This is a genomic window from Silvania sp., from assembly GCF_051656365.1.
Classification (GTDB): Bacteria; Pseudomonadota; Gammaproteobacteria; order Enterobacterales; family Enterobacteriaceae; genus Enterobacter; species Enterobacter hatchlandensis.
The window spans coordinates 1-45,423 of the sequence record NZ_JBOGBT010000110.1 but is presented as its reverse complement, the minus strand read 5'-3'; the positions used below and the strand labels follow the sequence as shown (position 1 = coordinate 45,423).

General features: G+C 56.9%; 49 protein-coding genes. 21 read left to right on the top strand and 28 right to left on the bottom strand.

The annotated features are described in order from the left end of the window. From ACRDD5_RS22230 to ACRDD5_RS22220, 3 genes are all read left to right on the top strand, one after another. Positions 1-553 (top strand): carbamate kinase (locus ACRDD5_RS22230; protein ID WP_438678019.1); only part of this gene is annotated, 553 nt, incomplete at its 5' end. Between the two features lie 17 nt (positions 554-570). Beyond that, complete coding sequence (locus ACRDD5_RS22225; RefSeq protein WP_438678018.1) at positions 571-1,959, top strand: amidohydrolase family protein; 1,389 nt, start codon at positions 571-573, stop codon at positions 1,957-1,959. A gap of 93 nt (positions 1,960-2,052) precedes the next feature. After that, the gene (locus ACRDD5_RS22220; RefSeq protein ID WP_438678017.1) at positions 2,053-2,787 is read left to right on the top strand and encodes a class I SAM-dependent methyltransferase; all 735 of its coding nucleotides are present in this window, start codon (positions 2,053-2,055) and stop codon (positions 2,785-2,787) included. Here ACRDD5_RS22220 and ACRDD5_RS22215 read toward each other — a convergent pair. Beyond that, entirely contained in the window at positions 2,781-3,383 is a 603-nt protein-coding gene (locus ACRDD5_RS22215; protein ID WP_438678016.1) for a short chain dehydrogenase, read from the bottom strand. The two genes, ACRDD5_RS22220 and ACRDD5_RS22215, sit on opposite strands and share 7 nt — an antisense overlap. A gap of 97 nt (positions 3,384-3,480) precedes the next feature. On the opposite strand from ACRDD5_RS22215, the gene ACRDD5_RS22210 reads away from it, so the two are divergent. Further along, complete coding sequence (locus ACRDD5_RS22210; RefSeq protein WP_438678015.1) at positions 3,481-4,392, top strand: LysR substrate-binding domain-containing protein; 912 nt, start codon at positions 3,481-3,483, stop codon at positions 4,390-4,392. 8 nt (positions 4,393-4,400) lie between these two features. On the opposite strand, the gene ACRDD5_RS22205 is transcribed toward ACRDD5_RS22210, so the two are convergent. The 8 genes from ACRDD5_RS22205 to ACRDD5_RS22170 all read right to left on the bottom strand — a co-directional run bounded on the left by ACRDD5_RS22205 (position 4,401) and on the right by ACRDD5_RS22170 (position 17,501). Beyond that, positions 4,401-4,961 carry an Ail/Lom family outer membrane beta-barrel protein gene (locus ACRDD5_RS22205; protein WP_438678014.1) on the bottom strand — a complete coding sequence of 187 codons (561 nt, stop codon included), beginning with the start codon at positions 4,959-4,961 and terminating at the stop codon, positions 4,401-4,403. A gap of 272 nt (positions 4,962-5,233) precedes the next feature. Continuing rightward, positions 5,234-5,464, bottom strand: a complete 231-nt coding sequence (locus tag ACRDD5_RS22200) for a hypothetical protein (RefSeq protein WP_438678013.1) — start codon at positions 5,462-5,464, stop codon at positions 5,234-5,236. 183 nt (positions 5,465-5,647) lie between these two features. Then, positions 5,648-5,791: a hypothetical protein gene (locus ACRDD5_RS22195; protein ID WP_438678012.1), complete on the bottom strand. Its 144-nt coding sequence runs from the start codon at positions 5,789-5,791 to the stop codon at positions 5,648-5,650. A 16-nt stretch (positions 5,792-5,807) separates the two neighbouring features. Continuing rightward, the gene (locus tag ACRDD5_RS22190; protein ID WP_438678011.1) at positions 5,808-6,269 is read right to left on the bottom strand and encodes a hypothetical protein; all 462 of its coding nucleotides are present in this window, start codon (positions 6,267-6,269) and stop codon (positions 5,808-5,810) included. Next, entirely contained in the window at positions 6,266-14,668 is an 8,403-nt protein-coding gene (locus ACRDD5_RS22185; RefSeq protein WP_438678010.1) for a two-partner secretion domain-containing protein, read from the bottom strand. Before ACRDD5_RS22185 ends, ACRDD5_RS22190 begins: the two co-directional genes overlap by 4 nt. Further along, the gene (locus ACRDD5_RS22180) at positions 14,661-15,209 is read right to left on the bottom strand and encodes a toxin-activating lysine-acyltransferase (RefSeq protein WP_271281957.1); all 549 of its coding nucleotides are present in this window, start codon (positions 15,207-15,209) and stop codon (positions 14,661-14,663) included. Before ACRDD5_RS22180 ends, ACRDD5_RS22185 begins: the two co-directional genes overlap by 8 nt. Further along, a complete protein-coding gene (locus ACRDD5_RS22175; protein ID WP_438678009.1) occupies positions 15,209-16,888 on the bottom strand; it encodes a ShlB/FhaC/HecB family hemolysin secretion/activation protein in 1,680 nt (559 codons plus the stop codon). Before ACRDD5_RS22175 ends, ACRDD5_RS22180 begins: the two co-directional genes overlap by 1 nt. Positions 16,889-17,111: 223 nt before the next feature. Then, on the bottom strand, positions 17,112-17,501 hold the full coding sequence (locus tag ACRDD5_RS22170; RefSeq protein ID WP_438678008.1) for a YdeI family stress tolerance OB fold protein: 390 nt from the start codon (positions 17,499-17,501) through the stop codon (positions 17,112-17,114). Positions 17,502-17,634: 133 nt separating this feature from the next. Between ACRDD5_RS22170 and ACRDD5_RS22165 the strand changes: the two genes are divergently transcribed. From ACRDD5_RS22165 to ACRDD5_RS22155, 3 genes are read left to right on the top strand one after another with little or no spacing between them, the layout of a single operon-like run. Next, complete coding sequence (locus ACRDD5_RS22165) at positions 17,635-18,147, top strand: hypothetical protein (protein WP_438678007.1); 513 nt, start codon at positions 17,635-17,637, stop codon at positions 18,145-18,147. Positions 18,148-18,156: 9 nt separating this feature from the next. After that, positions 18,157-18,609 carry a DUF421 domain-containing protein gene (locus tag ACRDD5_RS22160; protein ID WP_271281961.1) on the top strand — a complete coding sequence of 151 codons (453 nt, stop codon included), beginning with the start codon at positions 18,157-18,159 and terminating at the stop codon, positions 18,607-18,609. Next, positions 18,606-19,130, top strand: a complete 525-nt coding sequence (locus tag ACRDD5_RS22155) for a 2-oxo-tetronate isomerase (RefSeq protein ID WP_438678006.1) — start codon at positions 18,606-18,608, stop codon at positions 19,128-19,130. The genes ACRDD5_RS22160 and ACRDD5_RS22155 overlap by 4 nt, the downstream gene beginning before the upstream one ends. Before the next feature lie 8 nt (positions 19,131-19,138). Here ACRDD5_RS22155 and cydB read toward each other — a convergent pair whose 3' ends face one another. The 5 genes from cydB to ACRDD5_RS22130 form a co-directional block, all read right to left on the bottom strand. Further along, entirely contained in the window at positions 19,139-20,149 is a 1,011-nt protein-coding gene (cydB, locus tag ACRDD5_RS22150; protein ID WP_271281963.1) for a cytochrome d ubiquinol oxidase subunit II, read from the bottom strand. Further along, positions 20,149-21,552, bottom strand: coding sequence for a cytochrome ubiquinol oxidase subunit I (locus ACRDD5_RS22145; RefSeq protein ID WP_438678005.1), 1,404 nt, complete (start codon positions 21,550-21,552; stop codon positions 20,149-20,151). The genes cydB and ACRDD5_RS22145 overlap by 1 nt, the downstream gene beginning before the upstream one ends. Before the next feature lie 58 nt (positions 21,553-21,610). Further along, positions 21,611-22,117 carry a ferritin-like domain-containing protein gene (locus ACRDD5_RS22140; RefSeq protein WP_438678004.1) on the bottom strand — a complete coding sequence of 169 codons (507 nt, stop codon included), beginning with the start codon at positions 22,115-22,117 and terminating at the stop codon, positions 21,611-21,613. A gap of 24 nt (positions 22,118-22,141) precedes the next feature. After that, positions 22,142-22,642, bottom strand: a complete 501-nt coding sequence (locus ACRDD5_RS22135; protein ID WP_271281966.1) for a YciE/YciF ferroxidase family protein — start codon at positions 22,640-22,642, stop codon at positions 22,142-22,144. A 92-nt stretch (positions 22,643-22,734) separates the two neighbouring features. Next, entirely contained in the window at positions 22,735-22,899 is a 165-nt protein-coding gene (locus tag ACRDD5_RS22130) for a general stress protein (protein WP_271267343.1), read from the bottom strand. 567 nt (positions 22,900-23,466) lie between these two features. Here ACRDD5_RS22130 and ACRDD5_RS22125 point away from each other — a divergent pair. The 3 genes from ACRDD5_RS22125 (at position 23,467) to ACRDD5_RS22115 (ending at position 25,280) form a co-directional block, all read left to right on the top strand. After that, positions 23,467-23,982: a DUF6622 family protein gene (locus tag ACRDD5_RS22125; protein WP_271281967.1), complete on the top strand. Its 516-nt coding sequence runs from the start codon at positions 23,467-23,469 to the stop codon at positions 23,980-23,982. Positions 23,983-24,513: 531 nt separating this feature from the next. Beyond that, complete coding sequence (gene cspE, locus ACRDD5_RS22120; RefSeq protein WP_271281968.1) at positions 24,514-24,726, top strand: transcription antiterminator/RNA stability regulator CspE; 213 nt, start codon at positions 24,514-24,516, stop codon at positions 24,724-24,726. Between the two features lie 236 nt (positions 24,727-24,962). Beyond that, on the top strand, positions 24,963-25,280 hold the full coding sequence (locus ACRDD5_RS22115; protein WP_438678003.1) for a YebG family protein: 318 nt from the start codon (positions 24,963-24,965) through the stop codon (positions 25,278-25,280). 35 nt (positions 25,281-25,315) lie between these two features. Here ACRDD5_RS22115 and ACRDD5_RS22110 read toward each other — a convergent pair whose 3' ends face one another. Then, positions 25,316-26,227 (bottom strand): alpha/beta fold hydrolase, encoded by a 912-nt coding sequence (locus tag ACRDD5_RS22110; protein ID WP_438678002.1) that lies wholly within the window; start codon positions 26,225-26,227, stop codon positions 25,316-25,318. Between the two features lie 146 nt (positions 26,228-26,373). Beyond that, positions 26,374-26,988 (bottom strand): hypothetical protein, encoded by a 615-nt coding sequence (locus tag ACRDD5_RS22105; RefSeq protein WP_438678001.1) that lies wholly within the window; start codon positions 26,986-26,988, stop codon positions 26,374-26,376. A 318-nt stretch (positions 26,989-27,306) separates the two neighbouring features. Between ACRDD5_RS22105 and ACRDD5_RS22100 the strand changes: the two genes are divergently transcribed. Continuing rightward, the gene (locus ACRDD5_RS22100) at positions 27,307-28,692 is read left to right on the top strand and encodes an FAD-binding oxidoreductase (RefSeq protein WP_438678000.1); all 1,386 of its coding nucleotides are present in this window, start codon (positions 27,307-27,309) and stop codon (positions 28,690-28,692) included. Positions 28,693-28,717: 25 nt separating this feature from the next. Here the strand turns inward: ACRDD5_RS22100 and ACRDD5_RS22095 are convergent, their stop codons facing one another. Both ACRDD5_RS22095 and ACRDD5_RS22090 read right to left on the bottom strand, forming a co-directional pair. Continuing rightward, positions 28,718-29,488: a hypothetical protein gene (locus ACRDD5_RS22095; protein ID WP_271281973.1), complete on the bottom strand. Its 771-nt coding sequence runs from the start codon at positions 29,486-29,488 to the stop codon at positions 28,718-28,720. Between the two features lies 1 nt (position 29,489). Beyond that, positions 29,490-29,687, bottom strand: a complete 198-nt coding sequence (locus tag ACRDD5_RS22090) for a hypothetical protein (RefSeq protein ID WP_271281974.1) — start codon at positions 29,685-29,687, stop codon at positions 29,490-29,492. A gap of 122 nt (positions 29,688-29,809) precedes the next feature. Here ACRDD5_RS22090 and ACRDD5_RS22085 point away from each other — a divergent pair, with 122 nt between their 5' ends. Further along, positions 29,810-30,604: an AraC family transcriptional regulator gene (locus ACRDD5_RS22085; RefSeq protein ID WP_438677999.1), complete on the top strand. Its 795-nt coding sequence runs from the start codon at positions 29,810-29,812 to the stop codon at positions 30,602-30,604. Here ACRDD5_RS22085 and leuA read toward each other — a convergent pair. From leuA to ACRDD5_RS22065, 4 genes are all read right to left on the bottom strand, one after another. Further along, positions 30,556-32,232 carry a 2-isopropylmalate synthase gene (gene leuA / locus ACRDD5_RS22080; protein WP_438677998.1) on the bottom strand — a complete coding sequence of 559 codons (1,677 nt, stop codon included), beginning with the start codon at positions 32,230-32,232 and terminating at the stop codon, positions 30,556-30,558. The genes ACRDD5_RS22085 and leuA overlap by 49 nt on opposite strands. Positions 32,233-32,344: 112 nt before the next feature. Further along, a complete protein-coding gene (locus ACRDD5_RS22075; RefSeq protein WP_438677997.1) occupies positions 32,345-32,647 on the bottom strand; it encodes a putative quinol monooxygenase in 303 nt (100 codons plus the stop codon). A 938-nt stretch (positions 32,648-33,585) separates the two neighbouring features. Next, positions 33,586-34,005, bottom strand: coding sequence for an ASCH domain-containing protein (locus tag ACRDD5_RS22070; RefSeq protein ID WP_438677996.1), 420 nt, complete (start codon positions 34,003-34,005; stop codon positions 33,586-33,588). A 64-nt stretch (positions 34,006-34,069) separates the two neighbouring features. After that, positions 34,070-34,834: a class I SAM-dependent methyltransferase gene (locus ACRDD5_RS22065; RefSeq protein ID WP_438677995.1), complete on the bottom strand. Its 765-nt coding sequence runs from the start codon at positions 34,832-34,834 to the stop codon at positions 34,070-34,072. Between the two features lie 164 nt (positions 34,835-34,998). Here ACRDD5_RS22065 and ACRDD5_RS22060 point away from each other — a divergent pair, with 164 nt between their 5' ends. Next, entirely contained in the window at positions 34,999-35,274 is a 276-nt protein-coding gene (locus tag ACRDD5_RS22060) for a hypothetical protein (protein ID WP_438677994.1), read from the top strand. 49 nt (positions 35,275-35,323) lie between these two features. Here ACRDD5_RS22060 and ACRDD5_RS22055 read toward each other — a convergent pair whose 3' ends face one another. Further along, positions 35,324-36,079: a DeoR/GlpR family DNA-binding transcription regulator gene (locus ACRDD5_RS22055; RefSeq protein ID WP_438677993.1), complete on the bottom strand. Its 756-nt coding sequence runs from the start codon at positions 36,077-36,079 to the stop codon at positions 35,324-35,326. A gap of 88 nt (positions 36,080-36,167) precedes the next feature. On the opposite strand from ACRDD5_RS22055, the gene ACRDD5_RS22050 reads away from it, so the two are divergent. Further along, complete coding sequence (locus ACRDD5_RS22050) at positions 36,168-36,761, top strand: GDP-mannose pyrophosphatase (RefSeq protein ID WP_438677992.1); 594 nt, start codon at positions 36,168-36,170, stop codon at positions 36,759-36,761. 46 nt (positions 36,762-36,807) lie between these two features. On the opposite strand, the gene ACRDD5_RS22045 is transcribed toward ACRDD5_RS22050, so the two are convergent. Then, positions 36,808-37,761 (bottom strand): bifunctional helix-turn-helix transcriptional regulator/GNAT family N-acetyltransferase, encoded by a 954-nt coding sequence (locus tag ACRDD5_RS22045; protein ID WP_438677991.1) that lies wholly within the window; start codon positions 37,759-37,761, stop codon positions 36,808-36,810. A gap of 121 nt (positions 37,762-37,882) precedes the next feature. After that, positions 37,883-38,230 carry an HNH nuclease YajD gene (gene yajD, locus ACRDD5_RS22040; protein WP_271267314.1) on the bottom strand — a complete coding sequence of 116 codons (348 nt, stop codon included), beginning with the start codon at positions 38,228-38,230 and terminating at the stop codon, positions 37,883-37,885. A gap of 145 nt (positions 38,231-38,375) precedes the next feature. On the opposite strand from yajD, the gene ACRDD5_RS22035 reads away from it, so the two are divergent. Then, complete coding sequence (locus ACRDD5_RS22035) at positions 38,376-38,753, top strand: RidA family protein (protein WP_438677990.1); 378 nt, start codon at positions 38,376-38,378, stop codon at positions 38,751-38,753. 95 nt (positions 38,754-38,848) lie between these two features. After that, the gene (locus ACRDD5_RS22030) at positions 38,849-39,346 is read left to right on the top strand and encodes a DUF6790 family protein (protein ID WP_438677989.1); all 498 of its coding nucleotides are present in this window, start codon (positions 38,849-38,851) and stop codon (positions 39,344-39,346) included. Here ACRDD5_RS22030 and ACRDD5_RS22025 read toward each other — a convergent pair. Then, the gene (locus ACRDD5_RS22025; RefSeq protein WP_438677988.1) at positions 39,343-40,566 is read right to left on the bottom strand and encodes an MFS transporter; all 1,224 of its coding nucleotides are present in this window, start codon (positions 40,564-40,566) and stop codon (positions 39,343-39,345) included. The genes ACRDD5_RS22030 and ACRDD5_RS22025 overlap by 4 nt on opposite strands. Positions 40,567-40,673: 107 nt before the next feature. On the opposite strand from ACRDD5_RS22025, the gene ACRDD5_RS22020 reads away from it, so the two are divergent. Together ACRDD5_RS22020 and ACRDD5_RS22015 are read left to right on the top strand one after the other, a co-directional pair. Beyond that, a complete protein-coding gene (locus tag ACRDD5_RS22020) occupies positions 40,674-41,111 on the top strand; it encodes a winged helix-turn-helix transcriptional regulator (protein ID WP_438677987.1) in 438 nt (145 codons plus the stop codon). Positions 41,112-41,287: 176 nt separating this feature from the next. Next, positions 41,288-41,578 (top strand): Bor family protein, encoded by a 291-nt coding sequence (locus ACRDD5_RS22015; RefSeq protein ID WP_271281987.1) that lies wholly within the window; start codon positions 41,288-41,290, stop codon positions 41,576-41,578. 39 nt (positions 41,579-41,617) lie between these two features. On the opposite strand, the gene ACRDD5_RS22010 is transcribed toward ACRDD5_RS22015, so the two are convergent. Both ACRDD5_RS22010 and ACRDD5_RS22005 read right to left on the bottom strand, forming a co-directional pair. Next, positions 41,618-42,304: an RluA family pseudouridine synthase gene (locus ACRDD5_RS22010; protein WP_271281988.1), complete on the bottom strand. Its 687-nt coding sequence runs from the start codon at positions 42,302-42,304 to the stop codon at positions 41,618-41,620. 59 nt (positions 42,305-42,363) lie between these two features. Then, complete coding sequence (locus tag ACRDD5_RS22005) at positions 42,364-42,945, bottom strand: nuclear transport factor 2 family protein (RefSeq protein WP_438677986.1); 582 nt, start codon at positions 42,943-42,945, stop codon at positions 42,364-42,366. A gap of 109 nt (positions 42,946-43,054) precedes the next feature. On the opposite strand from ACRDD5_RS22005, the gene ACRDD5_RS22000 reads away from it, so the two are divergent. The 3 genes from ACRDD5_RS22000 (at position 43,055) to ACRDD5_RS21990 (ending at position 45,139) form a co-directional block, all read left to right on the top strand. Further along, positions 43,055-43,939, top strand: coding sequence for a LysR substrate-binding domain-containing protein (locus ACRDD5_RS22000; protein WP_438677985.1), 885 nt, complete (start codon positions 43,055-43,057; stop codon positions 43,937-43,939). A 38-nt stretch (positions 43,940-43,977) separates the two neighbouring features. Further along, positions 43,978-44,442, top strand: coding sequence for a GNAT family N-acetyltransferase (locus ACRDD5_RS21995; RefSeq protein WP_271281991.1), 465 nt, complete (start codon positions 43,978-43,980; stop codon positions 44,440-44,442). Between the two features lie 112 nt (positions 44,443-44,554). After that, a complete protein-coding gene (locus ACRDD5_RS21990) occupies positions 44,555-45,139 on the top strand; it encodes a hypothetical protein (RefSeq protein ID WP_438677984.1) in 585 nt (194 codons plus the stop codon). Positions 45,140-45,423 lie beyond the last annotated feature (284 nt).

Below are 45,423 nucleotides of genomic sequence, written 5' to 3'. Positions count from 1 at the left end.
CGCGTTCTTTAGCGAAACGCAGCGCGATGAACTGCAACGCGCCCATCCGGACTGGCACTTTGTTGAAGATGCCGGCCGCGGGTACCGTCGCGTGGTGGCCTCACCGCAGCCGGTGCGTATCGTCGAAGCCGACGCCATTAAAGCGCTGACCCAAAAAGGCTTTGTGGTGATTGGTGCGGGCGGCGGCGGCATCCCGGTGGTGCGCAGCGCCGAAGGGGATTACCAGAGCGTGGATGCGGTGATCGACAAAGATCTCTCCACCGCACTGCTGGCGCGTGAGATCAATGCCAACGTGCTGGTGATCACCACCGGCGTGGAGAAAGTGTGCGTTAACTTCGGCAAGCCGAATCAGCAGGCGCTGGACACCGTCAACGTGGCGCAGATGACGCGCTATGTGGAAGAGGGGCATTTCCCGGCGGGCAGCATGCTGCCAAAAATTGCTGCCAGCCTCGAATTCTTACACTACGGCGGCAGCCGGGTGATCATCACCTCGCCGGAGTGCCTGCCTGCGGCGCTGCGCGGTGAAACCGGCACCCATATTGTGAATGTATAAGTAAAAAGGAAGATAAGATGACAGAAAATAAAAGCCGCCGGGAGTTTCTCAGCCAGAGCGGCAAAATCGCAACCGCTGCAACCGCCTGCGCGCTGTTTGGCGCTACCGGTTCCGTCGCGTATGCTGCAGATCCCGCAACATCTCTCTGCGAGACCGGCAAACCGATGAACATCACCGCAAAACACTACTATCTGGACAACGTGCTGCTGGAGGCCGGGTTCAACTTTGACGGCAACGTGGCCGTTAGCACCCGCACCGAGCTGAAAACGCTGGAAATTAAGGACGGCAAGATTGCGGCGTTGCGCGACAACAAAAGCCACGCCGATGCCACGCTGCCGCACTACGATGCGGGCGGAAAACTGCTGCTGCCTGCCATGCGCGACATGCATATCCACCTGGATAAAACCTTCTACGGCGGCCCGTGGCGTTCGCTGAATCGCCCGGCAGGCACCACCATTCAGGACATGATCCGCCTCGAGCAAAAACTGCTCCCGGAACTGCAGCCCTACACCCAGGAGCGGGCGGAAAAACTGATCGATCTGATCCAGTCGAAAGGCTCCACCATTGCCCGCAGCCACTGCAATATCGAGCCGACATCGGGCCTGAAAAACCTCGAAAACCTGCAGGCGGTGCTGGCCCGGCGCAAACCCGGTTTCGACTGTGAAATTGTCGCCTTCCCGCAGCACGGGCTGCTGCTCTCTAACTCGGAATCGCTGATGCGCGACGCGATGCAGGCCGGGGCGCACTATGTGGGCGGACTGGATCCCACCAGCGTCGATGGCGCGATGGAAAAATCCCTCGACCTGATGTTCCAGATTGCGTTGGATTACGATAAAGGCGTTGATATCCACCTGCACGAAACCAGCCCGGCGGGCATTGCGGCGGTGAACTACATGGTGCAAACCGTGGAGAAAACCCCGGAGCTCAAGGGCAAGCTGACCATCAGCCACGGCTTTGCGCTGGCGATGATGGACGAGAAGCAGGTGGATGAGATTGCTACCCGCATGGCCGCGCAGCAGATCACCGTGGCGTCGACGGTGCCGATTGGTACGCTGCACATGCCGCTGAAACAGCTGCGGGATAAGGGCGTATTTGTGATCTCCGGCACCGACAGCGTGATCGACCACTGGTCACCGTATGGTCTGGGCGACATGCTGGAAAAAGCCAACCTGTATGCTCAGCTCTATATCCGCCCGAACGAGCAAACCCTGTCCCGCTCGCTGGGTATCGCCACTGGCGACGTGCTGCCGCTAAACGACAAAGGCGAGCGCGTGTGGCCGAAGGCGCAGGACGCCGCCAGCTTTGTGCTGGTGGATGCCTCCTGTTCCGCCGAAGCGGTGGCGCGCATTTCCCCGCGCACCGCAACATTCCACAACGGCAACCTGGTGTGGGGCACGGTGGGGTAATTTGCCTTTCGCTCTCTCCCTGCGGGGAGAGGGCATCAGGCCGCACCTTTTGTACGATATACTGCCAGGCACATTCTTACGGAGGGATCTGCCATGGCACAAAATATCTACGACAACCCGGCATTTTTTGAAGGCTATGCCCAGCTGCCGCGCTCGGTTCAGGGTCTGGATGGCGCCCCGGAGTGGGCCTCACTGAAAGGCATGCTGCCGGATTTAACCGGCAAGTCGGTTATCGATCTTGGCTGCGGCTACGGCTGGTTCTGCCGGGTGGCGCGCACGCTTGGCGCAGCGGAGGTAACCGGGGTTGACCTCTCCGAAAAAATGCTCGCACGTGCGGCTGAGCTCACTGACGATGCCAGCATCCACTACCAGCGCAGCGACCTGGAATCCATTACCCTCGCACCGAACAGCCTCGATCTGGTCTACAGCTCGCTGGCGTTGCACTACTTGCCTGAGCTTGACCCGCTGTTCGCTAAAATCCAGCACGCGCTGAAAACGGGCGGCAATCTGGTGTTTTCAATGGAACACCCCATCTACACCTGCGCCACGCGTCAGGGCTGGTTAGCCGACAGTAGCGGCGAACGTTTCTGGGGCGTAAACCATTATCAGGACGAAGGCCAGCGCGTCAGCAACTGGCTGGCAGAGGGGGTCATCAAATACCACCGCACGCTTGGCACGATCCTCAACGCTTTGATTCAGGCCGGACTGACGATTAGCAACGTCAACGAATGGGGGCCAACGCAGGCGCAGATTGACGCCTGGCCTGCACTGGCTGAAGAGGCGGAACGCCCGATGCTGGTGCTGATTTCAGCCCGCAAGGATCAGTAACCTACCTTATACACCCGTCCGCTCTGTACCCCTTCCACGCTGCGGCGATAGGCCTGGGCAACAGTCGCGGCGGGCACACTTTCAAAGCCCGGGAAGAAACCGTCGTAGGCTGCTGCGGATTCCGTTAATACCGTCGGGCTAATCAGGTTGATGCGGATCCCGCGCGGCAGCTCGCAGGCGGCAGCGCGGACAAACCCGGCCAGCGCGGCGTTGACCGTGGTGGCGTTCACCCCCTGGGCAATCGGCTCGTCGGCCACAATTCCGCTTATCAAGGTGATCGACCCGCCTTCATTCAGGTAGTGCTGCCCGGTCAGCGCCAGCCGCACCTGTCCCAGCAGTTTATCCTGCAACCCCTGGTTAAAGTCGCCGTCGGTCATGGTCGCCAGCGGGCCAAAGTGCAGCCCGCCGCTGGCAGAGACAATCGCATCCACCGGACCGATGTTTTCGAACAGTGCCTGCACGCTGGCCTGGGAGGTGATATCCACCTGATAGTCGCCCTGAGTGCGACCCACGCGGATCACCTCGTGGCGACGACTCAATTCCTCGGTCACTGCCCGACCGACCGTACCGCTGGCACCAATAATGACGATTTTCATAGCCGACTCCTTATATTGTGAACCCCCATTGTTTAATAAACCGGATGGCGGATAAACTGGCCTGACGTTAGATGATTACTAACCAGAGGTTTGTAATATGGATAAGCTTCGCGGCATGGAAACGTTTATCGCGGTGGTGGAGAGCGGCAGCTTTACCGGGGCGGCGACGCGGCTGGAGATGTCGGCGGTGATGGTCGGGAAGTACGTCGCCCTGCTGGAAAGCCAGCTCGGCACCCGGCTGCTGGAGCGCAATACCCGTCGTCAGAGCCTGACCGACGCCGGGCGAGTCTATTTTGACGAGGCGAAACGGGTGCTGGAGCAGGTGTCGATCGCCGAAAGCTCGGTCGAGCGCTTACGCGCCGCGCCTGCCGGGACGCTGCGGGTGACGGCGCCCACCTCGTTTGGCGGCTGCGTGATCGCGCCTTTGACCGCCAGCTTTTTGCAGCGCTTCCCGGACGTGCGCATCGAGCTGGATCTGACCAACCGCAGGGTGGATCTGGTGGAGGAGGGCGTGGATCTGGCGATCCGCATCGGCGATATCCACTCCGACGATCTGGTGGCGAAATACCTCTGTCCGTACCGGATGGTGATCTGTGCGGCACCGGACTATTTAGCCCATCACGGCACGCCGCATACGCCTGCGGATCTGGTGGATCATCTGTGCTTGTCCCACACGGTCTGGACCGCGCGCAACGAGTGGCGCTTGCCGGGCGTGGAAGGGGAGGTGCGCTGGAAGCGCGATGCGATTTTACGCTGTAACGACGGCTTCGGCCTGCGGATGGCGGCGATTGCCGGCGCGGGATTGCTGTTGCAACCGGAGGTGCTGGTGGCAGATGAACTGGCGAACGGCAGGTTGGTTCGGGTGCTGGAGAACTTCACCCCCGAACCGAGGCCGGTGCATCTGCTGTGGCGACAGGACTTGCGCCCGCTGCCAAAACTCACCGCGTTTATTGCTCATATCATCACACAGGCACCGTCTGTCCCCTCTCCCTTTCAGGGAGAGGGTTAGGGTGAGGGTTAGAAACGGTAACCTACGCCCACGTTGAAGCCATTGATACCACGGTCGCCGTCGATATCGGTGGTGGTGCCTTCGTAACCGACGTTGATCGCCAGCTCTGCGGTCGGGTTAAACTGCACGCCCGCGCCGTAGGCGAAAGAGGACGATTTTTCAGAGATGCTGTCGCGCTGGGTGTAGTTATCTCCGCCGTTGACCCAGGTGGTGTCGCCGTCCGCTTTGGTGTGGGCAAAACCGCCCAGCGCGTACAGGGAGACAAAGTCGTTAATGCGGTAAGCCGGGCCGACCATCAGGGAGTAATATTTCACGTCAACGTGGTTATGAATCGAGTCAGACGCAATAGAATAATTCTGGTCATCGTCGCCGCTCATATAGGTGAATGACCCCATCACGCTGACCGGAGAATTCCACTCATAGCGATATTGCGCGTTCACGCCGCGAATATTTTTAAAATGTTCGACTTTACTCTGCGCATATCCCACAGAGACGGTGTGATTATCCGCCAGTGCCGCACCGCTCATCAGACCCGCTGCGACCAATACCGCCAGAGAGAGAGTTTTCATTTCCGTAATCCTTGTCACTATTTCTTGTAAGTTATGTCGGATATATCCATATCTAAATCAGGAAATATTCCACGCCACATAAAGCGGTTAAATTGTTGGTTTTTTTGGCAGGGGATGAAATAGGGAATAATCTTAAAGGCCGGAATAGTCCTGGAATTTGCCTCCCCTATTTTGGTAGGGTAGTCAGTGATTTGGATTAAGTATTGTCATGCTACGTCACGTTATACATTATCTTCGCACTGGAAGATGATGCCTGTTTTCTGTTCGTGGTTTTAACGGATACCAAAAATCCAGAACGCCAACCCTGTGGGTATTCCTAAGAGACTGATTTCTAAGATGGTGAACATTTCTTCTTTTCCGAAAGGAAAAGGCTTATCAAAGTCCCAGATCAACCAGCCTTTAACCAGATAAGAAAAAAGACCAATCATCATTAACGCGATGCACATCAAAAAACATAGGCCAAAAAGCGCCCATATGGATTTTTTAGAATTATCGAGTCTCATATTTAAATTTTCCAGCAGGAAGTTCTGCGTTACCAGGAATAAGACGTATCATTTCCTCCCGATGCATTCTTCAATGTTTTATCTATCGGTCTTCTGCCATCAATGTCGCTGCCACATAATCAAGCGCACTGCATGTGTCACCCACAACCGGGACAAAATCTATGCCGAACAACGCCATCTCTTTTAGCGATTCCCCATGCTCGGTGGTTTACCCTGCGCCAGCTGGACGGCGGCCAGCGCAGCATTGACCACCGAGGAGGCAACGACATTTCCCATTTCGTTAAACATCATCTTCACGCTGGAAGATGATGCCTTTTTTCTCTTCATGGATAGCAACGGTTATCTATTTCTTAATCAGCGTTGCATGACACAGTTGATTGTTTTTCTCGAACTGAAGGTGTATTGCGTAGTTAACATTTTCGTATTTTAACCACCCATTGATATACCCAAGAAGCATGTCGGATTTACCTTCTCCGCTCAGCGTCGGCTGTCCAAGTAAATTTGCTACTGACACTCTGTCCATACCCGCTTTAATCCCAGGGACAAAGTTGCCTGCAAACGGTGAATATCCATCCTCATTGCCAAAGTAAAAATGAATATGATTCAGGCAGTCTTTACGAAACCCCATCTCGATACCAGACTGATAAAATTTATAATACTTCGTTTTTCCATCAGGATCGTTATATTCGCCAGAATCAGCTGATATATCCGGGGGTTCACCGATTGCCTGACAAAGATTAATAACGTCAACAGAATGTTCGTGTTTACCCAGAACATGTATAAAGCTTACCCATTCCACTGTCATTTTATAACCCCCGTCTGGCGATTTCTGTCAATAATTTTTTGTATTGTATCATCAACAAGTTTTGGATCATAACCACGCTCAACCAGGTTGGTTCTTAGAGAGGTGATATCGCGGCATACAGCGCTGCAGAGATCCAGAGCATCTTTTTCTATCTGTGCCGCTGTGTTTTTCCCGCCGTAGGTCGGCCCCGCCTGATGCACATCCTTAGGCACTTCTACTGCAGTTGCATTCTGATAAAGTTTTCTACTTTCAGCCTCAGTTAACGGGCGTCCAATTTCGATTTCTTTCGCTTTTTTCAGCGCAGCAAAAGAGGGGATATGGTCATGTTCTAAGTTATCGCCCACCACTGCACCTTTTTTAAGCTCCTGGAATGATCCTACATCCAGAGCCTTAACTTTTTGTACTTCAGTACTGGCTTGTTTAATCAGCTTAGATGCGGTTTCAAGATCGCCAGCTTTTAAGGCTTTCTCAGCCCCTTTTATCGCTTTGCCCGCTACATCTCCTGCGCCAGGAATGATGCCTATCGTCGCAGCCAGATAATCAAGCGCACTGTGCGCTTCCGCAAATCCTTTGATATCGCCGACGATGGGTACAAAATCCACCCCAAATAAAGCGGCATCTTTCAGCGCTTCCCGACGCTCGGTGTACATTTTAACCGAGCAGGCTTCGGCGCTCATCCCGCTGCAGTTTTCGCGCTGGTAGCGTTCATTTTCGGCCTTCACCTGCTCTTCGGCCACCTGCTCGGTGGTTTTACCCTGTGCCAGAGCCGCGGCGATGTCGCCAAGGGAGTTATTCTCAACCGTGGTCTTACCCGCCTGCGCCCCCGACACGGCAGAAGCAGAACTGTCGCCCACCAGTCCGCCGGAAAGCCCTGCCGCCAGCGTCGCCAGCGCAGAGACCGTCTGCTTCTGCGTTTCGTCCAGCTCGTCGGCCGATTTACCGTACATCTCGGTAGCGATCATCCCCACCAGTTCGCCCGAGGCGGCACCGGCGGCACCCGCCAGCGCGTTTTGCCCCTGGGCGGCGGCCAGTGCGGCGTTGACCACCGCGTGGGCGGCCACTTTGCCCGCGTCGTTCAGGCCGCTGTGGTGACCAATCACTTCTGCAATATACGGCGCGGCACCGCCCGCCAGCGCGGCGCTGAGATCGCTCCCCGCCAGGCCCTGAACTGCCGCCGTCGCCGCCTGAATCGCCTGCTGATACTGCCCGCCAGTGCCAAAGCCGGAGACGTTGAGCGCGTCGTTATAGGCCGTCTGGTAGATCTGGCCGTTGATGTCGCTAAGGGTCGCGGTTTTGCCCGGGTTGGCTTTTTCCCACGCGGCTTTCGCCTCCTGTAAATCCTGGGCGTTAACGTTGTTGAGCTTCTCTTTCGCCGCGTTGGTGGCGCGGATGCTGCCCTCGGTGCGGGCAATATCGGCCACCTGATTGCCAATCTCGCCAATCAGCTGGGCCTGCTGCAGGCGCTCCTGCTCTTTCTCTTTGTCGAAGATAGGGGAGAGCGTCTGGTTGGCGTGCTCCACGTCGCGACTGAGCTGGTTGACATCCTGAACCTGACGATTCGGGTCGCGGATAATCAGGGTCCCGTCCGAGACTGCGGCGTGGGTGGTGCTGCTGTCGTGTCCCTCGCGATTCGCCCCCACCAGCAGGCCGTTGGCCATGTTGCCGGCAAACTGGCTGCCAATGCTGCCCCCGGTGCTCATCCCCACGCTCTGGTGTTCCACTTCGAAGTCGGCGCGGTTTTCGATATTGCTGAAGCCAAGGGTGCCGGTCTCAAGACGGTTTTTATCAGCGGTCGCCGTAGAGCCAATCACCGCTCCGTTGAGCTGGGTATGCTCGCCCACGCTGACGTCATACCCGCCTTTGCCCGCGAAGATCCCGGTCTGTTCCACCACCGAGTCGTAGTTGCTGTGCATCTTGTCGCGGCTGAGGTTAATGCTGGCCGAGCCGGTCATGGAACCGATGCTGAAGCTGCCCCCCGCGCTGGCATTCTGCTGTTTTGAATCGTAGCGATCGCTGTCCTGTTCGGAAGTGAGCGTCAGGTTGCGGCCAATGTCGGCTTTCACCGTTTCACCGCTCACCTGCGCCCCGGTCAGGGTGGCATCGCGTCCGGTCAGCAGCGTCACCTGACGGCCCGCGTCGACGGTGGTTTCGCTGTGGGTGGTGCCGTTGCCGCTCTCGCTGCCTTTGCCCCGGTTGATGCTGGCAGAGATGTTAAGGCCAAAGCCACCGGAGCCCACACCAATCCCGACCCCAACGCTGCCGCCCTTGCTGTCGTTTTTACCGTCCAGCAGCTGGTTGTTTTGCGCCGAGCGCAGGTACAGATCGCGGTTGGCGGCGAGGGTCAGGTCATTGCCCGCTTTAAGCTGGCTCCCTTCGACGGTCAGATCCCCGTCCGCGCCTCTCTCGCCGCTGCCGGTGGCGGTAACGCTGAGGTCACGCCCGGCGTTGAGGGTGCTGCCCTGAGCGATATTCTGCTCGCTGGTCTGGGTCGATTTCGACGACTGGCTGCCGTAAGAGAGGCTAATGCCGACGGTGTTGGTGTTGCCGGCGTCCGCCCCCTGGGCCTGATCCATCCGCGCGGCCTGGGCGGCCTGCACCCCGGAGAGCGCAGCCTTCACCCCCTGCAGCGCCTGCAGACGGCCGCTGCCGGAGGATTTCGCCTGCTGGGAGGCCTCGACGGCGCTGTTCAGGGCGCTGCCGACGGTGCCGGAGAGCGCCAGAGTCAGCCCGGAGGTTTTCTGTTCCACCTCGTGGGTTTGCTGGCTGCGGTTGTTCACTGCCGTGATGTCGACGTTTTTGCCGCTGAGGGTCATATCCTGACCGGCTACCAGATCCGAGCCGCTGACCGTCAGGCGATCCCCGGCGCGCAGGGTCAGATCGCCGTCGACGCTGCCGACGGTGCTGCCTGCCTGAGTGGCGTCCGCGCCGGTATCGGTGGTTTTGATGCTTTGGGTCCCGACGCTAAAGCCGATCCCGCCCGAGCTTAACAGCCCTGATTTTTTCTCCTGCTTCTGGTGCAGCTCGGTATTGCGCTCGCCCTGGGTATCGACGGTGAGATTGTTGCCCGCCAGCAGGGCGACATCGCCTGTGCCCGCCACGTTGCTGCCGCGCACGGTCAAATCGTTTCCAGCGGTAAGGTTAACGGTATCGCCATTTAGCTCGCTGCTCTGTACCGTCTGACGGGCGATCTGGTCGTGGGTGGTGGTGGTGGTTTTCGACAGCCAGCCGTTACCGCCGACCACTTTATGCCGTTCGTCCAGATCCTGACTGTTTTCACCTGCGGTCAGGGTCAGGTTATTCCCGGCGCTGAGGTTCAGCGCCTGTCCGGCGGAGAGGGCGGCGGCGCGGGCGTTAAGGTCATTACCTGCCGCCAGGGTGACGTCACCGGTGCCGGTCACTTCGCTGCCCACGCTGTGCGTCTCGCCCTGTTTCAGGGTGTTGTCGGCATCCCACACCAGATTATCGCGGCTGGCGGTGGTGACCGTGTTGAGGGTCATATCCCGTCCGGCCACCAGCTGCGCTTTGCCGTTCTCGCCGCTTGCGATCACCTGCGCCCCGGTCAGGGTGATATCGCGCCCGGACTGCAGGGCCAGCTTGCCGTCGTCGCCCTGCACGTAAATGCCCGAGACGCTGTCAATGGTGGTGCGCGCGAAGCGGTTCTCGCCGTTGACGCTGTCGGCGCTGACGGTGGTGGTGGTGAGGGTAATGTCGCGCCCGGCGCTGGCCAGCACGCTACTGTCGCCGACGATCGCGCCGCCGACGTTGTTGATATCGGTGCGTGCGTTCAGGCTCACGTCTGCGGCCTGCATCGTGCCGGTCTGGTTGGTGATGTTGTCGGCATCCAGCTGCAGCACTTTGCGCCCGGCAAGGGTGCCCTGGTTAAACAGGTCGCCGTTGAGCTTGATCGAGACATTGTTCCCGGCAATCAGCGCCCCGGAGCCGTCGATATCCCCCGGTTTCACCTTGGCGTACACCTGCGGCACCAGCACGTTCTCCATCGAGCCGTCCGGCATCTTCACGCGAGTGTTCACCAGCCAGACGATGTCCCCGGTCAGGAGCGCCATCTGCGCGGGCGTCAGCGCCACGCCGATCTTCAGATCGTACTGTTTGCCGAAGGTGATGCCCTGGTCCATCAGCGCTTTGTACTGCTCTTCGTCGTTGCTGTAGCCGTCCAGGTAGCGCTGGCCGGTAATGCCAATCACCTGTTCGCGGATCACGCGCTGCTCGTAGTAACCATCCCCGAGGCGTTTTTGCGTATTGTCGCCATTCGCGCTGAAGGCGTTCTGCATATAGTCGCTGCCGAGCCATTGGCGCTCGTTGGTAAAGCGCGGATCGGTTTCGACCAGATACGGCACAGTGGCCGACGGGTTCACCTTGAACAGGCTGTTATCCGGCAGGGTGGTGTTGGGGCCGATAATGCGGATCGCACCTTCGGCAGGAGTGACTTCAAACTGCTGTCCGGCAGGCGGGGTCACCGGCTCGCCCGGCGAGACGGTCTGCTGCGGCGCGGGTTTTACGCCTGCGGCCTGACCGATCGCCACATCCGTGCCTGCCAGCACCAGCGGGGTAATGTTGAGATTGCTACCCTCGACGCTGCCGTTACTCACCAGCTGGCCCGGCTTCAGGGAAATGCTCTGGATAACGGTCGGCGGCGTATAGGCGGTGCGGCTGCGGCCCTGCTCATCGTCGCCTTTGTGGCGAATACGATAGTAGTGGGTGACGGTCCCGTCATCAGTGGTGTAGCGCTTGCCCGGCACCTCGTCGTTCTGCACGCTTTTCAGCCGGTCAATCGCCAGCGTGCCGCCCGCAATCACCTGGCTGTTGTCGTTAAACAGCTTATCGCCCGTCAGCAACAGGTTGCCCCCGGCGAGGATCTTCGCCGGGTCGCTCTCTTTGATCCGCGTTTCGTCAATCGTGCGGGTGTAGTCGTACTGGTTGAAGTTATCGTTGCCGTGGCCGGTTTTATCCGGCGTGTTAAGGTTTTTGAGCCCGTCGGCAGAGTTACGATCGACCCATACGCCATCGTCGGTTGAGCTCCAGCGGTTGGTCGAGCCGGAGTGCTGGTAGTCGGTGAGTTGTTCTTCAGAGACGCGCACCACCTCGGTGGCGAAGTGGTCGTTAATGTTGTTGATCTGCCCGGCGGCAATGGCCATGTCCCCGGCAGACTCAATGGTGGCGCTGTGATTGTTGATGGCTCCCGCGCGGCCAATGACGGCCCCGCTGTCGTCCAGCGCGCCGCCAATGCTCATGCTGCCTGCGCTGTAGATCAGACCGTGGTCGCGGTTGTTCAGCGTCTGCACGCCAAGATTAACCTGCTCGCGCCCGGCGAGCGTCGCCGCGGTGCCGTTTTCGGCGAGGTTATTAAAGGTGATAGTGTTTACGCCCACCGCATCGCCGTAGATCCGACCCGTGCCAATGTTGGTGAGGGTGTTGGCATTGATGCGGGTGATGATCCCGTCGATCAGGCCGGTATTGTGTACCGTCCCGGTGCTGTTCAGGGTGGTGCTGCCGGCATTGATCTCGCCGCTGGCGAGATTATTCAGATTTGCGCTCTGCACGTTGAGGGCGCTGCCTGCCATCAGCGTGCCGCTGTTGGTCAGGTCGCCCCCGGTGGTGAAAGTCAGATTGCCGTTGGCAATAGTGGTGCCGCTGTTGGTGACGCCGCTGACGCTATGTAAATCCATCTCCCCCAGCGACAGCAGCTGACCGCTGGCATCCAGGCTATTGGCCTGCACGCTGAGGGTTTCGCCCGCTTTGACGACGCCCCCGGCGTTGAGAAGGGCAAGCCCGTTACCGCGAAGATCGACGCTCCCGGCCGAGGCCAGCGCGCCCGCGCGGTTGTTCAGCACGCCACGGTTTTCGATGCTCAGGGCGTTATTTGCCAGGATGCTGCCGCTCTGGTTATCCAGCGAGCCGGTAGTGAGCGCCAGGCTCTGCGCCTCCAGGCCCTGATTTTCACCGAGGGTGTTCTGGTTAACGAAGCTCAGGGCGGTGAGGGTTACGCTTTTGCCGCTGCGGATAAGCCCCGAGACGTTATTCACCGCCCCCTGGGCGCTGTCGAGGAGCAGATCGCCCACCGACTGGATCTGCCCGCCGCCGTTTTGCAGGTAAGCGGTATGCAGGGCGGTATCGGCCTCGCCGGTGATGCGCCCGCCCGCACGGTTATCCAGCGTGCCGGTGGTGATGTTCACGCCGCTGCCCTGCAGCAGGCCGCTCTGGTTATTCAGCCCGGTGGCGGCGGTGAGCGACAGATCCTCTGCCGCCGCCAGTGTCCCGGCGCTGTTGTTGAGCTGCTCACCGGAAAACGCAAGGCTGTCGGCGGATAAGGTGGTGCCGTGGCGGTTATCCAGCAGGCCGCCGGTCAGGGTCATCGCCCCGACCGATTTCAGCGCACCGTCGTTGTTGGTCAGCGTGGCGAACCCGGCAGTCAGGCGCTGGTTGGCACCGATTTGGCCGTCGGTGTTGTCGATATCGCGGGCATTGAGGCTAAAATCGCCGTCGCTTGCGAGGAAGCCGCGCTGGTTATTGAGCCCGCCGCTCGCCACATCCAGCGAACCCAGAGAGAGCAGGGAGCCGGAGCGGTTATCAAACTCGCCGTTTAGCGCCAGCGTCGCGCCGTCGGCAACAATCACCCCCTGCTGGTTGTTGAGGTTAGCCGCACCGATGCGCTGGGTTTTTGCCGCCTCAATGCGGCCTTTAGCGTTGTTTACGGCCTGCTGGCTGACGATCTCGCCGTCGCCCGCGGCGGCAGAGATCAGCCCCCGGGCGTTATCCAGCGTACCCGCCTCGAGCCGGGTGTTGCCAGCGACCGCCACGATCTGCCCGTCGCTGTTATCAATGGCACCGGCCTTGAGCTGGACGCCGTTCGCCGCACCAATCTGCCCCTGCCGGTTATCGATGTTGCCCGGCAGGTTTACCGCCAGCGCGCCGCTGCCGCGCTGGACGATGTTGCCTTGCTGGTTGCTGAGGTCGTGAGCGCTGAGGTTAATCGCCTCCGCGCCCAGCGTGCCGCCGTTGTTATTGAGTAATTTACCGCTACGGACAGTCAGTTCGCTGGCGTTCACCTTCGCGCTGGCGGTGGTCACATCCCCCGCGCCGCCGTCCAGCAGGACGCGTTTAGCCTGGGTCTGGCTGCCACTGACGTCCACGCCCTGGCCGCTGGCGCTGAGATTGCCGCCCGCCAGCGTTTGCCCGTGGGCGCTGAGCTGGCCGCGGGTGCTGAGTTCCAGATCGCCCGCCTCGGCAAGCCTGCCGTCGTTTGTCACCCCGGCGGCCAGCACGCTCGCTTTACTGGCGGTGAGGCTTCCCGCGTTCACCCGGACGTGGCTGGCGGCGGTGATCGCCCCGCTGTTGTTCATCTCGCCTGCGGTTTGCAGGCGGGCAGCGTCGCTGGCCCGGACGGTGCCGCTGTTTTCGATGCGTCCGTCGGCTGAGATCGTGACGCTGCCTGCCTGGGCCCCGATGGCGCCTGCGTTACGCACGCCGACGCCGCGCTCGGTGCCCACCATGCGGATTTTGCCTGCGTACATGCCCCCGAGGCTGGCCACGTCTACCGCCATCTGTGGGCGGGTGGCCGGATCGTCGCTGCCTTTTTCGATACTCTCGTGGGCGGCATCCACCTGGTTACGCCCGGTGGTAATCTTCAGATCGTTGGCCCACAGTCCGGCGTTGACCTTCACCGAGCGGGCGATAATGTCGGTGTAATCCGCGCCGGAGGTGTCCATCCCGGCACCCTCGACCACCACTTCCCCGCGCTCGACGTTAAAGCCGGTGAGGTTGCCGTCTTTCATCTGCGCCTGGCCGGTGGTGAGCGTGGCGCGGTTGGCGTTGATAAAGCCGCAGCCGCTACAGGTAATGCCCGACGGGTTGGCGATCACCACCTGCGCTTTTTTACCGGCAACTTCGATCATGCCGTTGAGTTTGCTCGGATCCCGGGAGCTGACCTCGTTGAGGATCACTTTGGCTTCACCCCTGGCGAGCCACGGGTTGCCTGCCACCATGCCGCCAAGGTTGGTCTGCACGTTGTTGTGGGCGTTGTTAAGAATCACCCCTTTGTTATCCACGTCGAACTGGGTGTAGTTGTTGCGCGACACCCCGGCGTCAGACGGGGTCTGGATATTGACCTGCGGCGTGCCGTTGGCGCTGTTGATCACCGTCGGCTGCTGGTTTTTAGGTGCACCGGCGTCGGCAACGATGTTGGCCTGCGCCGTGTGTACCGCCCCCATTGCCAGCCACAGGCTAAAGCTGAGGGCGCTTACTTTGCCAATAAGACGGCTGTGGGTCTGGCTGATACCGGAAGAACGGGACGAACCGGCGCGGCCGGAGCGGGCGATATCCGCCACCACCATCAGCATGCCGCGCGCTTTGTTAAAGACAATTCGGTACAGGTTCTTATTCATGGTTCGTTCCTTTAAACGCTTCCGGCAGGTTTACGGCGAGCGGGTGGTTCTGTTGCCAGGCTCTGGCGTGTTGGCGGCTGACGTGGTTGCCGTGGAACAGCATCACGCGCTTGCCACGCTCGGCGCCCCGATGCCAGAGCGCGCGGCAGATATGGTCGGGGAAGATATCCCGACGCAGCAGGGCCGACATTTCGGCGGTGTGGCCGAACGGGGCGATCCAGTCGCAGAACCAGATCCGATCCCCACTGTCCCAGTCTGCCTCTGGCATCTCAATGGACGGGCGGGTGAGAAAGCGGGCTTCCGATTCCTCATTCAGCCAGGCCCAGCTGAGGAAAAAGACCGGGCGGTCGTTTTCAACCACCAGCACGTACTGACGGCGCTTAATGATCGGCAGCAGCAGCGTTGGCAGGGCATGCAGCGGGGCATCCCGGTGCATCGGGGAGTGCATCCACAGCCAGACGGTGGCACCCAGCACCTCGGCTTCACTCTCTTCACCGCCGAGGATCAGCGGGGCTTTGATCTCCAGATTTCCGACGCGCATCACCAGCTCCAGTTGAGGTTAAAGCCGAGCGTCAGATCGCTGGTGGCAAAGCCGTCCGGCTTCGATAACGGCGTCCCGGCGAACAGGTCGTAGCCGGTGTTAAAGGCGTTGCCGCGCAGGCCCGCCACGCCGCCCGCCAGGTGTTTACCGACCTGCAGATCCGAGCTGTAGCCGCCCACTTCGCCGTAGTCGGCACCCAGATAGAACTCCTGATTCGGCAGGGGCGTGCGCCAGGCCAGATCGTTACGCACGTACCAGCCGTGGCTGGCGCTGAGGGTGCGCTCGCCGTCAAAGCCGCGCACCGTCCAGCGGTTGCCGATGGCGAACTGATCCTGCGGGGTGAGCGGGGTGTTGCTTATCTGGCGCAGGTACTGCACGTTGTAGCGGAAGTTTTGCGTGCCGATGGCAAACGGCAGATCGAGCTGGGTGCTCAGCAGGGTGATTTTGCCCAGCGCAGTGGCATCGCCCCAGTACTCTTCCGGGGCAGGCTGCGCGCCAAACCAGCGGGTGCCGCGCTGATAGCTGATACCCGCATCAAGCGTCGCCTGGCCGATGTAGTGGCGATGCTCCAGCCCGACGCGCCAGCCTGCGGTCTGCCGACGCTGAACGCCCACCTCCGTGTCGTCGATAAAGTTGCGGGTTTCCCGCGCCAGGACGTCGTAGGTGAGGGTGGTTTTTTGTGAGCCGTTGCGGTGCAGCACGCGGCTGAGCTGAATATCGAGGTTTTTGCTTTTGCCGCTGTAGCGATAATCTTCGTTCAAACCGGCGACGGTCTGGTGGTAGTCGTAGTCGCTGCCGGTGATGCCCAGCATCCAGTAGCCGAACGGCACCGAGTAGTGGGCGGTGTAGTTTTTGCTGCCCTTGCCGCTTTTATCGTTCAGATCGTGGCTGGCGGAGACATACAGCAGATCGCTCAGGGAGAAGGGGTTATCCAGCGACAGGGTGACGCCGCCCTGATAGCGCCCGGTGGTTTCGGTCCCGGCGTCGTCCAGCGACAGGCCGACACGCCACATTTTGCTCTGCTTACGGACGATCGCCACATCGCTCTCACCCGGATTTTCCCCTGGCAGCAGCTCCATGTTGGCTTCTACCGTCGGCAGGCGCTGCAGGTTTTCCAGCCCTTGTTCAATATCGCGCAGATCCAGCAGCTCCCCTTCGTGTGCCGGGAAGGCGCTGTACAGCTGGATATAGTCGTCGCTCTCTTTGGTCAGCGTTACGTGGCGGATCGCCCCCGGCACGATGGCCAGTTTCAGGGTGCCGCTTTTCAGATCCTGTGACGGAGCCAGCACGCGGGTGGTGATCCAGCCGTGATCGACAATCCGGTTCTGCAGGGTGCTCATCAGCAGATTGATCCCTTTACCGCCCAGACAGCGCCCCTGGGCCTGGTCGGCAATTCGCTGCAGCGGCAGCCAGTGGGGCAGGGCCTGCTGGCCGCTCAGTTCGACGCGGTTAATCGGGAAGCAGGGGGTTTCCGTCGGGAAGGCAATTTTGCCAAAGCCTGATGACGGCTCAGAAAGCCGCACATCGGGCACCGGCGGGGTTAATTGCTGCTCTAAGGCTCTTTGACGCTGCTGCTGAATTATAAATTGATTATCCGGCTCCGCCGCGTGGGCAGAGAACAGTAAAGGCAGGCCAGCGGCTGTCGTTATTATTATGGCGATAGGGTATCGGGCGTTCATCAAGGATCCGTGCCGTGTAAGCAAATAAGTTGCAGTGTGAATTTGTGTAAAATTGTTTATTTATTGCAGGGGGAATGAAAGGGGGATTAATCCTAAAGCCCGGAATTATCCGAGTTTATGACTCCTTAAATCTGGTAGGTTTGATGAGGTGAAGAATATATTGGTGGTTTCACGTGGATGCTGAGGAATATCCACGCGAAACTTAAGTGAAATTATTGCCGGATTATTTCTGAATGCGATCGACGCGTACCACCGGCGGGGTGGATTTTTTATCCAGACTGCCGTTAATGCTGATCATATTATCCGGTTTAACCGTTCTGCCATCAAAAACAGACTGTGGAATAATAGTATCTATTTTTCCGGTTTTATCGCGGAAGACATATTTATCTCCGGAACCATCAATTAAATTACCGCGTAATGAAATGGTGGCCCCGTCGTGCATTTCTTTTGCCTGCTCGACGGTCATTATTCTGGCGTCTTCGGTACCACGATAACCTTCTTCCAGCGCATGCGGTGGCGGGGGGGCAGTGTCTTTTTTCAGTCCGCCATTATCATCGGCCCAGGCCGTTGGGATTAACAGACAACAAAACAGCGGCGCAACGGATAATTTCATACTGCCTCCTGAGTGAGTAGTGGCTTGACAGATTAAGTCTGGTTGCTATTTTTACCTTTGCAAACAAGAACTGTCTTAAAGAGAATTATGACTAAAAATCATAATGTTAATTAACGAGGCGGTAGGGCGAAATATGGCGAATGGACATGGCAATCCCGATAAATTGCCCGGGGTAGATGAGAGCCGCTTCGCTATTGCGCTGGAGTCCGCCTTCCGTCGTTATGGTCTTGTTTTTCTGCTCCTCATCATTGCCGCCGCGCTGTCGGGCGTATTTTCGGTGGGTTATTTCAGCCACGCCAGTCAATCCACTGAAAATAAGACAGTTAAAATAGAGTATCAACGCTTCGGGCGGCTGCAAAATCAACTGCAATTAAAAATCACTGTGGCCCGCGAGCCTGAAGAAAATACCACTCTGGTGCTTGGTGGCGAATATATGGACAGCTTTGAAACCAGCGCTATCTGGCCGCAGCCGGATAATATGTACAGCCAGGGGCAGAAATTAATATTGGTTTATCATCCCGCCGGGCAGAAAGGGGATTTTTCGGTGTGGATCTATACTGCGCCGGACCAGCCCGGAAAAGCCGTGACCACTCTGCACGTCAATAATGCGCCGGAAATGTCGTTCTGGCAGTTTATCTATCCGTAGGAGGATACGATGGATATGATCTTTCGCGCCGTCGCCGTCTATCTGATCCTGCTGGTGGTATTTAAAATTGCCGGGCGACGGGCGCTGTTACAAATGACCAGCTTTGACCTGATCCTGCTGCTGATTATTAGCGAGGCCACCCAGCAGGCGCTGCTGGGGAATGATTTCTCGATAACCGGCGCGATGCTGACCATCGTGACGCTGGTGGTGGTGGATATGCTGTTTGGCTATCTGAAGAAATACTCCTCCCGGGCCGAATCGTTACTCGATGGCTCGCCGGTTATTCTGGTGGCCCACGGCAAACCGCAGGAGGAGAAGTTAAAGCAGGTTAACGTCTCCTGCGACGATGTGATGGTCTCCGCCCGGCAAAATCACGGCATCTATCAGCTGGCGAAAATTAAATACGCGATCCTTGAATGCAATGGTCATATTTCTATTATTCCGGAAGAGAGTGAATCATGACAGCCAATATCTGGAACGAGGCCAAAACCGCCGCCGAGCTGACCAGGCAGGTGGCGTATGTGTTAAGTGAACTGGGGTGGCGACTGACCACCGCCGAGTCCTGCACCGGCGGCAAGCTGGCGTCGGCCCTGTGTGCCGAGGAGGACACCGCCGACTTCTATGGCGTGGGGTTAGTCACCTTCACCGATGAGGCCAAACAGAAGGTGCTGGGGGTGAAGCCAGAAACTTTAGAGAAATACAGCGCCGTCAGTGAGCAGACGGTGTGCGAGATGGCTCAGGGGGCGCTGCGCGTCGCCGAGGTGGATATTGCCGTCGCCATTAGCGGCTACGCCGGGCCGGACGGCGGGGATGACGGCACGCCCGCGGGCACGGTGTGGTTTGCGTGGAGCTTTCACGGGGAAGTGCGCGCCACGGTGCAGCACTTTACCGGCGAGTGCGATGACGTGATTGAAAAAGCGGTGCGCTATGCCCTGACAGAGGTCATCAGGCGCATACCGCAGTGGAAAAAGCAGCTGCATTAGCGAGGGGATCAGTGATAGCCCTCCGTGTCGGTGACCTTGCCGCGAAACACGTAGTAGCTCCAGGCGGTGTAGACCAGGATCACCGGGATAATCAGCAGGGTGCCGACCAGCATAAACAGCTGGCTGGACGGCGGAGCGGCTGCATCCCACAGGGAGATAGCCGGCGGGATAATGTTCGGCCACAGGCTGATGCCCAGCCCGCTGAACCCGAGGAAGATCAGCCCCAAGGTCAGAATAAACGGCAGGGCGTGGCTGTTGGCGTTACGGGTAAGACGCCAGATCCAGGCGCTGAACACCAGCACCAGCAGCGGCACCGGCAGGAAGTAAAAGAAGTTAGGCAGCGAGAACCAGCGCTCGGCGACATACTGCCAACCCAGCGGCGTCCACAGGCTGACCACCGCAATCACCGCCATCAGCGCCAGCAGCACATGGCGGGTGAGGGTGCGCATGTGGGTTTGCAGGCGGCCTTCGCTTTTCATAATCAGCCAGGTGGTGGCTAGCAGGGTGTAGGCCACCATCAGCCCCAGGCCGCAGAACAGATTGAACGGTGTCAGCCAGTCGAGCGCGCCCCCGGCGAAGCGGCGGTTCGCCACCTCAAAACCGTTGATCATCGCCCCGACCACGATCCCCTGGCTGAAGGTCGCCAGCAGCGATCCCCCGGCAAAGGCGTAATCCCAGAAGGCCCGATGCGACGGGGTGGCTTTAAAACGAAACTCGAACGCCACGCCGCGAAAGATCAGGCCAATCAGCATCGCCGTCAGCGGGATGGTAAGGGCGTCGACGATCACCGCATAGGCCAGCGGGAACGCGCCAAAAAGCCCGGCGCCCCCCAGCACCAACCAGGTTTCATTCCCGTCCCACACCGGGGCCACGCTGTTGACCATCACGTCCCGCGCCTGCGGATCGCGCTCAAAGTAGAACAGCATGCCGATACCCAAATCGAAGCCATCCATGATGATGTACATCAGGGTGGAGAAAACGATGATCGCAAACCAGATAACCGAGATATCGACGCCCATTAGCGTTTCTCCTCTTCCACAACGGGTTCAGCAGCCGAGAGCGGGCGCGCGGGCCGACCGTCGGTTTGCGAGGTGAGGCTGACGGTCGGCTGCGGCCCCTTTTTAATCAGCCGGATCAGGTAGACGTAGCCAACGCCAAATACCGAGCAGTAGACGACGAAAAACGCCAGCAGGCTGATGCTCATCTGCAGGGTGCTGTGCAGCGATACCGCGTCGATGGTGCGCAGGTAGCCGTACACCACCCACGGCTGACGGCCCACCTCAGTGGTGACCCAACCGGCGAGGATCGCCACCAGACCGGCTGGCCCCATGCCCAGGGCGAACCAGTGGAACGGGCGGGAGTGATAAAGGCGGCGACGATGGCGCAGCCACAGGCCGACGGCCCCCATCAGGATCATCAGCAGCCCCAGGCCGACCATCAGGCGGAACGACCAGAAGACAATCAGCGAATTGGGGCGTTGATCTTTCGGAAACTCTTTCAGGGCCGGAACCTGTTTGTCCAGGCTGTGGGTGAGGATCAGGCTGCCGAGGGCCGGGATTTCCAGGCCGTACTTGGTGCGCTCTTCGTCCATATCCGGCACGCCAAACAGCAGCAGCGGGGTGGCTTCACCGGGGCGGTTCTCCCAGTGGCCTTCGATGGCGGCTATTTTCGCGGGCTGATGTTCCAGCGTATTCAGGCCGTGCATATCCCCGACCAGGGCCTGGATCGGGGCCACCAGCAGCGCCATCCATAGCGCCATCGAGAACATTTTGCGGATCGCCGGAGTGTCGTTGCCGCGCAGCAGATGCCACGCGCCGGACGCGCCGACAAACAGGGCGCTGCTCAGGAACGCGGCGATGGACATGTGGATCAGGCGGTAGGGGAAGGATGGGTTAAAGATAATAGCGAACCAGTCCTCAGGGATCACCTGGCCGTCCTGGATACTGAAGCCCTGCGGGGTGTGCATCCAGCTGTTCGAGGCGAGGATCCAGAAGGTGGACATCAGCGTGCCGAGCGCCACCATGCAGGTGGCAAAGAAGTGCAGGCCGGGCCCAACCTTGTTCCAGCCAAACAGCATCACGCCGAGGAAACCCGCTTCGAGGAAAAAGGCGGTTAAGACTTCGTAGGTGAGCAGCGGGCCGGTAATGCTCCCGGCAAACTGGGAAAAGCCGCTCCAGTTGGTGCCAAACTGATAGGCCATCACCAGTCCGGAGACCACCCCCATGCCGAAGTTGACGGCGAAGATTTTCAGCCAGAAGTGATACAGCGAGCGCCAGACGTCGTTTTTGGTGCGAAGCCACATGCCTTCCAGCACCACCAGATAGCTGGCAAGGCCGATGGTGATCGCCGGGAAGATGATATGGAACGAGACGGTGAAGGCGAACTGAAGCCTGGCCAGATGAAACGCATCGAGTTCGAACATCGCCTCTTCCCCTATTCGCAACAATGCCCCGCGGGTGCGGGGCTCAGAGGTTCAATCGTCAGTTTTTGGCTTTCACGCCCGGGGCATTCGCGCGCAGCAGGAACTGCTCGGTGGTGTCAGGAAGGTGCTCAAGAAGCCAGTCTGCCATCCGCTGCTCTTCAGCAAGGATGTTTTCAAGGGCCGGTACGGACGCGGTATCGCCCGCCTGTTTTGCGGCGGCGACCAGCGAGGTATAACAGGCTATTTCGAAATTCTCGAAAACGTAGCCGCTAATCGCACCTTTAACGATCTCGTCCGAGGGGAACATGCCGCCGACGGATTGCCCAAAGGCCACCATTTTACTCATGGAGTCTTTTATGACCGAGCGGGAAATATTATTGCGATCGAGGATCTCTTCCAGCACGGTTACCTGATGTCGGGTTTCGGTCAGATGTTGTTCAATGCGGGTACGTAACGCCGGGTAATTATCGATACGGCTGGACATGGATTCGAGCATGGATTCCGCTTGCTTTTCCATCGCGTGGGCATCGCGTAGCCAGTCATGATAGTGTTCTACGTGAGTCATACTCTGTTCCTCGCTGCGGTTAATTCAGGCTTTGTTTTCCGCTTTCTGATTAATATTGCCGACAGCCAAATCGGTCAGCTTAAGATCGGTGGATTTTTCTTCTTCCAGCGTGGCGTTTAATAATTTTACCGCCTGGGTATAGCCTAATTGTTGTGCGAGGGTGGCCAGAGTACCGTAGCTGGCTATTTCATAGTGTTCGACTTTCTGCGCGGCGGCGATCAGGGCGGCGTCACGGACTTCATTTTTGTCGGTGCTTTCAATCACTTCATTGGCTTCTTCGATTAAGCCTTCCATTGCCACACATTTCATACGTTTCAGTTTGACGTTGGGGGTTTTCTCGACGAGCTGATCGATACGCTCAATCTGGCCGTGGGTTTCTTCCAGGTGCGCTTTAAACGCAGCGCTCAGTTCGGGGCTGAATGCTTCACGAGAAAGTTTAGCCAGACCGCGGGTCAGTTGTTTTTCCGCGCTGTAGGTATCTGATAGCAGATGAATAAAAACATCTTCAATCGATTTCATATTCATATAACTTTCTCCAGTGACGTAAAAATTCTGCGAGTCCACGGACCCGCAGAGTATTGGTCAATTATAAAAGCCGGTATTAATAATGAGATGAGTTAGGATTTGTCAGATTTATTCCCGCCGCCATGGCTTTGCTGACCACCTTTTTTACCTGCTTCAGAAGCACGCTGCGGATCATTCTTGAAATTGCCGCTGCCTTGTTGACCACCTTTTTTGCCAGTGTCAGAGGCTTTATCACGGTTTTCGCGTTGGTCTGCCATTTTATCAATCCTCTTTGTTGCCATTATGGTATGGAGATCTGTTTATTCATCTCCGTTGTCGTTCAGATTTAAATTTAGTCATTATTATTGAAGAGTCAAACGAGGTAACTTCAATAAATTTTTTCATGAAGTGTCATTACTGATAAATAGCGCTTCGCTTGTCATTGAATAAATATCGTGCAAGATGATGTATTCAAACAACCTTCATGCACTGTTCGGGAAACGATTATTCATCGCCTCGGTGAAGCGCTGCGCGCCAGGCGTGACGGGGTTCTTTACGTAAATTTACGATCTTGTTCCAACGGCCTTAGCGTATAAATAATAAAAAAACGTGGGATTAATCTTAATTGGTTTTAATATTATTCTTGAAACGATGTAGTAACGGTTGAAATAAATTCGTAAGCGGCTTCGTTTATTTTGCATGGTCAATAAATGCGAGCAGGCTGTGAAGCTTCTGGCAGATCACCGCAGAGGAGGAGAAATAACCTTATAAAGTATGATGGCGTAATGGATGAGATGCGCAATACTGAGTCGATTCTTATCCTCCCGTAAGCGACGGTGCGCCAGATGACTGAGACGATCTCCGGGATTTTGACCCATACACCCGTCTGGGTGTATGTCCTTTTGGTGTTCCTGATCAGCAGAGGCATCAAGGCGCGTAAGCCTGCCACCGTCGCACTGGAAAAGCTGGCCATCATCCCGGCCATTTTTCTGATCTGGGATCTCTACGATATGGTGATGTACCGCGAGCAGAGCGTCGCCACCTGGTCCCTGTGGCTGGTGGGGTTACTCAGCGGTGCAGCGATGGGGTACGTGCTGATCAAACGCGCGGCGGTGACCCGCGCTCCAGCCCCCCGCAGCATTCACCGCCCGGCAGACTACTCCGCGCTGCCTTTTATGATGCTGACCTTTGCAGTGAAGTACGTGCTGGGGGTTATGACCGCCATGTCGCCCGAGCTACTGCAGCGACCCGGGGTGAGCGCCTGCGTGATTATCGTCGGCGGGGTGTTCGCTGGCGTATTTGTGGGGAAATTTGTGCGCTATGTGGGGGTCTATATGTCGGCTGAGGTAATGCCAGGCTGATGGGTGGGCAGGGTATCGACAATCAGATAGGCTCCCGGATGCTGGGGAATGGGATCGTATTATTGTGTTAGCCGTGAACGCCATAGCTTTCACCTCTGGCAACAAGCTGACGCCAGTTATAATAAAAAATAATTGCCGGTAAATTCTTGCGATATATACGCGGGTGATTAATTTTATATTTCCCTGTCTCGCAGAAAAATTAAAATAAGATATTATGCGCTTAGCTAAATTTTACCGTTAATATGCGTGTTAACGTTATTCTTGCCCCCTTTAACGGACATTCAGCCATCCAGGTGTTTAAGCGTGTAAAATAAAAAACATAAACGTTGCTAAAATAATTTCCCTGTGTCTTAATGGTTTCCTCGGTTTGGAACACAGACCTTATGAAAGCAGTTTTAGTAAAGCAGTCCTCAGTTCAGGTGTTATCCACAGATACCCTTCTTCATGAGCCTCCTCCTAAGTGCCAAATAAGCTACTCTAATACAGGCCATTATCGCCACACTGCGTGGCTCATCAAGTAAGGAAGTCTCTATGTCTAACAAAATGACTGGTTTAGTAAAATGGTTTAACGCAGATAAAGGTTTTGGCTTTATCACCCCTGACGACGGCAGCAAAGATGTATTCGTACATTTCTCTGCTATCCAGAGCGACAGCTTTAAAACGCTTGAAGAAGGCCAGAAAGTCTCCTTCACCATTGAAAATGGTGCTAAAGGCCCAGCAGCGGGTAACGTTACTCCGCTGTAAGCCGTGCTCATTATCAGCAACGTTTACAACAGCGATGACGGCAATGACCCGAGCAGCTAAGCTCCGCTGATAAGAAAATAAACCCGCCCAGTGCGGGTTTTTTATTGCCCTGCGTTTACCTCCCTGGTGTCACTCCTGCAGGTGACCGCCCGGCGGAAAACAGGCAGGCATATTTTGGCTGCAACACAAACCCGGAGCTGATATACTGTATATAAACACAGTGAAAGGGGCGCATTATGGCTGTTGAAACAAAATTTGTTGTCGTAAGAAAAGGTGAAGAGAAAATGACATTTGCCAGTAAGAAAGAGGCTGACGCGCACGACAAACTGCTCGACATGGCAGAAGCGTTCACCGACTGGCTGTTGCAAAGCGGAATGCAGATGGATGAAACGCAGGCTGAAGATCTTGGGCTGCATCTCGCCGAGCAGAAAGAGGCCGTGCTGCATATTCTGCGTACCAGCAAGCTCCCGGATATCCATGCCGCAACGGCAACAGATAAAACAGAGTCTGATGCGGCTGGCAGTAAAAAAATCAGAGCAGTTAACGCTGCCTGATTGCCAGCACACATCATCACTGATGCAGGCATCCATTATTCATTTAAGAATGACTCAACTGCGCGGGAGAACCGTTCAGGCTGATCAAGCATGATAAAGTGAAAACTGTCATCGATCCGCGTGAAATGGATATTGGGTGCAGAGGCATAGGCTTGACGGTACATCGCATCCACGCTGGCTGCAGGTATCCCGAATAAGGCGTCATACGCGTACAGGATCTCAATCGGCGCTTTAATGCGGCCAAGCTCGGGACGCAAATCGGTAATCATCAATTCATACACTGCATCCGCAACGGTTTTGCGATCGGAATTGATCCCCGCAGCCACCAGAGCAGGCCTCACCGCCTCGGTCTTCGCTAAACGGGCTATGGATGTATTCTGAAACGCTACGATTTGCTCCGGCGACTGCGCCAGGAGCCAATCCCGCGTAGCAGTGGCATGCCGGGCAGCCGTTTCGCTGGTCGCCGCAGGGTCAATCATCAACGTATAGAACGGCAAAGCATCGACGATCATCAGCCGACCGACCAGTTCGGGATGACGGGCCCCCAGCATCAAAGCAATTTCCCCCCCAAGAGAATGGCCAACGATCGCCGGGGCGTTGATGTGCTGGGTGCGGATGTATTCAGCGATGGCGTCAACGGCTGGCGCGAGGACCTTACCCTCGGGGTTGGAAATGGCAGGTGTACTCGCAAAGCCCGCAAGTTCTACAAGATGAATACGGTGGCTGCTACGTAAACCTGATGCTAAATCGGCCCAAACGTCGCGAGACGACGCCAGTCCCGCAATCAATATCACATCCGTTCCTGAGCCTTGCGTCTGGACAGAGATACGCTGCGAGTTCTGATGTTCTGAAGGTATGGACGGAGACGGCGCTGCGGACGTCGGGACGAAGGCTGACATCACTAAAAGAGCGCCTCCGATCATGGCACGGATAATTGCGGTAAACATGAGATCTCCCTGTTTAAAGATAGCGTTGCATCGACCCGTTGAACTCACCGCTGATGGCCGACTCTGCGCTTGCATCAGTTCCCTTTGGTATCTCGTCATCTTTCCCGCAGCAGGCGCGGGAAAGATGACGAGATGCCTGACCGACGTTAAATTTGCGGCTTTGTCGCGTTTTGCTGATCCATGAACTTCATTCTGGCATTTTGCCAGGCAGGATCGATCAGCGTTAGCGTTGTGCTGGCAACTTTCAATGAGGCTGAATCAGGTTCACAGCCCATTCCTGTCCCAGGGATGGGTTTTTCACACCATACCGGGTACATATCAGTGGTTGAAACCGGACCATATTTGGCGAGCGCGGCTTCCTTGATCGACGTTGCGTTCTCGCTCGTCCAGGGGATCTCATAGGAGATTAAGGCAGCAGCCATAGGGTTGCTCTTGTCATAAGGGATGCGAGGTTCAAAAGTCACCTGCATCCGCGTGCCTTTGTTTTCATAGACCAGATACATGACCTGTTGACTGCCTGTCACCTTGGTCGCTACCTGGTATGTCTCAGACTTAGACGCTTCGATTTTATCTGCCGGGACGCCAAAATTTTTCTGCATTGCCGCACGGGCTTCTTCAATGCTCATCCCCGTTTTCACGCCGCCGACATCAAAGGATTTTACATCAACAGCGTGAACCGGATTGGCGGCACTGGCGGGGGAGACGAGATAAGGCAACGCCATGATAATTGCCGGTGGCAATGCGAATAAATATTTGTTCATCTTCTTTCCTGTGGGGTTAGTTGAGTGCAATTTCCATTATCAGCTTCAGCATGTGGTAACCCTGCCACAAGATGAAACATTGTTAAATAATTTAACAATAACGCCTGATTGTATGAAAAAAATGATCCCAAATCCTTCTTTTGATTAAGATCTTCTAACACATGACAGGCCCGCTCTCCCCGAGCCTTCGACATACCTGTAGCGCTCAAGCACCTTCCCACCGGGCTATAGCCCCGTTTTTGCCCCTGCTTCAATAAACCTTCAGGTCGCGCTAAACCCACCATAATTAGTAGGGGTAAACAACGACAGGAGACAATCATGAAGGAGTTAATAAAGGCAGATATCGACGCATTCAAAACGCACTTTCGGGGGGAGGTGATCCTTCCTGACGATGCGGGCTACGACGAGGTGCGCCAGATCTGGAATGCCATGATCGACCGCAAACCGGCGCTGATCGCCCGCTGCACTTCAACTGAGGATGTGGTCCAGGCCATCGCGTTTGGCCGCACGCAAAACCTGCTCATTTCGATTCGTGGGGGTGGGCACAACATCGCGGGCAATGCGGTATGCGACGAGGGGCTGATGATCGACCTCTCGCTGATGAAGGATGTGCAGGTGGACGTAGCCACTAAACGGGCCCACGTCGGGCCCGGCTGCACTCTGGGCGAGTTTGATGCGGCCGTGCAGGCCTATGGCCTCGCCACGCCGCTTGGCATCAATTCGACCACCGGGGTAGCGGGCCTGACGCTCGGCGGCGGCTTTGGCTGGCTGAGTCGCAAGTACGGCATGACCATCGACAACCTGCTCTCGGCGGAGGTGGTCACGGCAGATGGCCGGCAGCTGCACGCCAGCGAAGAGGAAAACGCGGACCTCTTCTGGGGGCTGCGGGGTGGGGGAGGCAATTTCGGGGTGATTACACGCTTCGAATTTCAGCTCCATCCGGTCGGGCCGGATGTGCTGTGCGGGCTGATCGTCTTTCCGTTTGATCAGGCAAAGCAGGTGATCACCCAGTTCGCCCGCTTCACCGAGACCATGCCGGAAGAACTTAACGTCTGGATGGTCACCCGCAAGGCACCGCCGCTGCCTTTTCTGCCCGAGGATGCGCACGGGAAAGAGATGGTCGCGCTCGCACTATGCTATGCGGGCAATCCAGAAGAGGGGGAGGCGCTTATCGCGCCGCTGCGCGGATTCGGCACGGCTCTCGGGGAGCACATCGGCGTGATGCCGTACCTCGCCTGGCAACAGGCGTTCGATCCGCTTTTAGCAAAAGGGGCGCGCAACTACTGGAAGTCGCACAACTTTGCCCAGCTCAGCGACGGCGTTATCGATGCCATTATCGAGTACGCAGGCAAACTGCCGTCGCCCCAGTGTGAAATCTTCATCGGGACGATTGGCGGCCAGACCACCCGCGTCGCACCCGAAGCGATGGCCTATTCAAGCCGGGATGCCTGCTACGTGATGAACGTGCACGGCCGCTGGGAGTCCGCCGACGAGGATGCGGACGGCATCGCCTGGGCGCGCGCGTTCTTTGCAAAATCACAGCCGTTTGCCAGCAGCGGCGCTTACATTAACTTTCTGACCCAGGAGGAGACCGACCGCATCGCCTTTGCCTACGGTGCGACCTGGACGCGACTCATACAGCTCAAGAATAAGTACGATCCGACAAACCTCTTCCGGATGAATCAAAACATCAAACCGGAGTGAGATCCGATAGTGCGCCCGACAACGGTTAATCCCCGTTATTCTGGCGCTGCTCCAGTGCCAGCGCGCTGGCACTGGCAGGATCAAAGAGCGACAGGCTCTCAATCTGATCCAGCATAATCACCTTGCGAAAGGCCATCGCGCTGCGGGGCTCGGAATCGAGCGTGATGTCATGCTCGGCGTACCATTTGCTGTAATTATGCTCAATGCGCAGGTCCATCTTCTCCCCGTCACGATAGCCGCTGAGCATCGGGATCAGCACGATATTGGCGGTCTTATCGTATTCCAGGGTCGCGGTATGGATCATGCCGATATAGATCCGCCGCGACTTCAGCGTCACCAGCGCCAGCTCGCCTTCTTCCATGCACTGATACAGCAGCTGTTCGATACCGTTCGATTGCGACAGGCGCTTATACAGCTTTTTCCGGCCTTCACCGTCCAGCCTGGCGCTGCCCGCCCAGTTGGAACGATAGAGACAAAACAGGATCGCAAAGGCCAGCATCACCACTACCGGCGCCTGGATGCCGAGAAAGCTCCAGTTCATAAAATCAATTTGCCAGTCGGCGTAGGTCTGCGAAGTCAGGTGGAAGGTATTGGCGATGGCAGAGGCGGCAAGCAGCAACAGCCACATCAGCCCGGTGGCGATCACCCCCTGCAGGACGAAGATGCAACCGTATAGCGCGACCAGAAAATAGACGTCCCAGCCGAAGGAACGCTTAATCTTAAAACGGGTGGAGAGGTCGCGGCTGGTGTACCAGTACCCGCATACCATCAGCACCATAAATATCGCCGTGCCCATCTCAGGCCCTCTTCAGCGCATTAACATGACGCAGAAAATCCTGCCGCACCTCATGGCTTTTAAAGTTGACCGAGGCATTACCGTCCTGATCGATGATGATTCGATCGCCATCCTCCACGGCTTCAATGATTTCCTGATGGCTCATCACCTGTAGCAAGGACTCGGGACTGGAGAAAACCGACATAAAAAAACGTCTCATTGCGTGGCATCCATAGAAAGAGAAAGGATAAGTCTGGATGATGTATGACGACGTTGCCTTAAGGTAATGCTGAAAACCCGCAACGCTATGCTATCTTCTTTTTTTTGCTTACTGCGTAATCTATGTCTGCTCATCAGCAATTCAGCTTCGCCACCCGTCCTCTGGTGCCTTTCGCCCATGATTATCCGCATGGCGCAACGGAGCCGTGGCACAGCCATACCTGTGCCCAGCTGTTGCACACCCTGAGCGGGGTCGTGCGCGTTGAAACGGCGCAGGGAGTATGGATTGTTCCGCCCGGCAGGGGCGTCTGGCTGCCTGCCGGGACGCAGCACCGTCTGCTGATCACCGGCCACGTGGCTGCCCGAACGCTGTTTATCGATCCCTTTGCCAGAGCGGATTTGCCGTCGGTATGTCAGGTGGTGCAAATCTCCACCCTGCTGCGCGAGCTGATCGTGGCTTCGCTTGCACTGCCGGAGAATTATCCTGCGGGCAGCCGGGCGGAGCGTATTTACGAGCTGATCCTCGACGAGATCAGGGGGATTAACGTCCTGCCATTTAATCTTCCGGAACCGCAGACCCCAGCGCTGCTGGCACTGTGCCGTCAGATCCAGGACCAGCCCGGCGAAAAATGGACCACCGCGCTGGCGGCCAGAGAATTAAACATCAGCGAGCGCACCCTGCTGCGCCACTTTCGCCAGCAGACCGGGCTGGTGTTCAGCGAATGGCTGCGCAGGGCGCGGTTGATGGAGGCGCTGAATCGTCTGGCGCAGGGGCAGTCAGTGCTCAGGGTGGCGCTGGACCTGGGCTACGACAGCCACAGCGCCTTCAGCGCCATGTTTCGCCGCACGTTGGGCGTGGCGCCGAGCGACTACTTCCAGCCCGCGTCGCCATCAGGTAACGCGTTCAACAGTGCCTGAAGCGACGCGCGGGACACATCGTTATCAATGCCCGTTCCCCAGCGACTCACCCCCTGTTTAAAGCTGCAGCGGATGTAGGCCGCCGAGCGGCTTTCGCTGCACCTGCCGAGGGTATGCTCGTGATAATCCTCGATCGCCAGCGTCATCTTAAAGCGTGACGCGATCGCCGCCGCTGCGGCGGAAAGCAGACCGTTGCCTTTGCCCTGCAGAGTGACAATCCCTTCAGCGGTCTGAACGCGGGCCGACAGCTGCAGCTCGCCGTCCGCCTGGCTTTCGGTGCGGTAGTCCAGCAGCTGGCGCGGGGCGAGGGGATAGGGGCCATACAGCTCACGGTACAGCTGCCAGAGCGCACTCAGCGTCATCTCGTTGCCGTCGCGGTCGGTCTTTGCCTGCACGTGGCGGCTAAAATCCTGCTGCAGCGCGCGGGGCAGCACCAGACCATGATTTTGCTCGAGCATCCATGCCGCGCCGCTTTTACCGGACTGGCTGTTCACGCGGATCACCGCCTCGTAGCTACAGCCGATATCCTCAGGGTCAACCGGCAGATAGGGCATCTCCCACCGTGGTGAGTCCGCCTGTTCCCGGGCATGAAAGCCTTTCTTGATCGCGTCCTGATGGGAACCCGAGAAGGCGGTAAACGCCAGCTTTCCGGCATACGGGTGGCGGGGATGCACCGGCAGCTGGTTGCACTGTTCCACCAGCTCTACCACCTGCTTCATATCGCTGAAATCGAGCTGTGGTGCGATCCCCTGGCAGTAGAGGTTCATTGCCAGCGTCACCAGGCAGACGTTGCCGGTGCGCTCCCCGTTGCCAAACAGACAACCTTCTACCCGATCGGCGCCGGCAAGCAGGGCCAGCTCGGCGCTGGCAACGCCACTGCCGCGATCGTTGTGGGGATGCACGCTGATGCAGACGTCATGACGGCGGGTAAAGTGCCGGCAGAAGTATTCAATCTGATCGGCATACACGTTGGGAGTGTTGACCTCAACGGTGGCGGGCAGGTTGATGATCATCGGCCGCGCAGCCGAGGGTTCCCAGACATCCGCCACCGCCTCACAGATTTGCAGGGCAAACTCCGGCTCGGTAAAGCAGAAGGTTTCCGGTGAGTACTCGTAACGCCATTGAGTGTTTGGATTCGCTTCGCACAGGGCGCGGATTTGACGGGTGGCGCTGACGGCCAGCTGAATAATGTCGTCCTGGCTCTGGCGAAACACCAGCCTGCGAAACAGCGGGGCGGTGGCGTTATACAGATGCACGGTGGCACTTTTTACCCCATCAAGCGCGGCAAAGGTGCGCTCGATCAGATCGCTGCGGGCCTGGGTCAGCACCTGAATGGTCACGTCATCCGGAATGCGCTGCTCTTCAATCAGCTGGCGCACAAACTGAAAGTCCGTCTCCGAGGCCGAGGGGAAAGCTACCTCGATCTCTTTAAAGCCGCATTTGAGCAGTTGCTCCCAGAAGCGGAGCTTGCGGGGGATATCCATTGGTTCGGCCAGCGCCTGGTTGCCATCGCGCAGGTCGGTCGACAGCCAGCGCGGCGCGTGGGTCAGGGTCTTATCCGGCCACTGGCGATCGGGTAACTGAATGGGGGCGAAAGCCGCGTACTTTTGCGAGGGATTGGGCAACATGTCGGTTCTCCAGGATGTGTTGAGGTTTTATCCTGGCGAAGAATGCGGCCCGGTACTGGCGCAAAACTGACAACCTGTGGCGAGGATCCGCCACCTCGCAGGGCAAGATGAGTTACGCGATGTCGGGATCGACCTGTTCATTCATCAGAATGTACTGCGCGTCTTTGCGCGCATGTTGATCGATCAACGGCACCAGTCGTCTGAAGTGCTCGCTGGCGCAGTGCGCATCGAGGGCTGCCCGGTCCGGCCACTGTTCAATAAAAATAAAGTGCCCGGGATCTTTTTCATCCCGGTACAAATCATAGGCAATGCACAGAGGTTCTTTTTTCGTTGCCGCGACAAGTTCACGGTAGAGAGGGAGAACGGTGTCGACAGATTCGAGTTTGATAAAATCTTCGGCGATGACCTTTAGCATGTGGGTTCCTGAGTTAGGGGGATACGGGGTTGTAACCTGTATAATTTTTCGTTGTAGAAAAGGAATCGGACCACCCTTAGAAAGGTTTTCTCCGTTTTCCATAAATCAGCTTGTTATTCGTACAGAAAATATTAACTGTTGGTGCTTAATAAGTTAACGCTCCTGTCAGGTATTGGTTAAATAATGATCTGATTTGCAAAGGTATTTCGAAATCCAACTTGATTAATTATCGTGATCCCGATCACAATTTAGAGTGTTATGGATATGATTGTATCATCGTAAGTAGTTAAATAAGAATCATTAGCATTAGTGGTTATTGAGAGATTGTATCTTATCCACACCACCGTTTATTCATTGTGGAATCTAAGTTCCAGCCAAGCGTGAGATTGTAGGCATGTCAGAAAAAAATGCTCAAGGGATGAGTAAGCAGCGATTGATCATGGATGTCATTATTTCCGGCATTATCAATTTCGCTGTATTTTATCTCTTCATTTCTTTATGTGACGTTTATTTCAATAACGAACCAGTCATATCAGGCCCAAGAGCACTGCTATCAGTATTTGCCGTTATGTGCATATATTTTCTGAGTAATAGTTACTTTTCGGTGTTATATAAAACAAGGCGCTTAATAAATGAAAGAACTGACAAATAGTCAATTGAATACGGTGTGAAGCCACAAGTGCGCTGGATGCAAAGAGTGAAAGTTATATTCACCAGGCAATTAAGCAGCTTAATATAACAAGAGTAATCATTGCTCACAGGGAAACGACGCTGAAATCAGCAGACAGAACTATAATTATTGGTGCATGTAACGTGGCGTAAAGCCAGCTCTCAGCTGGCCTTCATCGCACTCTGTTCCGGTAGTTCCTTATCCATAATTAGCAGTTTTTTTCCACCATAAGAATACTGCCGCGGCAGCGGCAGTATTAGCCGCATTATCAGGTCGCACTGATTGTATGCACCACTTTAAACTCCTCGGCGACCAGCTCCATCTCCTCAGAGAAAAAGCCTGCCCGGGTGAAGAAGCCCTGATGCTCGCGTCGCCAGTATTCCAGGCTTAAGTCGCCTTCACCCTCTTTGCGGGCAAACTCTTCCGTCACGTCGCAAAAGCGGAGCAGGCGCATCGACACGATTCTGATGACGCATACCGGAACATCTTGCCCGTTGAGGATAATGTGATAACTGCCAATTTGCGGGGAGGGTTCTTCTGCCTGAAATGCGGCAAGGGAACCGCAGGAGGCAGTTTTGATCCCTTTGATCACCAGAGCGGCGAGTTCGTCGGCCATCTCCGCGCTGTCGCCAAACCCCCATGCCTGGGCTCCGGGGTATTTGGCTTTTAAATTCTCAACGGCTTCCATCCTAAAATCCTTTCACAGCAGATAGTTGACGGATGAATGTAGCACGGATTATTGCCTCTGCGCGCTATTTGCGCGAGCAGCAGGCGATGTAGTTCAGCTGGTGGCGGTTACGGCGAAAGAAGCGGAACATCCCGAGAAAACGGATCCGGTTCTCGCGGGTGCGCAAGCCGTTAAACAGGATTTTTGCTGCGCGCGGCAAGCCCTCGTCGCGAATCAGCCCCGCCGGTGACATCAGGGACATCGCTCCATTGTGGGTATCGACCGACTGGAAGTGGCTGGCGATAAACAGCGCTTTCCACGCATCCTGGGACATCGGGCTGACGTTGGATCGCACAATCTCTTCCAGCTGCGTCTGCCTGCCCGATGCCAGTCGTTCGCTGGTGAACATGATGTCGTGGGTCAGCAGGCGACCGCCGGGTTTGAGCACCCGATAATACTCGTCGATCAGCCGGGTTTTGGCCTTGTCCACGTACATGGTCAGCATCGCTTCGTTGATCACCACGTCGAAATGATCGTCGGCGAAGGGCAGTCTGGTGGCGTTGGCTTCCAGCACATGGATTTTATTCTGCAGACCGGCGGCCGCGACGTTTTGCCGTGCCTGCTCCAGCGCGTTTTTATCCATATCGATGGCGTAGATCGTGCAGCCAAAACGCTGCGCCAGTTCGATAGAGGTGGTGCCCATATTGCAGGCAACCTCCAGCACGACGCTGTCCGGCGTTAGTTCCGACTGCCTGAACAGCCACTCGGTGGCATCAACGCCGCCGGGGCGCAAACGGGTTTTTCCCAGGCTGGCTAAGAAGGTGTGTCCGGCTTTGTCACTTGCGCTCATGGCGGCGTCTCCGATTTAAGTTGCATTATAAATGCAACTTATCATAAAGAAGGGCGAATGCGAATTATTTTCATCAGGATACGAAGGTTTGAAGGAGTAATAAAAGAACGGCTGTCTGTGGTATAACGTATTCACGTGCCTGATGGCATCCAGGGAGAGCTGGCATGAACAGTTACATCGTCTTTATTAAAGATAATGAATCGAAAGTTGTCGTGGAAGGGCTTGTCACGCGTGACCTGGTCAAGGAGTTGAAGGGGGAAGGTTTTACCCAATACCCCTACGCCATCGAAGCCTCTGATGAAGCAGAGGCAAGAAGGAAATTAAATACACAAGGCAAAGAACACTTAAATGCGTTGTCTGAGTATTCAGGTAATGTCTTTTTTTACTGTGCTATTTTGGTAGTGAGTTTAATCGTGGCTGCTGTTTTCACTTATTATTAAAAATAACGTCTTTCCTTGTTGAGATGCCCGTATCGTCTGCGGTCAGTGCTTACGCTGTCACCACCGTCACGCCTTTTTCTTCAATGCTGCGCAGCCAGTTTTCATCCGTGCCGCTATCCACCACCACCGTGTTGATTAAGCCGAGGTTGCCGATGACGAACGGGGAGGCGGCGTTGATCTTCTCCGGGGAGACCAGCACCACCGTTTCGGCAGCCCTGCCGGAAAATGCACGTTTGATGCATGCCTCTTCGTAATTACCGGTGGTTAACCCCGCCTCGGGATGAATACCGGTCACGCCCATAAAGAAAATATCGGCATGAATATTCCCGATACCTTCGATGGCCGCTGCGCCGACGGTCACAATCGAGTGCTTGTACAGTCGTCCGCCAATTAAGATCACCTCGATGGCCGGATGGTCGGTAAGACCCAGCGCAATGCTCGGGCTGTGCGTCACCACGGTAATCTGCAGGTCGTCCGGCAGGCATTTAATCATTTCTGAGGTGGTGGTCCCGCCGTCAATCAGCACCACCTGGCCTGCAGAAATCAGCTCTGCGCCTTTGCGGGCAATCGTCTTTTTCGCATCAGTTTTTAATGTCTTACGCTCAGCAAAGGTGGCAACGGCAGACGATGACGGCAGGGCGCCGCCGTGCACGCGCTGTAAACGCCCAGCGGCTGCCAGCTCGCGCAAATCCCGGCGGATGGTGTCCTCCGACACCTCAAAGCGGACGCTCAGATCTTTCGACAGCACCTGCCCGTCGCGCGCGAGTTGTTCAAGAATGTATTGTTTGCGTTGGCTGGTAAGCATGGGGTGGCTCCGTTTTATTGCACGAGTTATCTTGAGTTTGCACGTAATTGCTGTCTATTATGCCGATTCTACGAACAAAGGAGTCAGTATGCCATCAAAACGTGCAGAAATACGCATCATCGACAGCACCATACTGTCCGATGACTGGTATTCACTTAAGAAATACACCTTTGAACTTCAGCGACAAAAGGGAGAGTGGCAGCGTCAAAGCCGCGAGGTTTACGATCGGGGCAACGGGGCCACTATCCTGCTGTATAACCGCGAGCGGAAAACGGTGATCCTCACCCGGCAGTTCCGTTTTCCGGTGTTTATGAGTGGTCACGACGGCTATCTGATCGAAGCGGCAGCCGGTCTGCTCGACAACATGGACCCCGAAAGCCGCATCAAAGCGGAAGCCGAAGAAGAGACGGGCTTTCAGGTTTCCCATGTGGAGAAGGTTTTTGAAGCCTACATGAGCCCAGGCTCGGTGACCGAAAAGCTCTACTTTTACATCGCGGAATACGATGCAGGTGACAAGGTCAGCGCGGGCGGTGGCATAGAAGCAGAAGGCGAGGATATCGAAGTGCTGGAGATGCCGCTCGACGCCGCGCTTGCAGCCGTGAAAAGTGGCCTTATCGTGGATGGTAAAACCATCATGCTGCTGTATCACGTGGCGCTGAAGGGCATTTTAAACCCGTCCTGATGTTGGCATTGCGCCACCTGCCATCAGCCAGGTGGCACAATGCAAATCAAGCAGAAACGGTACGGGTAAATTGCTGCTCCATAATGCTGCTGCCCCACTGATTGCCCTGCCACTCTTTCGCCAGCTGAAAGCCGAAGGATTCATAGAGGCGACGCGCGGCAGTCAGCTTGTTGAAGGTCCACAGCTGAACGGCGCTGAAATCCTGTTGGTCACAGAATGCCATCGCTTCGGCGAGTAGCTTTCTGCCTGCACCACTGCCGCGACAGCCGTCGTCGAGAATAAACCAGCGCAGATGAGCCTCGCCGTTACCGAGATCTTCCCCGTCGATCGCCACCGAGCCCACAATGCGTCCGTTTAGCATCGCCAGCCAGATTTGATTGCAGGGCTTGTCCAGACGAGCGGAAAAATCAGCCAGCCCTGCGGCCACTTTGGCCTCGAAGAAGCTGCCGAAATGATGTTCTCGGGCGTAAAAGCAGCCGTGCATTTCCGCGATGCGGCCAATCATGCCCGGGCGATAGCCAGAGATGATTTCAACGCTCTCCGGGGTGGCGTTATCGCTGCCTTCGCGGCAGGCCTCCAGTGCGCTGGCATAGTGCTTAAGCCCTTCTGAAACGGTCTGCTGCTGGTGGGCGTTCATTTTATTCAGGGCGGCAATCACGCGCTCGTTGCTGTAATGGTTAATGCGCTCGACGGTGGCCCGGCCTTTTGCCGTCAGCCCCAGATGCTTGAAGCGGGCATCGTCAACCGACGGCACTTCCTCCAGCTCACCGGCGCTGATCAGTTTGGCCAGCATCCGGCTGACGCTGGACTTCTCAAGACCCAGAATCTGCACCAGCTGCGCCGCCGTCATTAATCCGTGCTTTTGCACTTCGAGCAGCGTATGGACGACAGAAGGGGAATAGTCGGTCGCGGCCAGGGTGTTGTTCATAAAGCCGAGCTCGCGCACCATCTGACGGGACGCCACGCGTATGGCTTCAACGATCTGCATTTGAGAATTCATTAACAGCGCTCCAGAATTATAGTTGTACAATACAACCATATGGTGGAGCGCAGTGTCAATGCTGTTATCTGTAAGAAAAGAGAGGGGATGTCGGCCTCCGCTGAAGCCGACATCGCTGAGATTATTTCTTCTTGTTCAGCATCGCCTGTAAATTGGCGAACGGGTTGTAGGTGGCCTCGCCAACATCTTTCTGCGCATCTTCACCCGCCACCACGGTGCTGCCGTACTGGTCTGCTTCGGTGTACTTTGAGTGCTCGTGGTCATGGCAAAACAGGCACAACAGCTCCCAGTTGCTGCCATCTTCCGGGTTATTGGTGTGATCGTGGTCGATATGGTGAACCGTCAGTTCGCGCAGGTTGGAATAGACAAATTCGCGCGAGCAGCGTCCGCAGACCCACGGATAGATTTTGAGGGCTTTCTCACGGTAGCCGCTTTCCAGCCGGGTGTAGTTTTTAGGGATCAGAGCCATGGTGATGTTACCTGTTACAAAGCGATTATTTTACGTCAGTCCTTTCAATATATCCGATTCAGGAACAGAAGGTGAAATGGCGCGTTGAGCGGTAACAGGTGAATGATAGTATTGTTGCTGATTCTTTCTCATTAAGGACGGCAGCATGAGTAAAGTGGTACGCAAGAATTATCCGCAGTTGGGTGAGGTCAAAGCGCCTTACGTCCACGCCGTTAAGCACAACAATACGCTGTATATTTCAGGGCTTACCGCGTTTGGCACCCCGGCACAGCAGTCGGGTATTGCCGATCAGGCGGAGGAAATATTCAGCCAGATCGCAAAAATAGTTACTGCAGAAGGGACGGATTTCTCGGCACTGATTAAAGTGACCATTTTTATTACCTCTTTTGCCGCAATCGACGAACTGCGCGCGGTGCTGTACCGATATTACGGCGATCACCTGCCAGCCAGCTCGCTGGTTGAAGTCAGCCGCCTGTTCTCACCCGATCTTAAGATAGAAATTGAGGCGCTATTCGCGCTCTGATGGCTTTGCGCCGGACTGCACCCATCGTCCGGCTGCGTATCCTATACTTCAAAAACTGCACATCGCGGGGTGATATCCTTTAAAGAGGAACAATCATGATTGCCAATGCTATCCGCTTGATTCTGACAAATATTCCGCTGGTCATGTTTATTCTCGCCTCCCTTATTCCCTTACTCAGTCATCGACAATCAGGTCGCTACGCCGAGCGTTATTTATCCTGGCTTCTGTTGCTCTCCATCGGGGTCGCGTCCCTGTGGGCGGGTCTTTACCATACGCTCTGGCCGCAAACCGCTGCGGCATTCATTGGCTGGCAAAGTAGCCCCTTCCAGTTCGAAATGGGCATGGCCGATATTGCGTTAGGCGTGGTAGCCATCGTCTCTTTCTGGCGAGGCCTGGAATTCAAATTCGCGGTGGTGTTGTGGGTGGTCATTGAATTTGCTGGCCTGGTATACGGGCATTTCCACCAGCTTGCCACCACTGGCGATCATCAGGCAGGCAATGCCGGGATTTTACTCGGCCTGACGATTATCCATGTTGTTCTGCTCCCCCTGCTGTGGATCCTGGCCCGCAGGGCTGCGGGCCAACGGTATTAATCTGATTCATGGCTAAGCTGCGCCAGTGAAGGCGACACGCGCGTCAGCCACCAGAAAACCAGCGCCAGCAGGCTGACCGTCGCACCCAGCAGGCACACGCCGTGCCAGCCCAGATGGGCATAGGTGACGGTGGTGCCAATCGCCCCCAGCCCACTGCCGAGGGCATAAAACAGCATATACAGGCCGACCAGCCGACTGTGCGCTTCCGGCCGGGTACGGAATATCAGGCTCTGATTGGTGACGTGCAGCGCCTGGCCCCCCAGATCCAGCAGCACGATGCCGATCACCAGCGCCCACAGCGAGGTTTCCATTAGCGACAGCGGCCACCAGGCCAGCAGCAGCACCGTCAGCGCCAGCGCGCTGGTGAGCTGGGCGTGGCCGCCATCGGCCCACTGCCCGGCACGCGCGGCGGCCAACGCGCCAACCACGCCAACCAGCCCGAAGGTGCCGATCAGGGTGTGCGAGAAGCTGTACGGCGGGGCGCTCAGGGGCAGCGTTAACGCGCTCCAGAAAATGTTAAAGGCGGCAAACATCAGCAGCGCCAGGGTGCCGCGCACCTGCAGCACCTTTTCCTCGCGCAGTAGCGTCAACATGGAGCCCAGCAGGCGCGGATAGCTCAGCCCGTGGGAGGCCGGTGGCAGGGCGGGCAACCGTCGCCACAGTGGGATCGCAACGAGCAGCATTAGCATCGCCGCACCGAAATAGACTCCGCGCCAGCCCGCCAGGTCGCTGATGCCCCCGGCAAAGACCCTCGCCAGCAGCAGCCCGATAAAGACCCCGCTTTGCGCCGTACCCACCACGCGACCCTGTTCATGCGGGGCGGCGGCGCTGGCCGCATAGGCGATCAGCCCCTGGGTCATCGCCGTGCCGAGCAGGCCGACGGCGAGCATGCCCGCCAGCAGCGCCGGAGCGGACTGCGCCATCCCCACAGCGACCAGCGCGACCATCAGCCCCAGCAGCTGCAGTGCCATCAGGCGGCGGCGATCCACCCGGTCGCCCAGCGGCACCAGAAACAATAGCGCCAGCGCGCAGCCGGTCTGGGTGGCGGTGATCACCCCGCCCACCGCCGCATGGCTGATGGCGAAATCCCGCGCCAGGGCGTCCAGCAGCGGTTGGGCGTAATAGACATTGGCCACGCTCAGGCCGCTGGCGATGGCGAACAGCCACACCAGGCTGGGTGACATATTTTGTCCCGAGGGTGATGCAAGAGAGGCTTTCATGATGTCGGCGCCGTCCAATCTGGTTGCAAAAAGAAACTGATTGAATGCTAGGTCAGCTAGTTTTAAAATGCAACCAGACACTCGGCCTTTTTTCAGCAGGAGACGCCATGCCTACCCGTAAACCCTTGAGCAATCAACCCTGTCCCGTGGCGCGAACCGTGGATCTGATTGGCGATCGCTGGTCGCTGCTGATCGTGCGCGATGCCTTTGACGGCATACGCCGGTTTGGTGATTTCCAGCGCAGTCTGGGAATGGCGAAAAACATCCTCACCGACAGGCTCAACACGCTGGTTGAGGCGGGGATCCTCATTCGACAGGACGCCTCGGACGGCACGGCGTATCAGGAATATGTCCTGACCCCGCAGGGTGAAAGTCTGTTTACGGTGGTGGTGGCGCTACGTCAGTGGGGCGAACAGCACCTGTTCGCACCCGGCGAGCGCCATTCGGTGCTGATCGACAAGCGCACCGGCAAAGCGGTGCCGCCGCTGGTGCTGCAGGTATTACCTGCCGCCACCGAAGTGCAGAAAGTTACCCCCGGTGAGTAACGTTTTTATTACCGCACTTTTGCAGAACCTTCACCGGTGAAAGGCAATTGGATCACATACCTGAATGCTGCATAAACGGTTGTTATTCAGGGGCTGAATATGTTCAGGAGGGATATCGCCTTTAGCGCAGAGGGAATAGTATCTGCTACTGGTTACTCCCTATAAAAAAGGCATATATGAAAAAGTTAATGATTGCAGTGGTTGCTGCCGTGGCCCTATCGGGTTGTGCGCAACAGACCTTTAAAGTGAATAATGGCATTGTTGAAAAACCGACTCAGGAAACGCGCCACTCGTTCTTCGTGAACGGTATCGGTCAGTCCAAAACGATTGATGCAGCTCAGGTGTGCGGCGGTGCAGACAAAGTGGTGCGTACCGAAGTGCAGGAAGCCGGCACTGACGTTCTGTTCCGCATCATCACCCTGGGGATCTACACCCCGCGTGAAGCGCGCGTTTACTGCGCGAAATAAGCGTAATAGCAGGTATCGCACGATGCCTGCTTTGCTTTTTCAGAACGGGCTGGCATGGCGGGCGGTAATTTTCTCTCCGCTGACGGGATGCACAAAATGCAGCTCGCTGGCGTGCAGCATCAGCCGGGGCGTATCTTCGGTGCCGGGTGGCAGCAGGCCGCCGTACAGATCGCAGCCCAGAATAGGGTGGCCGAGCTGCTGGCAGTGAATGCGCAGCTGGTGGGTGCGCCCGGTCTCTGGGGTCAGTTCTACCCGCGTCAGCGGGCCTTCTTGTGCGCGATCCAGGCGCTCAATCACCCGATAGCGGGAGCGGGCCGGCTTGCCGGTAATCGCGCATATCGACATCAGCGGGAACAGGGCCGGATCTTTGGCAATGGCCGCGTCAATCACCCCTTCGTCCTTCTCCAGATGCCCGCACAGCAGGGCGCTGTACACCTTGCTCACCGTGCGCTGGCTGAACTGCTGGCAAAGCGCGGCATTGATTGGCTTATTACGCGCAATCACCATCAGCCCGGAAGTGCCAAAATCCAGACGATGGACCAGCGTGCAGCCGGGGAAAATCTGCACCAGCCGATGGTGCACTGAATCGAGGTTTTGCGGATTTTTGCCCGACAGGCTGAGCAGCCCGGCGGGTTTGTTAATCAGCACCAGGTGCTCGTCCTGATACAGCGTCTCGATCTGCGCATGGCACGGCGGGGCAATAAAATGATCAACAATCGTAGACATCAGGCAGCCCGCAGGAAGAGTGGACGCGGATGATACCTAATTTCCCGCCGACTGGCGAATCAGGCTGCCAGCCAGCGCTGACCCGCTGCTTTCATATTGCTCTCAAGCTCGCTGCCCCGGGTGGCGAAGACGCGCCCAAGCGGGAAGCCGCTCTGCTCCAGCAAATACGCCAGCGTGGCATATTCACGGGGATACTTCGCCACGACGTTCCGATCAATCTCCACCGGACCCAGCGGGAAGGTAAATGTTCCCATGTCGTACACGCTCTGACGACGAAACAGCTTCCAAACTCCGTCTCTTTTCTCGGCCAGATCATAAAAACGATTGTGGCATTCACAGCCGATATTCAGGGTGACGTTCTCGGCGATGATCATGGCGTTGGTTTCCAGGATCGCTTTGTCACCGCGGGCATTGAAAGTCACCGCAGGGGAGGCAATCAGGTGTTTGGTGCGCAGATCCGAGGCGCCCATCCGCATTGATCCCTCGACAAAATCGCTCCCCAGTCCCTCGAACCAGGTGATTTCAATGGTGCCATCCGGGTGGAACAGGTCACGTAGCTGCGCCCATTCGCCCAGATCCCGGTGCATCCAGCCATTCATCAGGTCATTGAGTTGTTCACGGTCGTTAAGTTGAATCGTCATTTCGCGGTCTCCGGTGAGTTAACGAGATGCAGTGTGCGACGTAAAAAAGCTAAAATGAAATATATAGATATTACCGATCAATCAATTTTAGTTATTGATAGGGAGCGGCATGGATTTACGTCACCTGCGCTATTTTTTAGCCGTGGCCGAAGAGGGCCACTTTGGCCGGGCCGCCGCGCGGCTGAACATTGTCCAGCCCGCACTCAGCATGCAGATCAAGGCGCTGGAAGAGGAGCTGGGAGGCGCGTTGTTTGTCCGCACCAGTCGCCGGGTCGAGCTGACCGATGCCGGGGTATTGCTGCAAATTGAAGCCCGACGGACGCTGGAGCAGGCCGAGCATACCCGGCTGACCGTCGAACGCGCCTTGCGGGGTGAGACGGGCCGGGTGCGGGTGGGGTTTGCCGGTAATGCCATCTTCAGCGGCAAACTGACCGCCGACCTGCGCCGGTTTCACCAGCGCTATCCCGATGCCGAGCTAAAGATCGATGAAGTCGGCCCGCAGGAGCAGGTCGAGGCGATCCTTGCCGGGCATCTGGATATTGGTTACACCCCGGCGCACAGCAATACAGTGGGCCCGGATCTGGCGGTCAGGCGGATTGGTGACTGGGAGATGCTGGTCGCCCTGCCAGAGGATCATGCCCTGGTCGCCCATGACTGCTTAACCATCGCTATGCTTGCCGGGCAACCGCTGGTGCTGTATGAGGCCCACGACGTGCATGAGCATCTGGTTATGCTGCTCACGCAGAAGCTTGGCTCGCGATGTCATATCGCCTGGCGCGCCCGGAGCACGCTGAGTACACTGGCGATTGCGGCCACCGGGCTGGGGCTGGCACTGGTCCCGGCACCGTTGCAGCAGGTCCATATTCCCGGTCTGGTGTATCGCCCGCTAAAAGAAGCGGATTTAACCGCCAATCTGGTGCTGATTAGTCGGGCGCAGGAGGCCAGCGCAAGCGTAAAAGCGTATCTTGAGCTGGTTATTGGGCCGGTTTATTGAGAAGGTCAGGGCTATTTCACCCAGATGAGGCATCAGTCATGATGACATTACGTTCCCTGCATGAGGATGAATATCCTGCTTATCTTGCGTACTTTATTCCTGATTATGCAGATGAGATCGCAGCAAATTACCGGCTTCCTCACAGCGAAGCCATCGCAAGGGCGAAACAGGAGACAGCGGACCTGCTGCCCCAAGGGGCCAATACGCCCGGGCAGGTGTTGCTGTGTCTGATTCACGATGACAGGCATGTGGGCTATCTGTGGTACAAGCCGGATACCGCCGCGCGCGCTGCGTTTATTTATGATTTCCACATCCTGAAAGCGTACCAGGGGCAGGGGTTGGGAAAACAGGCGCTCCACGCTTTAGAGCAGGATTTGCGGCAAAACGGCTTTGAACAGATCAAACTCCGCGTTGCCGGGGATAACGCCCGCGCCCGATCGCTATACGAGACCAGCGGTTTTGGGGTGACGGGCGTCAATATGAGCAAGACGATTACGCCGTGAAGGCGTGATGCCTACCTTTTCAGGGAGTAATGGCCGGACGCGTTTCTGTTCCCTTTGATTAGCACGCATAATTATCCGCTCAGTCTGGCTTAGTCATCGTAGGGGAATGTGAATGCGTCAATTGTCTGTACTCTGTTCGCTCTTACTGCTCAGCGGATGCGTCGTCAGCTCGCCGCAAAAATCGCAATACCAGGCGGAATACCCTAACCGGCAGGATATTCGCAGCCACAGCCTGTACCGGTTTGTGACCACACCGCTGAAACCGGGCGGGGATGAGTACAAGGGGACTGATGACTTAGCCCTGCTGTTCTATGTCAGCAGTAAAAACGCGGCTACGGTGGAATTACGCTTCAACTATCCGGCAAAAACATTGCAGGCCACATCGCTGGATGCGCAAAACAACGCGCTGAGCCAGCAAACCTGGGCCCTGCTCGATGAGTCAGCGGCCAAACCCACCGATTCGAATAGCCGTCACTTCTGGCTGACCAAAGACGGCGTGCTGAGAACCCAATATAAAAACTGCACTCCGGATATGAGCGTCGGCTGTCGCTGGGTGGATCGAGAGATGTTTATTACCCGCAGCGGAGATATGGCAGTGCAGTACGCCGAAGGCAGCGCGGGGATGGCGTTCCTGGTGATTCCTTTTTATGGTTCGCAGAAATACCTGGGGATATTCCCGAAGGCAGCGGGGACATAATCTCGGCTTCGAACCATTCCCTCACCCACAGGTTTGAGGGATCCCCACAAAATAATTGGCACGGTCGTCTCCCTCTCCATTCAGGGAGAGGGCTGGGGTGAGGGGGAGCATGCGGCTCCGGTGGTGGTTCCGTTCACTTTAAGTGTTGTGCTTCTCTGTCAGTCGCGTCACCCGTGAACGTGCCAGGGCGGCTCAATCGCCACCGCCCTGGCTACCCGGGCTCCCGGCAAGAAAATCGTCGCTACGCGATACCCTCAGCTTATTCCTTCCGGCTTCGGGTCGGG

Coding starts and splice junctions, on each gene's coding strand:
- cspE (WP_271281968.1), top strand. CDS start 24,514: ATGTCTAACAAAATGACTGGTTTAGTAAAATGGTTTAACGCAGATAAA.
- ACRDD5_RS22110 (WP_438678002.1), bottom strand. CDS start 26,227: ATGTTTACCGCAATTATCCGTGCCATGATCGGAGGCGCTCTTTTAGTG.
- ACRDD5_RS22015 (WP_271281987.1), top strand. CDS start 41,288: ATGAAAAAGTTAATGATTGCAGTGGTTGCTGCCGTGGCCCTATCGGGT.
- ACRDD5_RS22185 (WP_438678010.1), bottom strand. CDS start 14,668: ATGAATAAGAACCTGTACCGAATTGTCTTTAACAAAGCGCGCGGCATG.
- ACRDD5_RS22170 (WP_438678008.1), bottom strand. CDS start 17,501: ATGAAATTATCCGTTGCGCCGCTGTTTTGTTGTCTGTTAATCCCAACG.
- ACRDD5_RS22005 (WP_438677986.1), bottom strand. CDS start 42,945: ATGACGATTCAACTTAACGACCGTGAACAACTCAATGACCTGATGAAT.
- ACRDD5_RS22175 (WP_438678009.1), bottom strand. CDS start 16,888: ATGAACGCCCGATACCCTATCGCCATAATAATAACGACAGCCGCTGGC.
- ACRDD5_RS22035 (WP_438677990.1), top strand. CDS start 38,376: ATGAGTAAAGTGGTACGCAAGAATTATCCGCAGTTGGGTGAGGTCAAA.
- ACRDD5_RS22200 (WP_438678013.1), bottom strand. CDS start 5,464: ATGAGACTCGATAATTCTAAAAAATCCATATGGGCGCTTTTTGGCCTA.
- ACRDD5_RS22020 (WP_438677987.1), top strand. CDS start 40,674: ATGCCTACCCGTAAACCCTTGAGCAATCAACCCTGTCCCGTGGCGCGA.
- ACRDD5_RS22065 (WP_438677995.1), bottom strand. CDS start 34,834: ATGAGCGCAAGTGACAAAGCCGGACACACCTTCTTAGCCAGCCTGGGA.
- ACRDD5_RS22180 (WP_271281957.1), bottom strand. CDS start 15,209: ATGCGCGTCGGAAATCTGGAGATCAAAGCCCCGCTGATCCTCGGCGGT.
- ACRDD5_RS22090 (WP_271281974.1), bottom strand. CDS start 29,687: ATGAGACGTTTTTTTATGTCGGTTTTCTCCAGTCCCGAGTCCTTGCTA.
- ACRDD5_RS22130 (WP_271267343.1), bottom strand. CDS start 22,899: ATGGCAGACCAACGCGAAAACCGTGATAAAGCCTCTGACACTGGCAAA.
- ACRDD5_RS22010 (WP_271281988.1), bottom strand. CDS start 42,304: ATGTCTACGATTGTTGATCATTTTATTGCCCCGCCGTGCCATGCGCAG.
- ACRDD5_RS22100 (WP_438678000.1), top strand. CDS start 27,307: ATGAAGGAGTTAATAAAGGCAGATATCGACGCATTCAAAACGCACTTT.
- ACRDD5_RS22145 (WP_438678005.1), bottom strand. CDS start 21,552: ATGTTCGAACTCGATGCGTTTCATCTGGCCAGGCTTCAGTTCGCCTTC.
- ACRDD5_RS22135 (WP_271281966.1), bottom strand. CDS start 22,642: ATGAATATGAAATCGATTGAAGATGTTTTTATTCATCTGCTATCAGAT.
- ACRDD5_RS21990 (WP_438677984.1), top strand. CDS start 44,555: ATGCGTCAATTGTCTGTACTCTGTTCGCTCTTACTGCTCAGCGGATGC.
- ACRDD5_RS22045 (WP_438677991.1), bottom strand. CDS start 37,761: ATGAATTCTCAAATGCAGATCGTTGAAGCCATACGCGTGGCGTCCCGT.
- ACRDD5_RS22060 (WP_438677994.1), top strand. CDS start 34,999: ATGAACAGTTACATCGTCTTTATTAAAGATAATGAATCGAAAGTTGTC.
- ACRDD5_RS22225 (WP_438678018.1), top strand. CDS start 571: ATGACAGAAAATAAAAGCCGCCGGGAGTTTCTCAGCCAGAGCGGCAAA.
- ACRDD5_RS22085 (WP_438677999.1), top strand. CDS start 29,810: ATGTCTGCTCATCAGCAATTCAGCTTCGCCACCCGTCCTCTGGTGCCT.
- ACRDD5_RS22070 (WP_438677996.1), bottom strand. CDS start 34,005: ATGGAAGCCGTTGAGAATTTAAAAGCCAAATACCCCGGAGCCCAGGCA.
- cydB (WP_271281963.1), bottom strand. CDS start 20,149: ATGGGCGTCGATATCTCGGTTATCTGGTTTGCGATCATCGTTTTCTCC.
- leuA (WP_438677998.1), bottom strand. CDS start 32,232: ATGTTGCCCAATCCCTCGCAAAAGTACGCGGCTTTCGCCCCCATTCAG.
- ACRDD5_RS22215 (WP_438678016.1), bottom strand. CDS start 3,383: ATGAAAATCGTCATTATTGGTGCCAGCGGTACGGTCGGTCGGGCAGTG.
- ACRDD5_RS22125 (WP_271281967.1), top strand. CDS start 23,467: ATGACTGAGACGATCTCCGGGATTTTGACCCATACACCCGTCTGGGTG.
- ACRDD5_RS21995 (WP_271281991.1), top strand. CDS start 43,978: ATGATGACATTACGTTCCCTGCATGAGGATGAATATCCTGCTTATCTT.
- ACRDD5_RS22030 (WP_438677989.1), top strand. CDS start 38,849: ATGATTGCCAATGCTATCCGCTTGATTCTGACAAATATTCCGCTGGTC.
- ACRDD5_RS22220 (WP_438678017.1), top strand. CDS start 2,053: ATGGCACAAAATATCTACGACAACCCGGCATTTTTTGAAGGCTATGCC.
- ACRDD5_RS22000 (WP_438677985.1), top strand. CDS start 43,055: ATGGATTTACGTCACCTGCGCTATTTTTTAGCCGTGGCCGAAGAGGGC.
- ACRDD5_RS22050 (WP_438677992.1), top strand. CDS start 36,168: ATGCCATCAAAACGTGCAGAAATACGCATCATCGACAGCACCATACTG.
- ACRDD5_RS22160 (WP_271281961.1), top strand. CDS start 18,157: ATGGATATGATCTTTCGCGCCGTCGCCGTCTATCTGATCCTGCTGGTG.
- ACRDD5_RS22210 (WP_438678015.1), top strand. CDS start 3,481: ATGGATAAGCTTCGCGGCATGGAAACGTTTATCGCGGTGGTGGAGAGC.
- ACRDD5_RS22190 (WP_438678011.1), bottom strand. CDS start 6,269: ATGACAGTGGAATGGGTAAGCTTTATACATGTTCTGGGTAAACACGAA.
- ACRDD5_RS22140 (WP_438678004.1), bottom strand. CDS start 22,117: ATGACTCACGTAGAACACTATCATGACTGGCTACGCGATGCCCACGCG.
- ACRDD5_RS22155 (WP_438678006.1), top strand. CDS start 18,606: ATGACAGCCAATATCTGGAACGAGGCCAAAACCGCCGCCGAGCTGACC.
- ACRDD5_RS22195 (WP_438678012.1), bottom strand. CDS start 5,791: ATGAAGAGAAAAAAGGCATCATCTTCCAGCGTGAAGATGATGTTTAAC.
- ACRDD5_RS22025 (WP_438677988.1), bottom strand. CDS start 40,566: ATGAAAGCCTCTCTTGCATCACCCTCGGGACAAAATATGTCACCCAGC.
- ACRDD5_RS22095 (WP_271281973.1), bottom strand. CDS start 29,488: ATGGGCACGGCGATATTTATGGTGCTGATGGTATGCGGGTACTGGTAC.
- ACRDD5_RS22205 (WP_438678014.1), bottom strand. CDS start 4,961: ATGAAAACTCTCTCTCTGGCGGTATTGGTCGCAGCGGGTCTGATGAGC.
- yajD (WP_271267314.1), bottom strand. CDS start 38,230: ATGGCTCTGATCCCTAAAAACTACACCCGGCTGGAAAGCGGCTACCGT.
- ACRDD5_RS22105 (WP_438678001.1), bottom strand. CDS start 26,988: ATGAACAAATATTTATTCGCATTGCCACCGGCAATTATCATGGCGTTG.
- ACRDD5_RS22115 (WP_438678003.1), top strand. CDS start 24,963: ATGGCTGTTGAAACAAAATTTGTTGTCGTAAGAAAAGGTGAAGAGAAA.
- ACRDD5_RS22075 (WP_438677997.1), bottom strand. CDS start 32,647: ATGCTAAAGGTCATCGCCGAAGATTTTATCAAACTCGAATCTGTCGAC.
- ACRDD5_RS22055 (WP_438677993.1), bottom strand. CDS start 36,079: ATGCTTACCAGCCAACGCAAACAATACATTCTTGAACAACTCGCGCGC.
- ACRDD5_RS22165 (WP_438678007.1), top strand. CDS start 17,635: ATGGCGAATGGACATGGCAATCCCGATAAATTGCCCGGGGTAGATGAG.